This window comes from Sinorhizobium sp. 22678 (assembly GCF_052044265.1).
Classification (GTDB): domain Bacteria; phylum Pseudomonadota; class Alphaproteobacteria; order Rhizobiales; family Rhizobiaceae; genus Sinorhizobium; species Sinorhizobium meliloti_A.
In genome coordinates this window covers 1-56836 of the sequence record NZ_JBQEMS010000012.1, presented here as the reverse complement: position 1 = coordinate 56836, position 56836 = coordinate 1, and the positions used below count along the sequence as shown (strand labels likewise).

Below are 56836 nucleotides of genomic sequence, written 5' to 3'. Positions count from 1 at the left end.
GCAGGCGGCAATGTCCGGCGTCCCGCTCGACAGCTTCCGCGACGGCGAGGAAACGGTCTCCATCGTGGCGCGGGAACCCGGCGGCAATCGCCACCTGCTCTCTGCCGTCCAGTCGGTCTATGTACCCACCGATTTCGGCGGCTTCGTCCCGGTCTCGCAGATTGCCAAGGTCGTTCCCGTCATGGAACAGGGTATCGAGTGGCGGCGCGACCGGCTGCCCACGATCACCGTGCGCGGAACGCTGCCTGACGGCGTGCAGCCGAACGACGTGGCAATGCAGCTCTTCGACGAGCTCAAGGGACTGAGGGAGGGTCTTGCGCCCGGCTACAAGGTGGAGATCCAGGGCGGCGCCGAAGACAGCGCCGAGAGCCAGGCCTCGATCGCCGCCAAGGCGCCGATCATGCTGGTGGTGATCGTCATCCTCCTGATGGCGCAACTTCAGCATTTCGGCAAGGCGATGCTGGTGCTCGCAACCGGTCCGCTCGGAATCATCGGTGCGGCGGCGGCCCTGCTCATCAGCGGAGCACCCTTCGGCTTCGTCGCCATCCTGGGGGTCATCGCGCTGCTCGGCATCATCATCCGCAACTCGATCATTCTGGTGGACCAGATCGACCAGGACATAGCGGCCGGGATGGAACGTTCCGAGGCGATCATCGGCGCGGCGGTGCGCCGCTTCCGACCGATCATGCTGACGGCGCTCACCGCGGTGCTGGCATTGATCCCGATCTCCCGCGGCGTCTTCTGGGGACCGCTGGCTTATGCGATGATGGGCGGGATACTGGTTGCCACCGTTCTGACGATCCTGGTTCTGCCGGCCGGTTATGCGCTCTTCTTCGGCAAGGAGCCGAAATCGCGCAAAACGGACCCGGAGCCTGCGGACGCGCAGGACGTTTCGGACGAACAGGAGCGCTACCCGGCGCCGCTTGCGGCAGAGTAAGTGGAGATCGGCCACTCTTGCCCAATTCTGTCGAAATCGAAATTATGTGATAATCTCACCGGGTTTCGATCCCCATGATCGGAAACAGAATCAGAGGCAGGAGCAGGAATGAGCACGATCATGTTCCCGCAAAGGGACCTGCGCGAAGAGACCGCAGCCCTTCGCGCGCAGATTCTCGAAAGGCTGTCGAAACTGCCCTGGGACGGGCTTTCCTTCGCGCATCCCGTTCCGGGCCTCTCGCTCTATCGCATCGTCGAGCCGGCGGGCCCCTTTTCGAGCGTTTACGAGCCAAGCCTCTCTTTCATCATCAAGGGAAGCAAGAATGTCCGCGTCGGCAACGAGACGCTCGTCTACGATGAAGGCTGCTTCTTCCTGACCGCCATCGGCCTTCCCGTAACTGCGCAGATCTGCGCGGCAAGCGAAGGGGAGCCCTATGTCGCAGCGGCCTTGCGTCTGGACATGGAAAAAGTGCGGCGCATCATTGCCGATCACGACATACACCCGACGGACATTCCCGAACGCGACCTTGGTGTGGCTGTCGGCACCGCGACGCGCGAGCTCTTCGATGCCCTGTTCCGGCTGATTTCGCTTGCAGGCTCACCGGCCGACATTCCGTTCCTGGCCGGCCATATCCAGAACGAGATCCTCTATCGCCTTCTCACCGGCGAGCAGGGCGCACGGCTCCGGCGCTTCGCGCTCGCGGGCACGAACAGCAACCGCGTCGCCAAGGCGGTCCTATGGTTGAAGGAAAACTACACCAAACCGCTTCGCGTGGAAGAACTGGCCGAGATCGCCAATATGGGCGTCTCCACGCTGCACCACCACTTCCGTGCCATGACCGCAATGAGCCCGCTGCAGTTCCAGAAGCATCTGCGACTGCATCACGCACGGGAATTGATGCTTTCCAAGTCGCTCGATGCGGCGACGGCGGCGCTGCAGGTCGGCTACGAGAGCCCGACCCAGTTCAACCGGGAGTACCGCCGGGCATTCGGCCATCCGCCGCTGCGCGACATCAGGGCGATTCTGAATTCCAGCGATTCGACGAGGCGGAACTCCGCGGGATGATTGCTGCCCCACCCGGTGCGCTGATCACGATCCCGTCAACCTGGCAGGAATGGGCAATAATTCGGCAGGATTGAATCTACCAGCCCGGCGAATGGTCTTCTAAGCTCCAGGTCTCGTTCATGGTCTTAGGTCAGGGTGCCTGACTCGTGAGCGTGAGTCATTCCAAGAGCTTGAGCGGAATGTGGGCGGAAGACCTTTCCACATCCGCGCCAGCGGCAGTCCGGCATGTGGCAGCGGCATCCCGCTTCACGCGCCGAAACGCGAGGAGAACACCATGGTGACTGTTAAGATCAACGGCGTCGAACACAAGATCGAGGCCGAGGCGGATATGCCGCTTCTGTGGGCAATCCGGGACCTTGTCGGGTTGACGGGCACGAAATTCGGCTGCGGCATGGCGCAATGCGGCGCCTGCACGGTCTATGTCGACGGCTCGCCCACTCGGTCCTGTCAAACCTTCATCGGCGACATCGAAGGAGCCGAGGTGACGACGATCGAGGGCCTGAACGGAAAGGTTGCCGAGACGGTGCAGGCGGTCTGGGCCGATCTCGACGTTCCGCAATGCGGCTACTGTCAGTCCGGCCAGATCATGTCCGCTACGGACCTTCTGGCCAACAATCCCAAACCGACGGATGCCGACATCGACGCCGCCATGTCCGGCAATCTCTGTCGGTGCGCCACCTACCATCGTATCCGCGCGGGCATTCACGAAGCCGCGAAGCGTCTGGAGGCCTGACATGATACCGAAACTGATGCAATCGATCGCCCGTCCTGCCGCCCGGATGGAAACGTCGCGGCGACAATTCCTGCTTGGCGCGCTCGCAGCCGGGACCGGCATTGCCGTCGGATACAGGGTTCTCGCCGCCTCCCCGGCATTTGCGGGCGAGGCGGAAACGGAGAGCGGCTCCCACGCATTTTCTCCCTACCTGATGATCGGAGCGGACGGAAAGGTCACCGTGCTCTCGTCCCAGTTCGAAATGGGTCAGGGTTCCTATAACGGCGTCGCCACGCTGGTGGCGGAAGAACTCGACGCCGACTGGTCCACGATCGACGTCAAGGGTGCGGCCGGAAACATACCGGCCTATGGCAATATCGCCTTTGGCGGAACCATGCAGGGCACGGGCGGCTCGACCTCCATGTCCACCTCCTGGGAACGCTATCGCAAGGCAGGTGCCGCCGCCCGGGCGATGCTGGTTGCTGCAGCCGCGGCCGAGTGGGGCGTCGACGCGGCCGAGATAACCGTCGAGAACGGCACCCTTGCCCATCCTTCCGGCAAGAGCGGCGGTTTCGGCGCATTTGCGGCAAAAGCGGCCACGATCCCGGTGCCGACCGACGTAGAGCTCAAGGAACCGGGCGACTGGAAGCTCATCGGCAACGCCAAGCTGAAGCGCTTCGACAGCGCCCGGAAGGCAAACGGAACCGAGCAATACACGATCGACGTGAAGCTCCCGGGAATGCTGACCGCGGTGATGATCCATCCGCCCCTCTTCGGCGCCAAGGTCAAGTCCTTCGACGCTACGGCCGCGCGCGCCATCAAGGGTGTGGTCGACGTGGTGGAAACGCCGCGCGGCGTGGCGGTGGTTGGCGAGCATATGTGGGCCGCGATCAAGGGCCGGGAAGCGATTACCGTCGAGTGGGACGAAACGGACGCCGAAAAGCGGGGCACGCCCGAGCTCATGTCCACCTATCGCGACCTTGCCGGCAAGACACCGGCCGCATTCGCGCGCAAGGACGGGGATGCCGACGCTGCATTCGCATCGGCCGCAAAGGTCATCGAAGCCACGTTCGAGTTCCCCTATCTCGCGCATGCCGCCCTGGAACCCCTGAATGCGGTCGCACGCAGGAACGAAGACGGCACGATCGAGGTATGGGGCGGGCATCAGCTCCCCGACGTCTACCAGAAACTCGCCAGCGAGATTGCCGGCGTACCGGTCGAAAAGGTCCGGCTCAACGTCATGAAGACCGGCGGCAGCTTCGGCCGGCGTGCGGTATTCGACGGCGACGTCGTGGCCGAAGCCGTCCATGTGGCGAAGGCTCTCGGTTTTCGTGCACCGGTCAAGGTGCAATGGACCCGCGAAGACGATACGCGCGCCGGGCGGTATCGGCCGGCCTATGTGCATCGACTGAAGGCCGGCATCGACGCAAGCGGGAAACTCGTTGCCTGGAGCGATCACATTGTCGGTCAGTCGATCATGGCGAAAACGGCCTGGGACGGGATGGTCCAGAACGGGGTCGACCCGACATCCGTCGAAGGAGCAAACAATCTGCCCTATGCCATCCAGAACCAGACCGTCGGGCTCACGACCACCGACGTTCGCGTTCCGGTCCTCTGGTGGCGCTCCGTCGGCTCGACGCACACGGCATTCGCAGCCGAAGCTTTCCTGGACGAGGTCGCCGAGGCTGCCGGGCAGGATCCCCTGGAGTTCCGCCTGTCAATGCTGGAGCCCGGCTCGCGCCACGCGACCGTTCTCAAGCTGGCGGCGGAAAAGGCCGAATGGCAGAAACCTCTGCCCGAAGGCCGCTTCCGCGGGGTCGCGGTCGCCGAGAGCTTCGGTTCGGTGGTGGCTCAGATTGCCGAAGTTTCCATTGATGGCGAGGGCATCAAGGTCGAGCGCGTCGTTGCGGCCGTCGACTGCGGCCTGGCGATCAATCCGGATCAGGTCCGCGCTCAGGTCGAGGGCGGGATCGGCTTCGGGCTGAGCGCCATCCTGGGCGAGGAAATCACGCTCACGGAAGGTCAGGTCGATCAGGGCAATTACGATATGTACACACCGCTCAGGATCGATGCGATGCCGAAGGTCGAGGTCCATATCCTCGCCTCTGCCAACCCGCCGTCGGGGATCGGCGAACCGGGCGTTCCGCCGATCGGGCCTGCGGTTGCCAACGCAGCCTTCAAGGCGCTCGGCAAGCGGATCCGCGTCCTGCCCTTTGCAAAGTCGCTCAACGCCTGAGCGCTCATGCCGGCCGCCAGCGCGGCCGGCATCTTCCCGCCTAATCCGCGCCGCCCAAGCTACGCCGAAGAATTTGCGGAAAGCATCATTTTCTCGGAACCATCCGCACCGTAGGCTGTTAGGCGCCGTCGCTTCCTCGAGGCGACACGTTCAGAAGAGCGGTCGGCTCTCGTTCCTCCGCCGGAGCCGACCCGGGCGGCGTCCCTCCCCCTCTCCCCCTCCCCGGGGGCGCCGCCGAGCGCTGCGGAACGTGCCTCCTCCGCAGCGCCGCCGCCTAAAAGGCACCGCCGATGCTCATTGCGCGATCGCGATCGAAGAAATCGCCACGCAGGATGCGGCTCCTGTGGGAAGAGCATCGCATGGCCCTGACCGTTACCGAGCTGGTAGGTCTGGATACCTGAAAGCGTGTCGACTGCCGTGCTGCCCTTGGGCGGCACCCAGCGCAAGCAGCAGGCGGGAACTCGGCCGGCTCGAACCTTGAAAGATGGCGACGAAACGTACCTTATAGGGAAATAAGGGTTGCGCATCAGGACGCAACGACACGCATAGGATGATGTGTTTTACTCGCCGTTATGCTGTAAGCGATTTGATAATCGGCGATTTTCCGCTCCGGCGCATTACGCCCGCTCCGAGTGGTGCCGCAAACGGCGCAGGCTCCTCTTCGAGGCGTTGCGAGGCGTCGGGTGATTCGTGAATCGGACCGGACCCCGCTTCCAGGCGCGCAGGGCTAACCGAAGAACAGGGACGCGATCATGATGGCGGAAACCAATCCGAGGGCGGCGATGAACACGATCAGGTCGATCATGGGGTGATGGCGCAGACCGCGTCGCATGGCGAACTCCTCCACCCGTTGCGGGTCAAGCAGAACGTCCATGCGGCGGATTTGTTCATCCTGCGGTCATTCGATCACGCGCAGCCGGATGCTTCCCGATCAATGTCCGCCCTTACGGCGAGCATCGTGGCTGTGATGGCGGTCGTGCTCGCCTCCGCCTCCGGAAACCTTGCTGCGCGTCCGGCGCTCGGAATCGGCCGGCGGCTTCTCTATTTCGAGCGGAGCTTTCGCATTCTCGTGGGAGGCGCCCGGACCGCCCTGGCGGATACTTGCGGGTGTCTTCTTGGAAGTGGACATGCGCTCTGCCTCATCTGTCCTGCTGATAGCCCTGATGGGTCGTGTTGACCTTGGTGTTGCCCTGCTGCCCCTTCTTCTCCGGATTTTCTGCGAGGTCGGGCTTCTTCGCCCCGGCGGATACGTTTCCAGACTCTCCGGCTCCCTTGTGGCTGCGGTTGTCCGACGGGACGGGTGGTGGTCGGCTGCTCATTCGAGACCTCCTCACTGTGCCGTGGCGTCTTTAGCGCCAGCGTCTTGCGGGTATGCGGCCCTAACCTGTCAGGACGGGCGTTGTTCCTGGTCGTCGAAAGGCAGGACCGTGCCGGCAGTTGCGGCATGCAGGTATGTTCCGAGGACAAGGCCGAGACCCATGGCGACATAGGCCATCATCAGGTCCGACTTCGGCAAAGCGAGTTCCCAGCCGGGCGTGAGGCGCTTGGGGACGAGGCCGTAATCGACGAGGGCTGCAAGGGCGGTGGTGCCAGCCGCGGCGGCAACGACCCGAGAGGGCGAAGGCCGCGCGCTGCGCCCGGTCATTGCCGAGAACGGGAGCGCCCACCAGAAAGAGGCGAGCATGTGCGTTGTAAAGCCGGTGCCGGTGTGGGCGAGATCGGGACGCGATACCGACCCCGAGCGCGGGCCGTGTATCCAGTGGCTCGTCGCGTTGATCGGCCGCCACGGGCTCCTGTTCCGGCGCTCGGCCGCAACCGCCAGCGCCGCGAGGGCGGCGAGGCCCGCGCATAATCCGCTGGCGGCTATGAGTGATACTCGTGCCATCCGTCTCTCCCGAAATTGTGACAAGCCGATCGTTGCAGGCCGACGGATGAACCGGCGGCCCGCCTCTTTGTTCCGGCCAGAAGGCGGTGCTGCTACTCTGCCGGCTGCGGAACCGCTGCCGGGAGCGCTCCGCCGCCCGCAAGGCTGCGCTGGCCGGCCGCTATCGTCACGACGGTCGCCACCCCGGCGGCCACTGACACCCAGAAACCGTTCTGCGCGCCGAAATTGTCGACGACCCAGCCGGAGACGAACGCGCCCAAGGCCATGCCTATGCCGATGCCGGTCATCACCCAGGTAACGCCCTCCGTCAGCATCGACTCGGGTACGCGCCGCTCGATCAGGCCGAATGCCGTGATGAAGGTGGGCGAAATCGCGATGCCGCTGGCGAAAACCGCCAAGGCGAGGAGCGGCACGGTGTTCGCAAAGAGAAGAGGCACCGACGTTATGGCGATGACGCTCACGGCGATCAGAAGCTGCCTGTGCAGGGGCATGGCGGGGTTCAGGGCACCGAGCGCCAGGCCCACCAGGAAGGAACCGACCGCATAGACGCCGATGACGAGGCTGGCAGCCTGCGGCTCTCCGAGTTCCTTGGTGATCGCGACGGCACTGACTTCCGCCGTGGCGAAAATGGAACCGACGAAAATCAGGGCAAGCGTGATGATCTGCACGGGACGCTGACGGATTGCCGAGACCTGCGAGACGCCGGCCTCCAATCGGCGCACCTTCGGCTCGGTCGAGCGCTGCAGGATGAAAGCCGCCGTCCCGAGCGCGAGGAATATCGTGCTCGTCAGCATGCCGGCTTCCGGAAACAGAGCGACGGCGAGGCCGACCGACAGCGAGGCGCCGGAGATATAGACAAGCTCGTCTGCCGACGATTCGAAGGCGAAGGCTGTGTTCAGCTCGGGTTGATTGCGGAAGATCTCGGTCCAGCGGGCGCGGACCAAGGCGGGTATGCTGGGCATCATGGCCGCGAAGAAGGCAGATGCGAACAAAGTCCATGCGGGCCAGTCCCGGTTGGCCGCAATGATCAGCGCCAGGAATGCGGCTACCGACACGATCGTCGTCGGGACGACTACGGCGGTCTGGCCGAGGCGGTCGACCAGCCGCGATATCTGGGGCGCGACGAGCGCATTGGTGAGGGCGAAGGTAGCCGAAACCGCGCCTGCCAGCCAGTATTCGCCATGGGTCTGCGACAGCATTGCGACGATCCCGATCGGTGCCATCGCAATCGGCAGTCGTGCGAAGAAGCCTGCTGCCGAAAAGCCCTTGGCTCCCGGCGCCCTGAAAATTTTCCCGTAGGGATTGGACATGAGACGCTCCAATGAAGGATGGTGCTAGGTGACATACGCCGCGTATGTCATCTAGTTAGTTGCATACGCGTCGTATGTCAAATAAAATACGAGGCGTATGCGAAACGGGAGACGATATGAACAGACCGCGAAAGGAAATGATCGCCGAGACCCGCGCAAAACTGATCGCGGCCGCCAGGCATTCCTTCGGCACCATCGGCTATGCGGACTCGTCGATGGACGATTTCACCGCCGAGGCCGGCTTGACCCGCGGTGCGCTCTACCATCATTTCGGTGACAAAAAGGGGCTGCTGCAAGCGGTGATCCGGGAGATTGACGCCGAGATGACGGCGCGCCTGAACAAGGTCTCTTCGGAAGCACCGACGCTCTGGCAGGGATTCGTGGACGAGTGCGTCGCCTATATCCGCATGGCTCTCGAACCGGAAATTCAGCGCATCATGTTCCGTGACGGACCAGCGGTGCTTGGCGATCTATCGCAATGGCCCATGAACGAAGGCTGCATAGCGGCGCTGGCGGGCAGCCTGGCTCGCCTCAAGGCCGAAGGGGCGGTCATCGACGTCGACACGCAAGCTGCAGCCCGTCTTATCAACGGAGCGAGCAGCCACGCGGCGCTATGGATCGCCAATTCCGACGACCCGCAGGAAACGTCGAAAAAGGCTGTCGAAGGCTTTAGGGCGCTGCTCGAAGGCCTGAGGACCGAAAAAGGGCTGACTGCCGCGTATCAGTGTTCCAGCAAAACGCCGGAATGCTTCTAGAGCATTTGATCCAACGCACTTCCGGACGGAAAACCGTTACACACTTTTCCTGTATGTGCTCTAAAAGCGCACCACGAGCCCGAGGATCGGCCCCTGCTCGACGACGTCGAAGACGAATCCGTCATTGCTGTAGTCGACACCCAGCGCGCGGTAACCGGCAAGCGCCGAAACGGTATCGCTGAAGCGGTAACCGATAGCCGCGGCGACATCCCAGTCCAGATCCGCGCCACCGGCGCCGACAAGGCCCCAACCGGTCATGTAGATCTCGGGCGTAAACGAATAAGTCCCGCGAAAGCCGGCGATTCCGTCCACCCAGGTCGCATCGTCGGTTCTCGACACACCATCGAGAACGCCCCCTTGGAAGGAGAGCTCGCTCTTGACGGACCAAACACGCAAGCCTCCGACGATATCGAGCCGTGCAGCGCTGTCCTCATAGATCGCGTAGCCAGCGCCGAGTGTGCCGGCGAAGGTCTCCGTCGAAAGCTCGACATCGTCGGCGAGAACGCCCCTGGGCGTGCCGCCCTGGCCGGAAAGCTTGATGTACATCGCGTCCCCGAAGATGCTGTAGGGTCCGTTGCGCGCTTCGGCGATCGCCATCGCAGCGAAATCCAGGTGGTCGAAGACATCACTGAAACTCGCGTCGACGTCGACCGCAGGCAAGCCGAACTGCTCGATATCCCCCGAAAGCCCCGCCGCCCAGAAGTAGGGCGCGAAGGAAAACGTCCAGCCGCTCTCCGTGGTGACCTGCTGGGTTTGCGGTGCCACCGGAGAATAGATGTCCGCCGCCGTGGCACCGCCGGCAAGCAGGCAGGCTCCGATGGAAGCCAGAGTCGCTATGAAACGAGATGTCATCACATCCTCCGATATTGCCCGCCGGCACGATCGGCCGCGGCTCGACAAAGTCTTTCAATCCTTAAGCGATTCAGTGAAATATCAAACGCCCCAACTCACTGAAACCAGGCAGTTCCGCACGAAAAATCTTCCCGTAATTCGCCGGGAACCTTTCTAAGTCACTGGGTCGGGTCTTCGCTTTTCTCGGCGCTTGTCAGCGTCTCCTCGAGGTTGACCTTCTTGCGGCGCGTCCCGCTCTGTTCGATGATATTGACCGGCGCGGAAATCGTGGCGGCCGCGACGTTCCCGACATTTTTGGCAGTGCCGGCGACTACGGCGGTGATTCCGTCGCCCAGCGTGATTTCGGAATCGGTAAGCGTCTGGCCCTTGATGATCCGCTGCCCGATCAACTGCACGATTTCAGGACTTTCGGCGAACTTGCCGTGATGCAGGCCGTCCTCCGTCACGACCTTGGTCAGGTCGATTGCGGTGATTCCGGCACGTTCCAGTTGGGTACGGTAGGGTTCGGCAGTCGGATCGATCGCGCCGAGCCGCGACACGTCGCCGGAGATCAGCCGCGAGACCGCCAGCGCGCGGTCGTCCTGTGAAACGAAGACCGTGAACTTCGGCCGCGCCTTGCCCATGTCGACCCATTGCTTGGCGAAGACGTCGAGGTCGATATCGGGCGAAGCAAGGATCACGTTCTCGATCTTCGGCGCGATCTTTCCGTCACGAATTCCCATCTGGCGCAGCGATTCCATCGTCAGCCACGTTCCCATGGAATGAGCGAGGATGGTGACGTCCTTGACATGCGGAGAATTCGCAAGCGTGCGCAGCGTATCTTCGAGCGCTGTGCGGGAGTAGTTGGTGCTCTCCCTGTCGTAATTATAGTCGAACACGCGCGCCCGTGACGGCCAGGTAAACAGGATCGGCGTCGCCTGCGCACCGGAATCGTGCACGATCTGCGCCAGCCGGAAGACCGCATCTTCGTAGCGATTGTTGAAGCCGTGAACGAAGAGAAGCACGTGGCCGCCCTCATTGTGCATCTGGAACCAGCTGCGCGCCTCGTCATCCGATGCCAGCTCGCGCACCCGCGTCACGGCGAAATCCGTCTCCGGGTTGGGCGGCAGCTTGCGCGGCCACTGCACCGTGCCCGGCTTGCGGCGCGAGTCCGGCGGGATCGAGACCGCAACGTCCGTCATCGAAAGCGTCGCACTGCGCTCACCCGAAAACAGGGTCGCCGGGTCTCCCGAGGGCTCGCGGGTCGTGGCCACCAGCATGTCGACCTGAGACGTCGTAGATGGCTGCGCCAGAGCCACCGGAGTCATCACGCCTTTCGGGTGACCTCCGCAGCCGGCCAGAAGGGCGAGCGCGACAAACCCCGACAGAGCCGCGCCCCAGGCTTTCGCAACGCGGAGCCGCCCTCCGCACGAACCTATACTCAGCAAAACAACGCCTCACACTCCAGGCGCCGTCGCGCCGCCCCTCACATTCGACCTGCAACTTAGACCCTTACACGGCAAGATTGAAGTCCGTGTAACGATCCCATTCTTCAAACTGCGTATCCCCGGCCGGACGCCCAGCCCCGCGTCTCAGCGGACGCGCCTGACACAACGGAAACCAACATGGCTCGTCGTCGTATCCGTCTCCTGAGCGTGGCGGGCTGCGGGACGGTACCGCCGGCAATAGTTGGGCGCGCAGAGATGCGATCCCCCCTTGAGGACGCGGCGCGGAACCTTCACTCTTGCCGCGGGATCGATACTGGCTTCCATATCCCCGTTGCGCGGATTGCTCGGAATGCAGCACGGCTTCGCAGCCGCCTCCGGGTGGCGCACGGACCAGTAATCCGTGGTCCACTCCCAGACATTGCCGATCATGTCGTAGAGCCCGCAGCCGTTCGCCGGGTAGTGTCTCACCGGCGACGTCCGCGCGAAGCCGTCCTCCAGCGAATTCTCGATCGGGAAGCTGCCCTGCCAGGTATTGGCCATGTGATTCCCGCCCGGGTCGAATTCGTCCCCCCAGGCAAACTCGGCCTGATCGAGACCGCCGCGCGCCGCGAGTTCCCATTCGGCCTCGGTGGGCAACTCCTTGCCGGCCCATGCGGCATAGGCCTTTGCATCCTCATAGGAGACATGGACGACGGGGTGATCCAGAATCGCTCCGATGCTGCTCTTGCGCCCGAGCGGGTGCCGCCAGTTGGCGCCGAGGGTGAATATCCACCATTGCGATATGTCGCTTCCCCTCAGCGGGTGTTTTGGCGGCGTGAAGACGAGCGAGCCTGCTCTCAGATTGGACGGCGGCGCGCCGGGATAATCTTCCGCACGCGGCCGCTTTTCTGCGAAGGTCACATGTCCGGTCGCGTTTACGAACTCCAGGAACTGACGGTTCGTGACCGGCGTCTCGTCCATCCAGAACCCGTCGACCGCCACCGGGTGCACGGGCGCTTCCTCGGGATAATGGTCGTTCGACCCCATCATGAAGGTCGCACCGGAAATCCAGACCATTTCCGCCGCGGGTTGAAGTTCGGCCGCGGTGTGCAAAGACGACTTCATTGGCATTCTCACTGAAACCGGTTCCCAGATCTACCGCCGACGGCTAGCTGCCCAATTCATGCAGGGCATCTTGGACCAAGCCCGCGATCTTGTCCGCATTCGCCTTCCGACAGAATGGCTGCAGGCGGCATAATATTTCCCTGCTGTTGCCGACGCATCGCACCCTTTCGCATCACACGGCTGCCGCTGCGGCGCCGTTCCGGCAAGCCCGGCGCACCGGGTTCGCGCCCTCAGTCCTCGGCGATCGCCCAAGCATCGCTCGGATTGAATGTGCGGATGTCGGCGGCAGTTTTCTCAGTTTCTTCCCCGAGATCCGCTTCGTAGACGATGCCGTTGCGGTTGACCACGAAAGTCTTCACCCCCGAGACACCGTATCTCACCGGCCAGGCCACCAGGCCGAAGCCGGCAATCATGTTGCCGTTGATGATATAGTCGAACTTGCCGCCCGTGATGTTGTCGCCCTGACTGGTCAGGATACGGTAGCGATAACCTTGATAGCCCCGGCCGGCCTTCGCCCGTTCCACGGCATCGCCCTCTGCAAGAGCCGCGGCCGCAGGGCTCTCCTCGCCTTCGAACTTCTCTGCAGGCCAATAGAGCCCGTTCTGCGTACCCTCGTCGCTGATCAGTTTCTGCGCGTATTCCAGGACGCCGTCGCCGTCGTGGTCGCCGAGCGCATACTCCTCCTGCGCTCCGACATAGGCGCGCATGGTGGCTAACGTCGCCAGTTCGTTGTCACCGACCCGCCGGTTGGCGATCTCCTCCAGTCCGACAAAGGTGTCGAAGGCCCATTTGCCGTCGTCCCCCTTCGAGATCGGGAAGGGAAACGGCCACAGCTCGTCGCCGATCTCGAGGACCTTGCGGCCCTCCACTTCCTCGACGACGACCTTCTTCTTCACGCCTTCCTGTATGTCGGCATAGGTCTCCATCACCCCTTCGCTCGACCTTGTCTTGGCCGGGTCCAGCCCGACCAGCACTGCGAGCTTGTCGAAATCGCCGCCGGTGACGGTCGTCTCGAAAGCCTCGACCGCCAGTTCCGGCGTGTCGAAAACGGGCGGATCTTCTGCCGCCGCATAGTCTGCAAGCGGCGTATCCTCACCGGCTTCCTGGGCCAGGACTGCCGGAGCGAGCGCCGTGCCGCCGAGGAGGATCATCCCGAAGAGCGAGAGAGCGATCCCGTCACGAATGGATTTGGTCATCCTAGCCTCCCGATCTGATTACCGCCGGCGTCCGCCGCCACGCTTCACCATCTTGTGCCCACCGCCGCCACGATGACCGCCGCCCATGGAATGGTGGCCGCGGCTGGACGACATATGGGTTTGCCGCTTGTTGCCGACCTCGCCGAGCGCCGAGTGCTTGCCGCCGGACGAATGTCGCACGTTGTGTGCACCCGGTTTCGGTGCATGCGCCTTGCGGTGGACGTTCGACCGTGCGCCTGCGGCCTTGCCTGTGCTTGCACGGGCGCGGTTCGCCGCAGCCCCGCCATCGCGACGCGGTGCGTCCACACGACGCTGGGCATTGCCCGCCCGCTCCCGTTCGGCCCGAACGCGGTTCGCATCGACCTTGCTCTTGCGGATGTCGTCGACGGAAACCTTGCTCGGTCTGCGGGCGATTTCGTCTCGGTCGCGGCGCACGTCCTTCGCCCGATTGGCGATGTTGTTGTCGCGGTTTGCCTTGAAGTCGTTCGTAAACTTGTCGCGATCGATATTGGCAAACTGATTCTTGTCGAACTTGATCTTGGACCGGTCGACATTCTTCCAGTCGACATCGTTCATCTTGAATTTGTCGCGGTCGATATCGATGTCGTTGAAGCAATTGTCGCAGTCGATGTCGACGTCGCCGTTCCAATGCCCGCCCCAGACGCCCCAGTCGTCCCAGTCGACGGCCGCCGCCCATATCGCAGCCCCGGTGATCGCGGCGGCGAAATAGGGGGCGGTCGGGTAGTAATAGCTCGGATAGGGATCGGGATAATAGGCGATTGGCGCCGGCGCGTAGCCCGGCTCGTAGAGCATTTCCGGCTCGTATCTCGGCACGTAGATCTTTTCCGGATCCGCCGCCTGGATGACGATGTTGCCGCCTTCGTTTACGACCTTCACCTTGTCGTCGGTCTTGATGACGCCGTCCGCCACCGCCTTGTCGCGCAGAGTCTGGACGGCTATCAGAACGTCTTTCTGCTGGTAGGCGAGCGCGCTGCCGAGCGCCTGCGTCCAGTCTAGATCGTCGCTCATCATCTTGACGATCTCGGGATAGTTGAGAAGCGATATCACGCTGTCGTCCCAGCTCTCCTTCGGCTGCAGCTCCTTGTTCGTCTTCTTCTCTTCGAGGAACCGCGCCGCCTCCACGATCTGCAGCGGAAAGAGCGAAGCGGAGCTGACCAGCGCGACGAGCTCGTCCGGATAGAGCGCGATGCGCGCGACCATGGTTTCGAGCTCTCCCTCGGTCAGGAGAGCGGGTTGATCATCGCCCGCCTCGCCCGCCTGAGCCTGCGCGGCCTGCTGAGCAAGACCTCGGGGAACCAGGGCCGGACCCGCAGCCATCAAAATTGCGAGCCCCGCGACACCGATCGGACGGGCGATCAGTCTGAGCAACTCAGTCGGCATAGCCTCACTCCCTGCGTTTGCACTTCACGTTACGGTCTTGAGCGTCAGCTCGATCTCTTTCTCTCATGCTTTGCGTGACGGCGCCCGCCATGGCGCGGCTGCAAAGCAGTTGGAACTCGTTGCGAAGCGCTCCGAAGGCTCTTCGCGGGCGCACCTCACTTCGGGAAAAGGAAGGTGACGGCAAGGCGTGCGCCCCAACCCTGCGGCCCGTTGTCCGGTGCGGCCGCCCAGTAACGGGCGCCCGCAGTAATGCTCACCGGCTGCTCGCCGAACTTGACCAGCTTGGACACCTGGAAGTTGACCGGGACGGACCACTGGTCGCTTTCCCAGTCATAGGTGCTTTCGGTGTTGAGCGCGAATGTCCAGGCGTCCGGTGTCGTGTAGGAGACGAAGGGCTGCAGGAAGGTCGAGTTGACATCGGCCCTGTCGTCATTGCCTGCGAGGGACCAGATGTGATTTGCCAGAGCGCCATAGGTCCAGGGGCCGTCCTGCTTCAAGACGACGGCCGTCGGTCCGATGCCCCATTTCTCGCTGCCGAGCAGATCGTCCGTGCCTGTCGGGATGAGAAAGACTGGACCGACACCCCAGATGATCCCGCCCGCCGTCGGCTCCTTGGGCGAGAAGAAGAAACTCTGCACGGTATCGCCTAGCCCGAACTGATCGCCGGAAGGCCCGGCAATGTCGTCCTGAGAGATGATCGGAAAGATCGTTCGCGAAATGAGGTTCCAGTCTTCATTGAGGCTGATCGGTATCACCGGCTGCACGTTCAAGGTGACCCGGTGCCCGTCAACCGGTCCGAAACCACGGTCGTAGTTCAGCTGGAACGGCACGCTGATGAGCGAGGCGATTGGGTTCGACAGCTGCTTGGCGAGATCGGCGCCGGAGGAATCCTGTGCCTGGGCAACGCCGCAACCCGCGGCGACCGCAATGGCAAGCACCGCAGCATGCGGGAAGGTCGGCGCCGATGTTCCTGCGCTACGCACCCGACCTGCTCCTTCGGATCGTATTCTGGCGAGCGTCATCCAAGATGTCTCCCTACCTGCACGTCTGTCCGATTGCAAGAATAACTACCGGACTTCCCTTGGTAGAACGCTAACGTGGAAAGTAGTTGCACCACTGGCATTACTTGCGGATACGTGGCGAATTGAACAGCGGCAAGTTGGCCTTTGGTCCAACTATCGCTGCCCCGCAAACGGCCGAATGATATTGTCGGCGTGCGTCTGCGAAAGAATGCCTTTTGCCACCGCTTTCGAACCGCGGCCGACATGCCGGCGCGCGTACATCGGAAGCCCGACGTCGGCGTCGTCCAGGCGTTCGATCATCGTCAAAGTCAGTTCAGGAAGACAGATAATGTTCGAGATCAGCCGCCGGTCGGCCTTGAAAATCGTCGCTTTTACAGCCGCGAGCGCCTCGGTACCTCATGCGCTGGCCGAAAGCTCCGAGACCTTGCCCTCATGGGCCGAGGGCGACGCAAAGGCGCGTATCCTGGAGTTCGTGGCGGCGACGACGACGAAAGGCAGCCCCGATTTCGTCGAGCCTGCGGCCCGCATTGCAGTGTTCGACAATGACGGGACGCTCTGGGGCGAACAGCCCATGTATGTGCAGCTTGCTTTCGTGCTCGACCGCGTCAGGCAGCTGGCGCCGCAGCACCCGGAATGGCAGACGACGGAACCGTTCAAATCGGTGCTCTCCGGGGACATGGCCGGAGTCGCGGCGAGCGGCGAGCGTGGACTGCTGGAACTCGTCGCTGCAACCCACGCCGGCATGTCCGCCGAGGAATTCGAGAAGATCGTCTCCGATTGGATCGAAGGCTCTCGGCATCCGACATCGGGCAAACTCTATACCGCACACATCTTTCAGCCGATGGTCGAACTGATCGACTATCTGAAGGCAAACCAGTTCGCAGTCTTCATCGTCTCGGGCGGCGGGGTGGAGTTCATGCGCCCGTGGACTGAACGCGTATACGGGATCCCCCCGGAAAACGTCGCCGGCTCCAGCATCAAGACCAAGTACGAACTGCGGGACGGCCATCCGGCGATCACGCGTCTGCCCGAAATCGACTTCATTGACGACGGTCCGGGCAAGCCCGTCGGCATCCACAAGTTCATCGGTCGACGGCCGATCGCCGCTTTCGGAAATTCGGACGGCGACTTCGAGATGCTGGAATGGACAACCACCGGCCCCGGACGCCGCTTTGGCCTGATCGTTCACCACGACGACGCACAGCGGGAAAACGCCTATGACCGCGAGTCCCATTTCGGCCGCCTCGCACGGGGCCTCGACGAGGCGTCTGCACGCGGCTGGACGATCGTCAGCATCAAGAATGACTGGAAGGTCGTTTACCCGGAGTGAGTGAGCGATAACCCGGAAGGCGGAGCGTCTCTCATGGAAAATGCACTTCCGGAGGGAAAACACTCATTCTGTCCATCGGGTCTATCTGGAGCGCGGCGCCGATATCGGGCGCCGATCGTCTCGCAGGCCATCGATGGCCGCTGACAGCGAGGCGCGGGAGAGCGGCTTGTTGAGGAAACCCGCAGCGCCCGCGCGCATGCAGCTCTCACGCACCCCCTCTTCATCCGCGCCGCTTATGACGATTACGGCAGGCCTTGGCTGCCTTCCCCTGAGCTCGTGCAATATGTCGAGCCCGTTCATGTTCGGCATGTGAAAATCAAGGAGTACGCAGGACGGCTTGGCCTCTTCGAGTTCTTCGAGGAACATTTCGCCCGAGGCGAACGCCACCGGCTTGAAGGACAGCGACAGCACGAGTCGACAAAGCGCGCGACGAACCAGCTCGTCGTCATCGACAATGGCAATGATACGCTGACCCTCGCTCATCCATCATTCATATATCAAGGCCCTGGCTGATCGTAGTTGGACTTGGGACCAATGCCCCCGGCAGGAGGGTCTGCAACAGCGACCAGGCGAACAAGGTCCGCGACCGTTCGTACGCCCAGTTTCGCCATCATGCGGCCCCGGTGAACCTTGATGGTCTTTTCGACCGTCCCGAGATCGGCCGCTATCTGCTTGTTGAGAAGGCCGGCCACGACAAGATGCATGACCTGCGTTTCCCGGGCCGTCAGGCTTTCGAGCCGCCTCACCACGCTCGCCTTCTTCTCTTCCGTCTCACGCCAGGAGCGTGCGCGCTGGCGCGCCACGTTTACGGCAGCCAGCAGCGTCTCCGCCTCGACGGGCTTCGTCAGGAAGTCGACGGCACCCGCCTTCATCGCACGCACACTTGCCGGGATATCGCCCCTGCCCGTCAGGAAAACGATGGACTGGCTTCCGCCAGCCGCTGCGAGTGCCTCCTGCACGCGAAAACCGTCGGAGTCCGGCAGACCTAGATCCAGTATGACGCAATCGGCCGTGTTGAGATCCTCGGATGCCAGGAACGCGCGGGCATCCCGGTACACCGTCACCAGGTAACCCGAAGCCGAAAGCAGCCTCCTCAGAGACCGCAGCACGGATTCGTCGTCGTCCAGCAGCAGTACTTTTCCGGCGTTTTCCCCCATGAGACACCTCTAGGCTGACGGCAGAATAACCACGGCCCGCGCTCCCCGCTTCACGGCATCGTCGAAGAACAACTTCCCGCCCTGCGCCTCGACGATGCTCCGGCAGATGGCGAGGCCGAGACCGAGACCGCCCTTCTTCGAGCTCACAAACGGCTTGAACACCTCGCTGCGCATCTCAGCGGGAATACCGGGTCCCATGTCCTCGACGGACAATTCACAATACCCATTCTTGCCGTTCGCAACCGCTATTTCAACCCGCCGTTGCTTTGGCGGGATGTCGGCCATCGCATCCGCGGCATTCACGAGCAGGTTCAGGATCACCTGCTGAAGCTGAACGAGGTTGGCCTTGACGCGCACGCTCGCCCATTCATCCTGGACCTCCACCTCGGTGCGGCGTGCCACCATCTCTGCGCGCGCCAGAGCGACGGTCTGGCGTACCGCCTCATTGAGGTCGAGGATTTCCTGTGAGGCCTCGCCCTTCAGCATCATGCTGCGCAACTGCGAAATCACCGAGGAGGCCCGTCTGTCGTCTGCGACGATGTCATCGAAGATCGCACGGATTTCTTCCATGTCCGGGGCCTGCTCGCTGGCGATCTTCTGTCCTGCCTCGGCGTTGGCGAGAATGGAGGTCAGCGGTTGCGTCAGTTCATGCGCGAAGGCGCCGGAGAGCTCTCCGAGCTGCGACCGTCTGGAAAGGTGTGCAAGCTCGATACGTTCGGAGGCGAGCGTCGCTTCGAGCCTCCGGCCCCGCTGGTTCTGATAGACGAGCGCGGCGATCGTCAGCATTTGAGCCGCCATCACCAGGAGTGCCGCGCTAATGGGGATGCGGTAACGCTCCCAGGCACTTGGCTCGAAGCCCACGATTTCTGCGCCGTCGGGTATCAGAATATCGTCGATCCCCCAATGCTGGACTGCGCCCCAATCGACGACCGCCGCCTCCCGTGCGGGGGTGGTCTGGGGCGCCGAATGATCACCGCGTACGATGTCGAGCGAAAGCGCCGCCATCTGCGCTCCGGTGGACTGAAACGTGCCCACGTGACCGCCCACGACTTTCGGGCCGAAATAGGAACCATAGACCGAGTAGACGGGCGCATTCGATGCTTCCGTTATAGCGGCTGCCGCGTCGCGAGGGACGAATTTCGTGCCCTCGGCATCCTGAAAGACGGTGAGTATGACGAGGGCCGTGTCGGAGGAAAGGCCGGCGGCCGTGCTCCGGAAGCCGTCGAGCGAGAGACCGGAGACATATTCGACGTCGAGGCCGGCGTAACGCTTCCCCAGCACGGCGAACGCGGTGTCGCCCCATCGCCGGTCGAACGGCGCCGAGCCGTACATTACCGTCAGTTTACGCGCCTGCGGCTGAAGACGACTGGCCAGCTGAACGGTTTTGGCCAGATCGAATCGGCTGATCACGCCCTTGACGTCGGCGGGAAGGCTCCCGGCGGCCGCGGAACTCTCCGTGACCGCACCGAAGACGACGGGGACGTTCCTGGCGAAACGCTCACGAGTCTCCACAACGAACCGTAGCGCTCCGGGGCCTGCGGCCACCACGACATCCAGTTTCAACGGACGGTATTTAGCCTCCAGGAAACCTGCAAGCCGGGCTCGGTGCTCCGCCGTCGAAAAGCGAAGGGTGTCGAGATATTCCGTATAGTATTCGATGTGTTCCGGCGCGTTCGCTTCCATATACTCGTGGAAACCCGAGGCGATTTGCTCGGCGGCAAGGAGCGTACTTTCGCTTTCATAGACCAGGAGCACGCGCTTGGGATGATCGGCACGGCCACCAAAAGCCATCGCCAACAGCACGAACAAATTAAGAATGACCGCTCGCGGTCGAAGTCGCAGCACTGTGCCCCCCGGCCGTACTCCATGCATCCGCCAACCGGCCGATAGAATAAATCCAAACAATCATGTCAAGCTGATGACTATTTGCCGTTGTGCGGCCTGCTTGACTCAATTGCAAGCCATGAAGTTCTAGGGGTATTCGAGCCACCGCCGGCAGCCGGAAAAACCGGCGGACCGGAGTTGGCCCTTGGTCCATCTATCACTCATCCCGAAAATCGCTGATGGATAAATTACGGGCTCGTCGGCATATGCGAGTGCCGGCCCCGTTTTTGAGCGATGAACTATGGTGGTCATGAGCGTGAACGGTGCTGCACATCCGTCGGCGAATAATGACGCGGTAGGGAACTCCCCATCGGCCAGCCTCGCCAATTTTCGCGCGTCGCATGGCGGACCCTTTTTCGAGTTGCAGGCGCAACTGAGGCTGCTGCGGGAAAACACGCTTCGGGCGGGAACTAGAGCCGTTCTCTTCGTTGCACTGGCCTGGGGCGTGCCATTCCTGCTCGGCATTCCGCGCAGCTTCTCCCTTGACCACAGCCACAACGCCTATCTCGCCGATCCCGGAGTATGGGCGAAGTTCTTCATCGGCATCGGCGCCTTCGTTCTGGCAGAGCAGCAGGTCGAACGGGGTCTCAGGGCTCGCCTGGCGCAGTTCGTGCGTGCCCCGATAATCGCGCCGACCGCGATGGCCCAGGCCACGCGCGAACTGTCGGAGGCGCTGCGTCAACGTGACTCGCGACGGGCGGAACTCGTATGTCTCGTGGTCGCAATCTTCGCCGCAGCCCTTTCCTACCTCAACTTCCATACGGTCGACGTTTCCTCCTGGGCGGTCGAGCACCGGCCCGAAGGCAACAGGATTTCTGCGGCCGGCTGGTGGTCGATCTGCGTCAGCCTTCCCCTCTTCGTCTTTCTCTTTCTCAGGGGCATGTGGCGGCACCTCGTCTGGGCGCACCTTTTGCGCCGTATCGCCGGGCTCGACCTTCGGCTCGTCGCGACCCATCCGGACGGAAAGGGCGGATTGGCCTTCATCGCCCAATACCCGAACGCTTACGTCTTCTTCGTCTTCGGGATGAGTTCGGCAATTGCGGCCGCAATCGCAAAGAACCTCCTCCAGGAGGGTCTCTCCATGACGACGTTCAGCATGGTCATGACCGGCTGGCTCGCAATCGTGATCGCCTTTTTCGCCTATCCGCTTTCCGCCTTCACACCTCCGCTCTCCCGCCTGAAGCAGGACGGCCTGGCATTGCTCGGCGCCCAGGCGACACGCTACCACCGGGCCGCCGAACGCAAGGCGGTGGGCCGCAATATCTTCGAGGACCCCACGCCAGAGCCGGCAGACGAGATTGCAGATCCGAGCAAGCTGTTCGATGAGACGCAGAAGCTTAAGACGGTGCTGGTCAGCCGCGCGGCGGTGGTGCCGGTGGCCGCAGCGGCGCTCATTCCCTTTGCCGTCGCCGGCGCGACGAAACTGCCCTACAAGGAGGTTTTCTCAGTGATGAAGAAGCTGCTCCTCCTTTGAAGGAGGCGGAGTGGTCTCAAGGTCCCGGGCGCCGAGCCGAGCCAATCCCGGCAGTTTTGAGTGTGGTCATCTTACGACGCGTTGCCGACCATTCGTTGCACGCACATTCTATTTTTACCGTTTCCGATGGGAGCATCAGTGACATTCATCCAGTCCCTTCTGCATCAGTCTCCCGAAAATAGCGTTTTTTCTGGCGCTGGCGGGCGGATACTGGATTGGCAAGTTCCAGTTCGGGAATCTCGAACGTATTGCTGCCGCTCATTGGGCCTGTGGTGGTCGCCCTGGCCGCGATGCTGGCAAGTCAACGCGTACCAAGGGAAGCTTGGCGCTTATTGATGCAACCTTCACGTGCACGTGCCGTGCATCGAAACCGACTGCTCGAATGGGTAAAATGCGTACGCGAATGGACAGAGGGGAACGCGATGGGAAACCGGGAAGACATTCAAGCACTCGGCAAAAGGATCGGGCAATCGATCATCGGCCAGGAAGCTATGATCGAGCGTCTTCTGCTCGGCCTGCTCGGCAACGGCCACCTTCTTGTCGAGGGCTTGCCCGGGCTTGCCAAGACCAGGGCGATCAAGAGCCTCGCCAAGAACCTCGAGGCCAGCCTGTCGCGCATCCAGTTCACCCCCGACCTGCTGCCCTCCGACATTACCGGCTCCGAAGTGTATTTCAGCGAAGGCGGCAAGGGCGAGTTCAAATTCCAGCAGGGGCCGGTCTTCGCCAATCTGATCCTCGCCGACGAGATCAACCGCGCGCCGGCAAAGGTGCAGTCGGCGCTACTGGAGGCGATGGAGGAACGGCAGGTCACGGTCGGCGGCAAGAGCCACCCGCTGCCGGCCCTCTTCCTGGTCATGGCAACGCAGAACCCGATCGAGCAGGAGGGTACCTATCCCCTGCCCGAGGCTCAGCTCGACCGGTTCCTGATGCATGTCCGCGTCGACTATCCGGATGCGAATTCGGAAGTCGCAATCATGGAGCTCGTCCGTTCCGAGGAAAAAGCGCCGCACGCAAAGAGCACAGAGGTGCAGAAGCTCGCCGCCGAGGTGGTGCTCGCCGCGCGAAGCGAGATATCGGAGGTTGCCGTCTCCAAGGCGGTCGAGGACTATATCGTCGCGCTCGTCATGGCGACGCGCTATCCTGACAAGATCGATCCGGAACTCGCCAAATGGATCCAGGTCGGCGCCAGTCCGCGAGGCGTGATCGGGCTCGACAAGGTCTCGCGTGCTCACGCCTGGTTGAAGGGTCGGGATTTCGTGACGCCGGACGACGTCCAGGCGATCGTCCACGACGTATTCCGCCACAGGCTCGTGCTCTCCTACGAGGCCCATGCCGGCGGGATCACCGCGGATCAGGCCGTCGACCGGATCGTGGAGAAAGTGGCAACCGCCTGATCGGGAGGACTTGCGATGGCAATTTCTCTGCCCGCATTCGGAAGAACGAAGGAGATCGTATGCCGGGCCGCAGGCGATACGGATGGCGCCTACGTTTCCGTCGACAATCTCGTGGCGCTGGAATCGATCGCCACCGACCTGACGTTCCTGCGCAAGGCCCCCGTTCGCCGCTTCCTCGCCGGGCGCCATGAATCGCGCATGCGCGGTCGTGGCCTGAGCTTCGAGGAACTTCGAACCTATATGCCGGGGGACGATGTCCGAACGATCGACTGGCGCGTCACTGCCCGCACCGGGCAGCCATTCGTGCGCGTCTATAACGAAGAGAAGGACCGCCCCGCCCTCATCGTCGTCGACCAGCGCACCAACATGTTCTTCGGAAGCCGCCGGTCGATGAAATCGGTAGCCGCGGCCGAGGTTGCGGCGCTATGCGCCTGGCGCGTGATGACGCTCGGCGATCGCGTCGGCGGCGTGGTCTTCAACGACGTGAAGCAGGAAGCCATCCGGCCGCACCGGAGCCGCGGGGCCGTCATCCGTTTCGCCGAAACGATTTCGATCCAGAACAATGCGCTCAGCGCAGATTCCGACATCGAGAGGTCGCCCGGTCAACTGAATGCCGTTCTCGGCAGCGTCGCAGCCCTCGCCCGGCACGACCATCTGATCATTGTCGTCAGTGATTTCGACGGGCATGGGCCGGAGACACGCGATCTTCTCTTGCGAATGTCCGTCGCAAACGACGTCATTGCCGTCCTCGTCTACGATCCTTTCCTCCTCGACCTGCCGCGCCAGGGCGAAATGGTCGTGAGCGGCGGCGCGCTTCAGGCCGAGTTGCAGTTCGGCCGCGGCAATGTTCGCGATGCGGTAGACAGTTTTGCGCGCAACAGGGGCCGCGAACTGCTTTCGTGGCAGGAGGAGATGGGGCTGCCCATGCTGCCTGTCTCCGCGGCCGAAGAAGTGGCACCGCAATTGCGCACGCTCCTCGGCCAACTTGCCTGGCGGCAAAGGAGGCGGTAGATGGACCCGACCCCCGCGCCCGATCCGATGCTCGACGCCACCTTGCGGCAGATGGCCGATATCGCCTTGCCGCCGCACGTATCGATGATGCCGGCCACCTGGGGCTGGGCAGCACTCATCACGGCGGTGGCGCTCGTCCTCGCCGCGCTCCTTTGGCGTTGGCTGCGCCGACGCGCACGGAACCGTTATCGCCGGGAAGCGCTCGCGGAACTCTCCTATCTGGAGAAGGCCATCGACACGCCGGCCGGGCGCAGACACGCCTTGCAGAGCCTGCCCGCGCTTCTCAAGCGCACTGCGCTCGCGGCCTGGCAGAGGGAAACGGTCGCCTCCCTCAGCGGTGAAGGCTGGTCCGATTTCCTCCGCGCACATGCCGGCACGGCGAGGCTGGATGACGAAGCCTGTCGTTTCTTCGCCGAGAGCGAATACCGCCCGTCGGCGCTAGCCTCGACGGACGAGGCTACGACGCGTCGGAGCCTCGCGGCGGCACGCCAATGGATCGAGGCCCACGATGTACGTCCTTGACCATCCCTGGCTCCTCGTGCTCCTGCCCGCGCCCCTTCTCGTCTGGTGGCTGCTGCCGCCATACCGGGAGCAGACGCCGGCGGTGCGCATTCCCTTCTTCGAGGATATCACCAGGGCCGCAGGCATCGGCCCGACGGAAGGCTCGGTCGTGCCGCGTGCCAACCTGCTCCAAAAGATCCTCGCACCGATCTGCTGGCTTCTGGTACTGACGGCGCTCGCCCGCCCGCAATTCGTCGAGCCGCCGATCGAGAAGACCGAGCCGCAGCGCGATCTCATGCTCGCCCTCGACCTATCCCAATCGATGGACACGCGCGACTTCAGCGATCCGCAGGGTAATCTCGAGGCGCGGGTCGATGCGGTAAAGGCCGTGGTCGCCGACTTCGTCGAGCGCCGCCCGCATGATCGGCTCGGCTTGATCGCCTTCGGCGACGCTCCCTACCCGCTCGTTCCCTTCACCATGGATCATACGACCGTCCGATCCATGCTGACGGGCGGCTTGCCCGGAATGGCCGGCCCGCGAACCGCGCTGGGCGACGCGATCGGGCTGTCGATCAAGCTGTTCAAGGAGAGCCGGGCGCCCGACAAAGTGCTGGTGGTCCTGACCGACGGCAACGACACCGCAAGCAAGATGCCGCCCGACAAGGCAGCCGAGATCGCGGGTCAGAACAACATCCGCATCCATGCGATCGGCATCGGCGATCCAAATGCCGAAGGAGAGGAGAAGCTCGACACGGCAGTTCTGCAGAAGATCGCCTCTGCGACCGGAGGGCGATATTTCTTCGGCCAGGACCAGCAGGCGCTTGCAGATATCTACGCTGTGCTCGACAGCATCACGCCGGCGAACCAGAAGACGCTGAGCTGGCGGCCACGCATCGAGCTGTTCCACTACCCGCTGGGTGCCGCCGTTCTCCTCGTGCTCGGCTATCACGGCTTGATGTGGCTGTTGTCGATCCGCGCCGCCCGCAGGCGTAACAGCGAGGCAGAAGCATGATCGCCGATTTCCACTTCCTTCGCCCGTGGTGGCTGCTTGCGGTCCTGGCGGCGGGACTGCTCGTATGGCTCATGCGCCGGCAATCGGATATGCGCTCCCGCTGGAAGCACCTGATCGCGCCCAATCTGCTCGATCACCTCCTCGTCGACCGCGGCCAGGCGCGCACGTTCCGGCCCATCTATCTGGTGGCCGGCCTGATTGCCCTCTCGGGCCTTGCCGCGGCGGGTCCGACATGGGAACGCGAGCGTCCCCCCTTCGTCGAAGACACGGCGCCGCTCGCGATCGCGGTCGACTTGGGCCGGACGATGAATGCGACCGACATCTCGCCGACGCGGCTCGAGCGCGCCATGCTCAAGGTGCGCGACATCATGGCCAGACGGAAAGGCGCCCGGACGGCATTGTTCGCCTATGCCGGCACGGCCCACATGGTGCTGCCCCTGACCGAGGACGCGTCGCTTATCGCCACCTATCTCGCGGCCCTGTCGCCAGCCCTCATGCCCGTCGAAGGCAAGGACACCGCCACGGCGCTCGAAGCCGCCGAGGCGGCCCTGGCCGCCGAGCCGGCGCCGGGCACGATCCTGTTTCTGACCGATGGCGTCGAGCAGGGCGCATTTGCCGCTTTCTCGCAATATCAGGGCCGCAACGACCTGATGGTGCTGGGCATCGGCACCGAAGAAGGCGGCCCGGTGAAAATCGGCAGCGGAGAATATCTGACGGACGGCAGCGGCGCCCGCGTTCAGGCACGGCTCGATGTCGACGCCTTGAAGGAACTCCAGTCGGCCTCCTCTGCGCAGGTGGCGACGGTCACCCTGGATGATGGCGACGTCGACTGGATCGTCCGGCGCATACAGACGTCCTTCGCACAAAGAACGGAGGAGGGTCTTACCCGTTGGCGCGATATGGGCTGGTACCTGACCATCGCGGTCGCGATCCTGGTCGCGTTCACCTTCCGCCGGGGTCAGAGCGTCCGTTGGCTCGGGGCCGTCGTGTTGCTCCTGTCGTTCGCCATGTCCGGGCGGGGGGAGGCGGCAGATTTCGTGGACATGTGGCTGACGCCCGACCAGCAGGGACAGCGCGCTTTCTCCCGCGGCGACTATGCCGCCGCGGCAGAACACTTCGCCGAGCCGCAATGGCGCGGTGTTTCGCTCTATCGCGCCGGCCGTTATCAGGACGCGATCGACGCCTTTGCCCAATCCACGGCACCGGAGAGCTATTTCAATCAAGGCAACGCCCTGATGCATCTGGACAAACCCGACGAAGCGATCGCCGCCTACCAGCAGGCTCTCAAGCAGCGCACCGATTGGACCGAGGCAAAGACCAATCTGGCGCTTGCGCAACGGCGCAAGAAGGAGAAGGACAAGCAGGAAGAGGAAAAGCAGCAGGAGGCCGCCGGACTGGACCCGGACGAAGTACAGTTCGACGACAAGGCCAAGCACGGCAAGGAGGGTAAGGTCCAGGCCGGCGCGCAGACGGCGGAGATGTGGATGCGCAACATCCAGGTTTCGCCGGCCGCCCTTCTCGCACGCAAGTTCGCGATCGAGGCATCGGAAGGGGAGCGACAATGATGACCCCAGCGTCCCGTTTGTGTCAACTCGTTGCAGCGCTGTTCTGCTGGATCGCTGCCGCCGGTCCGGCGCTATCCGCCGATCCGCTCGCCCGGGCCGCATTGCAGTCGGAGGGAACGCTCTATGCCGGTCAGCAAATTCTCATAGACGTCGACGTGCTTGTCCCGAATTACTTCCTCCAGCCACCGCAGTTCCCCGCGATCGACCTTCCGGGCGCGATCGTGACGCTTGACGACGGGCGGGCGCTCAACCTCAACGAAACGATCGACGGGACCGCTTACTCCGGCATTCGCCGCACCTATATCGTCACGGCTCAATCGTCGGGCGATTTCACCTTGCCTCCTGCCGTGATCACTTTCGGCTATGCGGCAGTACCCCCTCAGGCCACCCGCGGCGAAGTTACGCTTCCACCGCTTCGCTTCACCGTTCGGGAAGCACCCGCGGATGCCGGAGCACGTCCCGGTGTGGTCGCCGCAAAGGTCAGCATCAGCCAGGAACTCGACCGGGATCCGGCAGCTCTGAAGGCGGGGGACACTCTGGTCCGGACGATCGCCGTGCGCGCCGTAGGCCTTCGCGCCATGATGATCCCCGAGCCGGATTTTTCAGCCCCGGACGGGGTACGCCTCTACCGGCAGGATCCCGCACTTTCGGAAGAAACGGACCGCAACGGCCAGTCAATTGCGGGTATCCGCAAGGATGTTGCAAGCTATCTCTTCCGGGAGCCCGGCACCTATGTCCTGCCCGCGGTGGCCCTGAGCTGGTTCGACCCGGCCTCCGCGGCGACGCAATCGGCAAGCGCACCCGCCGTAAACGTGACCGTTGCAGCCGCGGCCTCCCACTCCCCGGCCATCGCGCCTCCGGCGGCCGAGCCGCAACGCCCGCCCTTCGACTGGCTGCGGCTGACTGTGATCGGCGGTGGCGTGTTGCTCACTGCCCTCGTCCTTTGGGCTGCGGCCAACGGACTGAGTCGGCTGGAAGCATGGTGGCAGGAACGCCGCTCGAAAGAGCGGCAATCGGAACCGGCATTTTTCCGTCAGGTGGAGCGGGCCTGCAGGAGCGGCTCGGACGAGGCCATCGCGCGCGCGCTCGACGCCTGGTCGCGCAAGGCGGCAGTGATGCCGCTCGAATTCTGGCTCGAACGATTTGCCGACGCCGAAACGCAGCAGGTCTACCGGGCCCGGCAAGGAAGGCTTTACGGCCTTGCGAAGGCATCTTCCGCGCCGGTGCGCGGAGACCTGCTCCTTCCGGGGCTGAAAAAGGCACGGAAGATCTGGCTGGCTCAAGGAGAGAAGGCGCCCCGACGACGCGAGCCCGCCTTGCACCCACTCAACCCGACCATGCCCTGATGCGACGAATACGAAACCGGGTCGTCTCATCGATGCGTCGGTGCGATGGGCAGGCGTGCTACTATGCCGGAAGGGATTCGAGGGAGATCACACGTGCTTTTCCTCGTCCGCTCGTGGGCGCAGAATCTGTGGGGAGGTGGCATTAAGTGCAGTATCTCAAAGTGAATATGCCGGTGTTCGTGGGTTCGGTAGGCGTCATCGCTCTGTTCGTCGGGATAGGTGTGGTTGCGCCTAAGAGAGCTGAAGCGATTTTCAGCGGAATGCAATCTGCGATCCTGTCCGGTTTCGGTTGGCTCTACCTGCTCGCGGTCGCGATCTTTCTGTTTTCGATGCTCTTTCTGGCGTTCAGCCGCTACGGCGAGCTGAAGCTCGGGCCGGACGATTCAGAACCCGAATTCAGGTACCTGTCCTGGATCGCCATGTTGTTCGCCGCCGGCATGGGCATTGGCCTCATGTATTTTGCCGTCGGCGAGCCGATGACGCATTTTGCTTCGCCGCCGGAAGCCGAACCGCTGACGATCGCAGCCCAGCGCGAGGCAATGAGCGTAACCTTCTTCCATTGGGGGGTGCACGCCTGGGCGATATACTCGGTCGTGGGGCTGTCACTCGCCTATTTCGGATACCGGTACAACTTACCCCTGACCGTCCGATCCGGCCTCTACCCGCTCCTCAAGGAGGGTATTCACGGGCCGATCGGACATGTCGTGGATATTTTCGCGATCTGCGGGACAATGTTCGGGCTCGCAACCTCGCTCGGATTCGGAGTCCTTCAGATAAACTCCGGACTGAATTATTTGTTGGGTGTCCCCCAGTCGATCTACGTCCAGCTCCTGCTCGTGACCGTGGTCACGGCAATAGCGACGGTCTCGGTGGTCAGCGGCGTCGAAAAGGGTGTCCGCATTCTCAGCGAGACCAATCTGTTCCTGGCAGTAATGCTGATGCTCTTCGTGCTCGTGGTCGGACCGACGGGCACGCTCATGCGCGACTTCGTCCAGAACATCGGTCTCTACCTCGATAGCCTGGTTTTGCGAACCTTCAACATCTATGCCTACGAGCCGCGTCCGTGGATCGACAGCTGGACCCTGTTCTATTGGGCATGGTGGATTTCCTGGTCACCCTTCGTCGGCATGTTCATCGCGCGCATTTCCCGTGGGCGTACCGTGAGAGAGTTCGTCACCGCCGTCCTCTTCGTACCCGCCCTGTTCACTTTCCTCTGGATGACGGTCTTTGGAAACACGGCGATCTACGTGGACACGACGATCGCCAACGGCGAGCTGGCGCGCGACGTGAAGGCGGACCTTTCGGTCGCCCTTTTCCAGTTCTTCGAATATCTGCCGTGGCCCGCGGTAACCTCGACGCTCGCGGTTCTGCTCGTCAGCATATTCTTCGTGACGTCCAGCGACTCCGGCTCGCTGGTGATCGACACGATTGCGTCCGGCGGAGAAACGGCAACACCTGCTCTTCAGCGGATTTTCTGGTGTTCGCTCAGCGGTATCGTGGCGGCCGTTCTGCTCTCCACCGGCGGGCTGACGGCACTCCAATCCGCCACGATCTCCACGGCACTGCCGTTCAGCTTCGTGATGCTCATTCTGGTTTGGTCGCTGTTCGTCGGGATGCGGGCCGATCTCGCCCGCACACAATCACCCGGATCGGTCGGTCCAAGAGCCTATCCCGCGTCCGGCGTGCCCTGGCAGCGGCGCCTGGCGATGACCTTGAGCACGCCGGACAAACGGGCGGTGGAGAAATTCCTGCAAGCCTCCGTGCTTCCGGCCCTGGAGGCAGTGGCCAAGGAACTGACGCGCCGGTCCCGGCCGGCTTCGGTCAATCGGGATGCCGAAACCGGAGCACTGACCCTCACAGTTCCGGCCGAAGGCCATCGCGATTTCGTCTACGGCGTGCAAATGTCGGAACACAAACTTCCGGCCTTCACCGCGCATGACGCAACCGTGGCAGATGTCCGCTACGAGGCGCGCACCTTCTTTTCGGACGGTAGCCGCGGCTATGACATCATGGGAATGGCGGACAACCAGATCATCAACGATGTTCTGTTTCAGTTCGAGCGATACACGGGCTTCGTACGGTCCCCGGCGTCCTCGCTGCTGGCGACCTCGCCCGAAGAGCAATAGAGCACTTCCAGGAAAAGTGTGTGACGGTTTTCCGTCCGGAAGTGCGTGGACTAAAAGGTTAGAACATTGCCAGGATATCCGAAAAGGAAAGGCGGAGGCTTACCCCGCCTTTCCCGAAGATCGCAATATGGCTGGAATATGCGATCCTCGTTACTCGTCTGAATTGCTCACCCTACTGGAGATAGCGGCGGGCTCCGAAGACGTGCATCAACGCGGCGCCAGGCTTTCCAGCTCCTTGAGCCGTTTCAGCGCCGCCTGCTGCTGCAGCAGGCCGTAATTTATGCCGCTTGCGTTCAGCGTGCTGCCGGTCTGGAACGGGAACTGCTCGAAGTCCGCGAACAGCTCCTTTATCTTTCCTTGTATCGGCACCAGCAGCCACATGTTGCGCGCCAGGAACTCGACCGCACCACCACCGTCCTCCATCGCCCTCTCATAGGGATCCATCCGGAGATTGGCGATCAGGGCCCAACTGGATACCTCGCGGGTCGCGGTTGCGATGTTGCCGTGGCTGGCCGTGGCAAAGCTCAGTTTCCAGTCGTTCCAGCGTATTGCGTTCAGATTACCGCCCTGATCGAAATAGTAGACCGTCTCGCGCGGAGGTTCCTTGGCCTCGCCCTTCAGCAGCTCGGTGAGATCATAGCCGTCGAGGTGAACTTTGAACGTCTTCCCTGCGGATTGGAAGCCGTTTTTCATCTGCTCCTTCAGGTCCGGGATGCCGGCTGCCGTCGCGAATGTCGGCATCCAGTCCATAAGGGTCACCGGCTCGTTTATCTGCGTGCCCGGCTTCACCACACCCGGCCACCGGACCATCATCGGGATGCGGAAACCACCTTCCCAAGTCGTGCCCTTCTCTCCGTGGAACATCGTCTGAGCGCCGTCCGGCCACAAAGCGAGCTCCGCGCCGTTGTCGGTGGTGTAGAGCACAATCGTGTTTTCGGTGATGCCGAGGTCGTCGAGCTGCTGCAGAAGCTGACCCACATGGCCGTCGTGCTCGACCATCCCGTCGGCATGGATGCCCTTGCCGGTCTTGCCCAAAGACTCCGGCTTCAAGTGGGTGAACACATGCATGCGCGTCGAGTTGAACCAGCAGAAGAACGGCTTGTCGGCCTTCGCCTGACGATCGATGAAATCCTTTGCCGCAGCCAGAAATTCCTCGTCAACGGTCTCCATGCGCTTCGTGTTGAGCGGCCCCGTATCCTCGATCTTTCCATCGGCGCTCGCCTTGATGACTCCGCGCGGCCCAAACTCCTTCCGGAATTCCGGATCCTTGGGATAGAAATAACCTTCCGGCTCCTCTTCGGCATTCAGGTGGTAGAGGTTGCCGAAGAACTCGTCGAAGCCGTGGTTCGTCGGCAGGTGCTCGTCGCGGTCGCCCAGGTGGTTCTTGCCGAACTGGCCCGTGGCGTAACCCTTGGACTTCATGACGTCGGCAATGGTGGGCATCCAATCCTGAATCCCGTGCGGGTCGCCGGGCATGCCGATCGTCAGCAGTCCCGTGCGGAACGGTTCCTGGCCGAGAATGAAGGAGGCGCGGCCTGCGGTGCAGCTCTGCTGTCCATAGGAGTCGGTAAAGATCGCGCCTTCGGCCGCGATACGATCGATGTTCGGCGTGCGATACCCCATCAGACCCATGGTGTAAGCGCTGATTTGCGGAATACCGATGTCGTCGCCGAAAATGACGAGGATGTTCGGCTGTTTGCCATTGGCCGGCGCCGGCTGCTCCTGAGCCTTCGCCTCGCCGACGGCTGCAGCACCGTTTGCGGCGGCTGCAGCCGCAAGGATCGTCCCGCCCAGAAGAAGGCTTCGGCGATCTATCGAGAAGGAATTTGTCGCGTCTTTTCGCTTTTCAGCATCTGGAAGGCCCATGCTTCACTCCTTGATTAAACTTGTGCGTTCGAAGCCATGCGGGATCCGCGCACTCTGGAGCCCGCATGATTATCGGCCGAAGCATCTGGCAAGAGAAGTTGGACCAAGGGGCAACGCGACGGACGTTGCGCCGCCGTTTTGATTTTCTACAATATCCGAAAGGACGCACGAAGGCGCAGCAGGCGGTCACTGCCGTTTCCATGAGCTGGTCATGCTCTATGGAAGGCCTAGCGGGCGTCAAAACTCCGCGTCTTAATGGATTCCTTGAAACACCCGCGGTTTGCGAGTAAAATTACGGCAGCAATTCAAAGCGTTACAGAACCGTGCGATCGGAGGCGAACGGAGTTGCAACGTAAGCTGCACGCGAGTGGTGACGCTTTGCCAAACTTCATATGTGGAGGTTGTCATGCCCAACACTCTGATGGCAGGAAGAAGAAGCCAGGATTGGGCAAATCTGGTCTTGGCAGCGTGCCTGTTCCTCTCTCCCTGGGTCATCGGCTTTGCGGCTGAAGCCGCGCCGACGTGGAACGCCTGGATCGCCGGCATCGTGCTCGGCGCCCTTGCGATCGCAACCCTTTCGGCCTTCGCCGAATGGGAGGAATGGGCCAATATGGTAATCGGCCTGTGGTTGATCGTTTCTCCCTGGCTGCTCGGCTTCATGGGAAATGTGAACGCGATGTGGACCCACGTCATTCTCGGCGTGCTCGTCGCCGCAATCGCAGCCTGGGCGGTCTGGGACTATCGTCACCATTCACACGCCTAGATGACGATGACTCCAGGGTCGGATCGACCAGGGTCATGAACGTTTCAAGTGGATTTAAAGCGCGCCGCATCGGTTGAACGCGGCGCGCAGGGTCCAGCGGTCCTGCCGCTTATCACCCCACAGCGCGTTCCTGCACCACCGCGTCGACGTCCGGCACGCCGAGTTCGCGGCGTGAGCGCTCCGTCTCGATGGCGAGATCGAGCACTCTCTGCAGGTCCGCGGCATGGCGGAAACCCGGTTCGACGGTTCGGCCGGCCTTCACCGCCTCGACGAAGCGCTGGTAGTTGGTGGGCACGGTGCCGGCGTCGACGGTCCGCCAAACGGCCTTTTCGACATCGGGTCCCATGCAGCCGCGCAGGCTCGAACCATCAGGCGTATGGATTACTTCCAAGGCTCCCCTGTCGCCGTGCAGCCTGAGCCTCAACTCGTTGAGATGGCCCGTCGCCCAGCGGCTGGCATGAATCACGGCCATCGCGCCGTTTTCGAACTCCGCCGTCATGGCGAAGCTGTCATTGGCGTCGAGGTCGTACTCGCCGATACGGTTGTCCGGCGCCTTGTCGAAGGCTTTCAGGCGCGCGAATACCCGCTCGACCGAGCTGTTGGCACCGTAGCCGGCGAAGTCGAGAATGTGGATGCCGACGTCGCCAAGCACGCCATTCGACCCGTGTTTCGTCGACAGCCGCCATAGCCATTTCGACTCGCTTGCCCAATCGCCCCAGGCCCGCGACACTAGCCAGCTCTGGAGATAGGAAGCCTCCAGATGCCGCACCCGGCCGATTTCGCCGGCAACCACGAGTTCACGCGCCTTCTGCAGCGGAGCGACGTTGCGATAGGTCAGATTAACCATCGTGACGAGGCCGGCCCGCTCGGCTGCGGCCGCCATCTCGGCGGCCTTCTCATAGTTTTCGGCCAACGGTTTTTCGCACAGCACATGCTTGCCGGCGGCAATGAGCGCCAGGGTCGTCGGGTGATGCGCCTTGTCGGGCGTCACGTTGGTGGCGGCGTCGAACTCTCCCCAGGCGATCGCCTCGTCGAGAGAGGTGAAGGTGTTTTCGATGCCGTGCGTGACGGCAAAGGCCTTGGCACGGGACGGGTCCACGTCGACGGCGCCGACCATTTCGACGCCTTCGATCTCAGCAAAGGCTTTCGCATGGCTGTTGGCCATGCCGCCGGTTCCGAGAATTAGCAAACGCATGGGGGTCCCCTTCATCGATATCCGGCTTCGCCGGCCCGGTGCAGTCTCGGGCCGCGCTCGACGATCGGCTCCAGCGCCTTCTCCACCGGGACGTTCGGCGCATCATGGATGGCCTTATAGGTGCCCTGCGGGTTATACGCCCATCTCACCGCGTTCCGCAGTACCTTGTGGACGGTCGCGTCGTGATAGGTCGGGTAAGTCTCGTGCCCGGGGCGGAAATAAAAGATATTGCCCGCGCCGCGCCGCCAGGTGAGGCCCGAACGGAAGACCTCGCCGCCGGCAAACCAGGAGATGAACACCGTCTCCAGCGGCTCCGGCACCGAGAATTGCTCGCCATACATCTCCTCGTTCTCGATGACGAAGTTTTCGCCGAGCCCTTCGGCGATCGGGTGGCGCGGATTGACGACCCAGACGCGTTCGCGCTCTCCAGCCTCGCGCCATTTGAGCGCGCAGGGCGTGCCCATCAGCCGCTTGAACACCTTGGAGAAGTGGCCGGAATGGAGAACGATCAGACCCATGCCTTCCCAAACGCGTTTGGCGACGCGCTCTACGATGGCGTCGTCGACGGCGCCATGATCCTTGTGGCCCCACCACAGGAGCACGTCGGCGGCGGCGAGCCGCGCCTCGCTGAGCCCGTGTTCCGGCTCCTGCAGCGTCGCCGTCGTCGCATCGATCCCCGGGTCAAAATTGAGTGCGGCTGCGATCGTGTTGTGCATGCCGTCCGGATAAATCTCCCGAACCACCGCATTCGTCTGCTCGTGGATGTTTTCACCCCACACGATGGCATTGATAGACAAGGTCATTCTCCTCGTGATTTGGGGCACCCGCTGCCGGATGCCGACCGTCCGTGACTTGAAGTGTGGGCGCGGAGCCGGGCCGGGAAAACCACGCAGGTCCCCGCCCTTTCCTGCCCTAACGTTTGAGGCTTTGGAATGATCCGAAATCCTTCGGATCAGCCTTGATTTCGAGACTTTCCGAGCGAAGTCGGGTGGCTGCGTTCTAGGCCGCACCCCGCATTTCCGTCCGCCCGAGGGCCCGGCCGCCCGCATCGAAGCGGTGAACCTGGCCGGCGGCCGGCGAGATCCTGATCGTCTGCCCGGGCTGATGCTTGGCGATGCCGCTTTCGCGGACGATCACCGGCTCGCCGGTCCCGATGTCGAGATAAATATAGCTGTCGGAACCGAGCATCTCCGAATGGATGACGGTCCCACTCCACTCACCTCCCTGTTCCTCGATCTCCAGGTGTTCCGCGCGGATGCCTATCGTGTCCGCCTTGTATGGCTCTGCGAAGGCGCCGGAAAGAAAATTCATCTTCGGCGAACCGATGAAGCCGGCGACGAACACCGAATTCGGTGTCTGGTAAAGCTCCAGCGGCGTGCCGATCTGTTCGACGAGACCGTCCCTCAGGACACATATCCTGTCGGCGAGCGTCATTGCCTCGACCTGATCGTGTGTGACATAGATCATCGTCGTCTTGTGCATGCTGCGGTGGAGCTTGGCGATTTCGAGCCGGGTGGCCACACGCAACGCCGCGTCGAGGTTCGAAAGCGGCTCGTCGAACAGAAAGACCTTGGGATCGCGAACGATCGCACGGCCGATCGCGACGCGCTGGCGCTGCCCGCCCGAAAGCTGGCGCGGCAGGCGTTCGAGATAAGGCGTGAGCTGCAGCATTTCCGCCGCCGCCTCGACCCGCTTGCGGCACTGCTGCTTGTCCTTGCCTGCGAGCTGCATGCCGAAAGCCATGTTTTCGTAGACGGTCATATGCGGATAGAGCGCATAGGACTGAAAGACCATGGCGATGCCGCGGCGCGAAGGCGTCAGCCGATTGACGACCTGGCCGTCGAAGGCAAGGGTTCCGGAGGTGATTTCCTCGAGCCCGGCGATCAGTCTCAGGAGGGTCGACTTGCCGCATCCGGAAGGGCCGACGAAGACCATGAACTCGCCCGACCTGATTTCCATGCTGACGCCCTTGATCACATCGAAGGCGCCGAAGGATTTGCGGATATCGCGCAATTGAAGCTCTGCCATCTTGTTCTCCTATCCTTTGACGCCACCGGCCGTCAGGCCGGAAATGATCCGCCGCTGGAAGATCAGCACGAGGACCACGAGAGGCACGGTGACGATCACGGATGCCGCCATGATGTTGCCCCAGGGAATCTCGAACTGGCTGCCACCCGAAAGCAGGGCGATCGCGACCGGCACGGTACGCTGCGTGTTCGACGACGTGAATGTCAGCGCGAAGAGGAACTCGTTCCATGCCGCAATGAAGGCCAGCAGCCCGGTCGTCACCAGCGCCGGCCACATCAGCGGCATGAAGACGCGGGTGATCACCACCCAGGGCGAAGCGCCGTCGACGATCGCCGCCTCTTCGATCTCGATCGGCAGGTCTCGCATGAAGGTGGTCAGCACCCAAACCGTAAACGGCAGCGTGAAGATCATGTAGGAAAAGATGAGCGCGAGCGGCGTGTTGAAGATCCCGACGAAGCGGATGAGCTCGAAGAGACCTGCAAGAACGGCGATTTGCGGGAACATCGAGACCGACAGGATCGTCAGGAGAAGCAGACCGCGGCCGCGGAAGCGTACCCGGGCAAGCGCATAGGCTGCGGTCACGGCAAGAAGCAGCGATATGGCAACCACCAGCGTGGCGACGAGGAGCGAGTTGCCGAGATTGCGCACGAAGGTTCCGTGCGAAAAAATATCGGCATAATTGGCGAGCGAAATATCCGTCGGCCAGTAGTCGATGCGAAACAGCGCCGTGCCGGACTTCAGGCTCGTCAGGATCGCGTAATAGAAGGGAAAGACTGCGACGAGGATGATGACGGCAACCAGCGCGTAGAACGCGGCCCGCTTTGCGATCGCGACGACCATCAGCGTTCCCCTCCGCTTAAATTCAGGCGGCCGAGCCACATGTAGAGGATCGTAATCGTCGCGATGATCAGGAACAGCATGGTCGAGGCGGCCGCCCCATAGGCGAACTTGTCGAAATCGAAAAGGTTTTCGCGCGCCATGACCGACATGGTCTTGGTCTGGGCGTTGTTGGGCGTCAGCACATAGATGAGGTCGAAAATGCGCAACGCGTCGAGCATGCGGAAGATGACCGCGACCATCAGCGCCGGCCGGATCAACGGCAGGGTGACCCGCCAGAAGATACGTACCGGATGGACTCCGTCGATTCTGGCCGCCTCATAAATATCGCCCGGCACCATTTGCAGGCCGGCGAGGATCAGGAGCGCCATGAAGGGCGTCGTCTTCCACACGTCCACGATCAGTACGGCGATCATGGCTGTGTCGGGGCTGGCGGTCCAGGCGATCTTCTCGCCGATCAGACCGAGGCCGAGCAGCATGTCGTTGAGGATGCCGAACTGGTCGTTGAGCATCCAGGCCCACATTTTCGCGGAGACGATGGTGGGGATCGCCCATGGGATCAGGATCGCGGCACGGACGAGGCCGCGACCGGGAAACTGCGCGTTGAGCACCAAAGCGACGACAAGGCCTAGCGCCGTTTCGATGCTGACCGAAAGAACCGTGAATTTGAGCGTGTTCCAGACCGCATTCCACCAGGCGGGATCCGCAAGCAGGCCCCTGTAAATCGTCCGCCCGCTCTTCAGGGTGACCCATGAGAGATAATTTGCGAAGCCGACGAATTCGGCGCCCGACAGATTGGTCAGCGACGCGTTGGTGAAACTGAAATAGATCGTTCTGATGAGCGGCCAGCCGGCGACGAGCGCCAGGACGAGGAAGGTTGGCGCGAGAAAGAGCCAGGCCGAACGGACCCGTTGCGCCTGCAGGTCCGAGCCTATCCTGCCGCCATGCGCAAGCGCAGCCGGCCGATCCGCGAGGGAGAGATCAGTCATGACGTGAGCCTACTGGTTGGCGCGGGTCCCGCCCGTGCCGTTTGATCTTGACCCGGACGGCAGAGCTGCCGTCCGGGTCTCGCGATTTACCAGGCGTCGCCCTTCAGTTCCGTCAGTTCGACTTCGAGAAGCTCGAGATTCTCCGCCGCCGTTCCGTTACCCGAAAGCGTGTTGTGCACGGCGCTCCAGAATTTGGATGACACTTCGTTGTACTTCACCTTTGCCACGGCGGAGGGGCGCGGCACGGCGCTCTGGAAGATCGGCTTCCAATGCGGCATGAACGGCTGGGCGGCCGCGACTTCCGGATCGTCGTAAAGCGCCGCGATCGTCGGCAGGTTCGAAAGCTCGATGGCGCGCACCTTCTGGGTTTCGGCCGAGCCCAGGAACTTGACGAAGGCGATCGCCGCCTCCTGCTCGTCGGAATATTTCGAGACCGCGAGGTTCCATCCGCCGAGTGTCGAGGACGGCTGATCGCCGTCCGTGGCGGCCGGAAGCGGGGCCACCTCGAATTTGCCCTTTACGGCGCTGTCTTCGCCGTTGCCGAGCGCGTAGGCATAGGGCCAGTTACGCATGAAGACTGCGTTGCCGGTCTGCCAGACGCCGCGTGATTCCTCTTCCTGATAGGCAAGCACGCCCTTGGGCGCGATCGTGCCGATCCATTCCTTGACTTTCTCGACGGCCGCCGCCGCCTTTTCGTTGTTGACGGAAATCGTGCCGTCGGGCTCGACGATCTGACCGCCGCCGGACGACTTGATCCACTCGAGCGCGTTGCAGGTGAGCCCCTCATAGGCATTGCCCTGAAAGACGAAGCCCCAGATATCGGCACTGCCGGCGGCACGCTCCTTGTCCTGAATCTCCTTCGCCGTCGCCGCCAGTTCGTCCCAGGTCTTGGGTGGCGTCTTGCCGTATTTGTCGAGCAGGTCCTTGCGGTAATAAAGCGCCGGCGCGTCGGTATAGAAGGGCAGAGCGACGAGCTTGCCGTTGACCGTCTGCGACTGGATGATCGAGGGGAAGTGCTTGCCGACCACATCCTTCGTCGCCTCTGTCAGGTCGACGAACTGCTCGGCGAGCTGCGGAGCCCAGATGACGTCCGTCTGGTAGACGTCGACATCCTTGTTGCCGGCCGCAAGCCAGAGTCGATACTGGCTGAATTGCTCGCTGCTCGAAGCCGGCATGGTCACGAGGTTGACCTTGTGACCGGTTTCCTTCTCGAACTTGGCGATCTGGTCCCGCAGAAAGCTCAGATTCTTGCCGGTCGAATTGGCCGCCATAGACAGTTCAGCGGCCGCAGCAAGGTCGATTGCGCCGACGATCGCCGCGCAGGAAATCAGCGTCCTTACAAATGGCTTCACGTTCATTGGTCCCTCCAAAACTCCCCCCGATTCCGCAGGCTCCTCAGCAATTCGAAAACGGTTTGGGTGCGCAGAAGCTGTCAGAAGGACAATCTGCTGTCAAGCCGAGGTCGAAGCGGAAATAAATGCCATGGCCATTTCGGATTTTTTGGCGTATAATCAGAACGTTAACCCAACGCGCAACGCCGCATCGCCACAACCCGGCTCGGCGCTCAACCGGTTTGCAAGAATACTTCATCCACAGGAATTTAAAACGATTTGGATAGTTCCCCGATAGCCTTCGATCAAGCCTGGGCAATGTCCTCGACGCAAAGGCACCGATTGTGACTGCCGGCAAACCGGGTATAGTCCGGCCGCGAATGTCTGCAGGGCCGCGCATCGAAGCGATGCGCAAAAACGAGCGAATGCAGCTTTCGATTTGCTGCGTGACTTGCTTCGGAAGCGATCCCCGGACAATACGCAGAAGGGGCGCAGGGAAGAACAGTGAAGCTTAAGGAATTCGCCCAACAGTTGGGGCTCTCTCCAACGACGGTAAGCCGTGCTCTGAGCGGCTATCCGGAAGTCAGCGAGAAGACCCGCAAGCGCGTTGCCGAGGAGGCTGTGCGCCTCGGTTACCGGCCGAACATCAACGCCGTGCGCCTCGTCACGGGCCGCGCAGGCGCGATCGGCGTCGTTATGGGCCGCAACGAATTCCAGTTTTCCGAATTCATGAGCGGCATGGCCGAACGGCTGGACAGCGAGGATATCGACATTCTCGTGAGCCCGGTTGCCGACCATGACATGAAAGCCGAGCTCCAGCTCTATAGCCGGCTGGCGACGAGCGGACGGGTCGACGCCGTGATCATCCATTCACCGAAGCCGAACGACGAGCGCATTCTGCTGCTCCACAAGCTCGGCATTCCCTTTCTGGTCCATGGCCGCTCCGAGACCGACGTGCCGCACGCCTGGCTCGATATCGACAACGAAGGCGCGATCCGCCGCGCCACCTCGCACCTCCTAGACCTAGGCCATAGACGGATCGCACTCATCAACGGCCGCGACGGTCTCACTTTCACGCACCACCGCGACAAGGGCTATCGCGAGGCGCTTGAACAGCGCGGGCTGTCCTTCGATCCGCGCCTCGTCACGCATGGCCAGTTCACCGACGAGATCGGTTTTCGCTCGGCCCGTTCCTTCCTCGAGCAGTCCCCCCGCCCGACGGCCTTCGTCGCCGGCTCGATGATGACGGCGCTCGGCGTCTATCGCGCCGTGCGTTCGGTCGGCCTTGTGGTCGGGCAGCACATCTCCGTCATCGCCCATGACGATGTCTTCCCCTATCTCACGGCCGACAACATGGTCCCGTCCCTTTCGACGAGCCGGTCGTCCCTGCGCGCCGCCGGCGCGCGCTCGGCAGACCTCACCCTCCAGCTGCTCACCGGACGGCCCGCCACGGAGATTCATGAGCTCTGGCCGGTCGAGCTGATCCTGCGCGAGTCGACCGGTCGGGCGCCGGAGGCTTGACCACCCTTCTCTGGCGGGGCTCTACTCGCGTCCCTTCAACCGGAACAGCAGGTCCTCATGCACGGCCTTGAGGTGGAAGACCAGGAAGCCGGCCGCCTCCTCGAAAGCGCCCGCGCGGCAGAGGCGGATCAGCTCGGCATGCTCTTCCATCGCTCGGGTCATCGCTGCGACGCTTGAGAGCTGGACGCGCGTGTAGCGGTCGCTCGTCTGCAGCAGGGACGCGACGATCTGCTGTGTCCGGGGCATCTCGGCGCGCCGGTAGAGGGCCAGGTGCAGTTCGGCATTGAGCTGGCCATAGGAGTCGATTTCTCCTGCGGCCGTCGCCCTGAGGAATCGGTTTTGAACCTCCTCCACCCGTGCGAAATCGTCGCCATCGAGAAGCGGCGCCGCTTTGCGGAAGAGCCGCGGTTCCAGAAGCGCCCGCAGCTCGAAAACGTCGTTTATCTCGGCGAGCGACAGTTCGGAGACGATCGCCCCCTTCTGCGGGACGATCCTGACCAGCCCTTCGGCTTCGAGCTGAAACAGGACCTCGCGCACCGGAATGCGGCTGACGCCGTAGGTTTCGGCCAACGCATCCTGGCGCAGCTGACTGCCGGCCGGATAGCGCCCGGAGAGAATCGCCTGCCGGATTTCCTCGATTAATGCCCCGGAGAGGGTGCGATGTTTGAGATGTGACACCATGGACGCTCGCTACAGGAATACCGCCAAAAATGATATTGACTCGAAGAATGTATAAAATCTACTTTATACGGAAACCAGGGAACAGTCATGAACCAGTCAGTCGCGCCGCCGCTTTATGCGCGCGCCATCGTCTCTCTCTCCGAAGCCATGCTCGCCTTCGAAAAGCGCGCTGTTGCCGGATTGATGTGCGTGCTTCTCGCGCTCATCCTCCTGAACGTCGTCACCCGCTACAGCGGACATCCGCTCTATTGGGTCGATGAATCGGCCGTATACGCCATGGTCTGGCTCGCCTTCCTCGGAGGCTCGGCGCTGACGCGTCTCAGACTTGATTTCGCCGTGACGCTGCTGACGGATTACCTGCCGCCCGCGGCGGCGCGCTGGATGCGCGCTGCCTCGACACTGCTCGTCCTCCTGTTCGCCCTTGCGCTTGCGACATTCTGCTGGATGTGGATGGACCCCGTCGGCATCATCCGCGCCGGCTTCGACGCTAAGGCCTTCGCGGCCGAGAGCTTCAACTTTCTCTATACCGAGCGCAGCCAGACGCTGAATTGGCCGATCTGGGCGATCAGCCTCGTCATTCCGCTCTTCGCCGTGACCATGACCGTCCATTGCGCCGCCAATCTCGTCGAAGACCTGGGTCTGTCGCCTCAGCGTGAGCGGCGCGAACTTTCGAGCGCCGAGGGAGTGAACTGATGGTCACCACCGCCGCCTTCCTCCTCTTCATGCTCGTCGGCGTTCCGATCGGCGTCTGCCTCTGCCTCGGCAGCATCGTCTATATCTTCGCCTCCGGAAATCCCCTGCTCTTCCAGAGCTTTCCGACGCAGCTCTTCGGCGGCGTCGACAATTACGGGCTGATCTCCATTCCGCTCTTCGTGCTGATCGGCGAGATCATGAACGGCGGCGGCATCACCCGGCGCATCATCGACATGACGATGGCTTTCGTCGGCGCGATGCGCGGTGGGCTTGCCTATGTCAACCTGCTCGCCAACATGTTCGTCGCCTCGATACTCGGATCGGCCACGGCGCAGGTTGCCGTCATGGCGCAGATGATGGTGCCGGAGATGGAGAAGAAGGGCTATGACAAGACCTTCGCCGCCGGGCTCACCGCCTATTCGGGCATGCTCGGTCCCATTATCCCCCCGTCGATCATGTTCGTCGTCTACAGCGTGCTCGCGCAGGTTCCGGTAAGCGATATGCTGGCCGCAGGAATTGTGCCCGGAATTCTGCTGACTGTAGCCTTCTGCCTCGTCATCGCGGCGATGGGTTTCGTCTACAACTATCCGCGCGGCGAGCGCATGAAGCTCAAGGAGCGCATCCGTATCGTCCTGGATGCGCTGCCTACGCTTCTCATCCCCTTCGTCATCGTCGGCTCGATCCTCTCCGGCCTCGCCAACGCGACGGAGGCCGCAGCCGTCGGCGCCGTTGCAGCGGTGCTCGTCGGCCGCTTCTGGATCGGCGAGCTCAAATTCTCCGATCTTCCTCGAATGATGCTGCGCGCCGGGATCTATTCGGCCGTGGTCCTCTTCCTCGTCGCGGCCGCCGCGGTCTTCTCCTGGGTACTTGTCTACGGCATGGTGCCGCAGCAGGTCGCCGGCTGGGTCCAGACCGTCGCCTCGGATCCGGTCACCTTCATGTTGCTCGTCAACGTCATCCTGCTCGTCATCGGCACGGTGATCGACGGCGCCCCCGGACTCATCATGACCGTGCCCATCCTCCTGCCGATCGCGACCGAGGTCTACGGCATCGACCCGATCCATTTCGGCGTCGTCGTGGTCGTCAACCTCGTGCTCGGCTTCCTCTCGCCGCCGGTCGGGCTCTGCTTCTTCGTGGCCGCCGCGGTGACCGGCGCAAAGCCCGGCAAGATGTTCCTGGTGACGCTGCCCTTCTTCTTCGTCTCCTGTCTCATGCTCGTGCTCTTGTCGCTCATTCCCTCGCTCTCGACCTTCTTCGCCCGATAACCACAACGAACCAGCCAGAGGATCTTCCATGACATTTTCCCGCAGAACCTTCCTTGGCGGTGTTGCCGCCGGCGCAGCCCTCTCGCTCGCCACGCCGTCGCTCGTGCGCGCGCAGGAAACGCGCACCTTGCGCCTCGGCATCGTCACGCCGCCGGGACATCCCTGGAACAATGCCGCACTCAAGGTGGGCGAAGCCCTCAAGGCAGAGACGAACGGTCGCCTGTCGATCTCGGTCTTTCCGGCCGGCCAGCTCGGCAACGAGGCCGCGATGCTGCAGCAGATGCAAAGCGGCGCGCTCGATCTCGGCTGGATCATGACCGCCGAACTCGGCTCGCGCATTCCCGCCGTTGCCGCGATCAACGCGCCCTGGGTCGTCGATTCGACTGCCAAGGTCGCCAAGCTCGTGCGCGAGCCGGTCGCCATGAAGCTCCTCGACGTCCTTCCGGCCGAGACCGGAACGGTCGGCCTTGCCTGGGGCATCACCACCATGCGCGTCGTCTTCTCGGCTAAGGAGATCGCCGGGCTCGACGACATCAACGGCATGAAGCTGCGCATCAATACGACGCCCGCCTACCGCGATTTCTACCAGCTGCTCGGCGCAGCGCCGACGCCGATCCCGACACCGGCCGTTTTCGACGCAATGTCGAACGGCCAGGTGGACGGTCTGGAGGCGGACCTCGACTTCTCCTGGAACCAGCGCTTCGACAAGGTGTCCAAGACCATGCTGAAGATGAACGCGATCTTCATGCCCTGCGTGGCGCTGGCCTCCGGTCGCGTCTGGCAGACCCTTCCCGAGGCCGACCGGGAGATCATCGCCCGCCTCACCAAGGCAGCGCTCGACGAGCAGATCGACGCTACCGTCGCCAACGAGCCGGCCCTCCTCGAAAAATTCGCCGGCGCAGGCATTCCGATCAAGGATGTCACCGTCGCCGATGCCGGACGGATCATCGCCGAATACGACAAGATCTGGCTGCCGAAGGCACCGGTTCTCGCCGAACTTCGGAAAGTCGGCGCAACGCTCTGAGGCTCTCGGATGGGGAAAGCGGCCCGCGCCGCCTTCCCCATCCGGTTCGCAAAAACCGCGTACCCTTTTCCCCATCCCGCTACCCCGCGTGCACGCAAATCGCCTCAATCTGCTTGCGCCCTGGCCCGCCGCAGGCCAAGAGAGCCTGAGGAGATCCTGGGTGGTCCACAGATGGAAAGAAAAGAAATCGCAATTATCGGCGGCGGTCCCGCCGGTCTGATGGCCGCGGAAGTCTTGTCCCGCTCGGGCCATGCGGTGACCGTCTACGAGGCTATGCCGACCGCGGCGCGCAAATTCCTGCTCGCGGGAAAATCCGGCCTGAACATAACCCATTCCGAAGCGTACCGGGACTTCGCAGCGCGCTTCGGCGATGCTTCGGCAAGCCTGCGGCCGGCCCTTGATGCCTTTACCCCGCAGGACGTACGCGCCTGGGCAGCCGGACTTGACGCGGAGACCTTCGTCGGCTCTTCCGGCCGCGTGTTTCCGAAGGCTATGAAGGCCTCGCCGCTGTTGCGCAGCTGGCTCCGCCGGCTGGAGGCCCAGGGCGTCCGGCTTCTCACCCGCCATCGCTGGTCGGGTTTCACAGAGAAGGGCTACATATTCGATACGCCGGAAGGGACGACGGTCGTTCGTTGCGACGCGGCTCTCCTGGCGCTTGGCGGCGCAAGCTGGCCACGGCTCGGCTCCGACGCCGCCTGGGTGCCGTTGCTGCGGGCGAGAGGCGTGCCGATCAGCGATTTCCGCCCTGCCAATTGCGGTTTCGATGTCGCCTGGACGCAGGTTTTCCGCGAGCGTTTTGCCGGCCAACCACTGAAAGGCGTTACCGCAACATCCGATGGGGGGACGATCCCGGGCGAATTCGTGGTGAGCCGCCACGGCATCGAAGGCAGCCTCGTCTACGCCCATGCGGCAAGCCTGCGCGACCGGCTGGACCGGGACGGCAAGGCGGCGCTCCTCCTTGACCTCACACCCGGCCGCACGGCCGAGAGGCTAGCGCGGGATCTCGCGCGACAAGACCGCAAGGCGAGCTTCTCCAACCGCCTGCGCAAGGGCGCGGGGCTCGACGTTGTCAAGGCGGCATTGCTGCGCGAACTCTCGACGGAGGCGGCACGAGCCGCGCCGGAGCAACTCGCTGCCGTGATCAAGGCCTTGCCCGTTCCGGTGCTCGCAACACGGCCGATCGCCGAAGCGATCTCATCGGCCGGCGGGATCCGCCTGAACGCCATCGATGACCGCTACATGCTGAAGGCGCTCCCCGGCCTCTTCGCCGCCGGAGAAATGCTCGACTGGGAGGCGCCGACCGGCGGCTATCTCCTCACAGCGTGCCTCGCCATGGGCCGTGCTGCGGCCCGCGGCGTCGAAGCATGGCTCGCCGATGGCCTTCAGTAACACTGCGGATCGCAGCACGTCTTTCACATCCGTCAGCGCTCAGCTTTTCGGTCTGATGGAGAACATGGCACCGGCGGCGACAATGAAGAGCCCGATGATTGCAAGTTGAAACGTGCTCGGGATGCCGACGAGGATCAGCACATTGTTGACGAGCGTGATCAGCAGTACCCCGAGAAGTGTTCCGAGCACCGTACCCGAGCCTCCGGTGATGCGCGCGCCACCAAGGACGACCGCGGCAATGACGTCCAGCTCCGACCCCGCCAGATCGAAAGGGTTGGCGAGACGATTGCTCGACACGTGCATGATACCCGCGATCCCGGCGAGCAGACCGGCATAGGCAAAGACGAACACGTGGACAGTGCGCAGGTTGTATCCGAGACGGGAAGCGATGCTGGCGTTTCCGCCAACCGCATAGATAGCCCGGCCTATAAGGGTCCGCTTGAGGATATACCAGGTGGCGAGTGCAGCGACGACCAGTACGAGGAAATAGGCGGGCAAAGTCGAGACTGCACCATTCGCCCCCTCGTGCCGTAAAAGCGCGAGCTTTCCGAAAGCGTCCATGGATTCGGGGATGTTCATGAACAGTGCCGTTCCGATGAAGGTCAGCAGAAACCCGCGGATCGCATATTGCGTGCCGATCGTCACGATCAGTGAGGGCGCCTTCAATGCGTGGACCAGCAAGCCGTTGCAGATGCCGAGGATCGCGCCGCCGGCGGCTGCGATGCCAAGGATCGGCCAGATGGACAGATCCGGCGCATAATTCGTGACCAGCATGGTGATGACGTACATCACCAGCGCAGCAATGGCCGTGAACGAGACGTCGAGCCCGCCGGATGCCAGCACGACGAGAACGCCAAGCGCGAAGAGGCCGCGCACGACGGTGGAGCGTGCCATGTCGAACAGGTTGGAAACCTGCCAGAAGTCCGGATTGATCGTGCCCACGACAATGCAGACGATCACGACGAGGAGGAAGGTAACGGCCGGAGGGTGGCGGATAAACCAGCGCATGGTCCGGACTGCGGCGGGCACTCCCTCGGTCCCGCTGACGGGGGTCGCTGCGACATCGGCCATGTTATTGAACTCCCTGGCCGTCTTCGGCCATCATCGACTTGTAGATTGCGTCTTCCTCAAGCCCTTCGGCCGGAAAGATATCGGCGACCCGGCCTTTGCGCATAACCATCACGCGGTCGCAGTTCTGCAGAAGCTCGGGCAGATCATCGCTGATGATGACGACGCTCATGCCGTCTCCTGCAAGGCGCTGAATGATGCGGAATATCGTGTCCTTCGATCCGACGTCGACGCCGACGGTTGGGCCATGCAGGATGAGCAGGCTCGGCTCGATCGTCAGCCAGCGGCCGATCAGAACCCTCTGCTGGTTGCCGCCTGAAAGGGACATGACGGGGTTGTCGATATCCGGAGTCGCAACCTGCAGATCGTCGACCGTTTTCTGTGCCAGAGCCTTCGCCCGGCGGCTGTCGAGCAGGCCGAAAGCGCCCCGCAGTCGATCGAGGACCGCCATGACGATATTCTCGCGGATGGATTTCCCAAGGAAAAGCCCTTCAGACAGGCGGTCCTCCGGAACATAGCCGATGCCGGCCTCGATCGCAGAGGCGGGCGACGACAGATCGGCCCGTCTGCCTGCGAGCTGTACCGAGCCCCGCCGCGCCGGTTCCACGCCGGCCAGCGAAAGCGCAAGCTCGTTTCGCCCGGAATCGAGAAGTCCCGTAATCCCGAATATCTCGCCCTTGGAGACGGTGAAGCTGACATCGTCGAAGCCGGCGGCCCCGAGCCGCTCCACCGAGAGCAGCGTCTCGTCACCATGCGAATCGACGCGATAACGCGTGTCGTCGAGTTTCTTGCCCGTCATCCAGAAGCCGAGTTCGGTCTTCGACTGAGTGGCGACGTCGCATTCGGCAACCTTCAGGCCGTCCCGCATGATGATCGCCTGCCCGCCGATCGCCTTGCATTCGTCGAGCTTGTGCGTGACGAAAAGGACAGACACGCCCTTGGCGTGCAGGCCGTGCACGACGCGAATGAGGTTGTCCACTTCGCGCCGCGTCAAAGCGGTCGTCGGCTCATCCATGATGACCAGGCCGGCATCGGAAGCGATCGCGCGGGCAATGGCAATGAGCTGGCGCGTTGCGATGGGGAGTTCTTCGACGGGTGTCGCCAGGAAGGCGGGCTCCGTCGGCAGACCGACGTCCTTCAATGCACGGACGGCCGTCTCCCGCAGACCCTTGAGGTCGAGACGCCGCGCGAGGCTGCCGTTGGAGGCAACCAGCTGCTGCGTCAGCGCGACATTCTCCTCGACGCTCAGATTGGGAAGAAGCGACAGGTCCTGATAAACCGTCTCGATGCCGGCTCCCAGGGCGCCGATCGGCGTCAGGCCCTCGACCTTTTTACCGTTGATCGCAAGCTCACCGCCATCTGCCGGCTGGGCGCCGGAGATGATCTTGATGAGCGTGCTCTTGCCGCATCCGTTCTCGCCCATGAGATGGTAGGTACGTCCGCGCTCGATCGTGAAGCTCACCCCCTTCAGGGCGCGAACGCCGCCAAAGCGCTTCTCCAGGTCGCGAACTTCCAGAAAAGGCGTCGTATCGCTCCGCGACTCTGCGGAGGGCATCTTCTTCTCGGCAATGATAGTCGACTGCATTGGCATGGTCCGGAGTTGCGGTCAGTTCGCCGGCAGGGCCATCCCTGCCGGCGGATGCGGCTGCAGCCGCGTATCCCTTCGATGCGCAATCAGAACGGATACTGGCTGTAGTTGGACTTATCGACGTCGACCCAGGCTTCGCCGACAACGATCATGCCGTCGCCGGGGCCCTTCTTCACCGACACTTTGTTGTAACCCGGCACCCCGAGATCCATGCCGTCCGTGATTTCCTTGCCCTCGATCACGAGCTGGGCGACCTTGTTCATGACGTAGCCGGCATCCTTCGGGTCCCAGAAGGAGATGCTCTGGACGGCACCCGATTCGAGATACTTGGCCGTGTCCTTCGGCAGACCGAGGCCGACGACGCAAACCTTGCCGACGAGGCCGGCTTCCTCGACCGCGCGGCCGATCCCGATCACGTCAATGGCCGAACCACCCTGGAAGCCCTTGATGTCAGGATACTTGCGCAGGATCTCGCGCGCCTTCTCGTAAGCCTTGTTGGCGTCGTTGAAGGATTCGTTCTTCTCCGAAACGAGTTCCATGTCCGGATATTTCTTGGCGTTCTCCGCACCGCCGTCGGCCCACTGCACGTGCGTGAGGCTGCCGAGCGACCCGACGAACGACGTCCACTTGCCGGACTTGCCCATGCATTCAGCCAGCTTCTCGTTGAAGCGCGCGCCGAAGACCTTGTTATCGAAGGCCTCGATATCGACCTGCGTGTTCTTCAGGCTGTCGGCTTCGTGCGTGATGATCTTGATGCCGCGGTTCATCGCCCGCTTGAAGACGCCTTCGAGAGCGGAAGGGTCCATCGGCACGACGGCGATTGCGCTGACGTTCTTCGCGACGAGGTCTTCGATGAGGCGAAGCTGTTGGGCCGCGTCGGCCTTGGCCGGTCCGATCTGACTCGTCGACACAGCTGGATTGTCCTTGCCATAGGCAACGACACCTTCCTCCATGCGCGTGAACCAATTCTCACCGGTCACCTTGACGACGGTAACGACGGAGGGGGCGTCCTGCGCGACCGCAAGCTGGGCAGCGCAAAGCGCACCCAAAGCGACCGTGCAGGCGGCAATCTTCTTGTAGACAGACATGAGTGTCTCCTCATCACTTGTTGTTTGCCCGACCAGAAATCGACGGCGGGGGGCATTGCGCCGTTTGGGGACCTCGGGATCAGCGTCGCGGCGAAAGATATGCGCGGAGATCGACGCGCGACGTTGCCAGGAACACGATCAGAAGCAGTCCCCAGGCGCAGTCGCGGAAGAAATTCGAGATATCGAGGAAATTGAACAGGCTAGACAGCATCTGAAGCGCCGTCGCGGAGAGGACGACGCAGACCGTGCGTCCATACCCGCCGTCAGGCCGTACACCCGCCATCACGACGATCAGAATGGCGATGAGGACGTAGGAGCTGCCATAGTCCCACTTCACGCTTGAGGTGCGGGCGGCGATGATGATCCCAGCGATGGAAGCAAGCACTCCGCAGACGGTATAGGTCAGAAGAAGCATCCGGCGCTGCGGAATGCCGGCGTAACGGGCGGCCTTGGCATTGCTGCCCATCAGGTAGAGCTTGAAACCGAAAGGCGTGAAGCGGAGCACGACACCGATCAGGACCGCTATGGCGACGAAGAGCGTGAAGCACATCGGCACACCGAGTACCGGGGTATTGCCGAAATTGTCGAGGGGCTCGATGTAGCCGAGGGTGATCGCGGAGCCGTTGGTGAAAGCAACGGCGAGACCTGTGAAAAATAGCTGCGTGCCAAGCGTGGCGATGATCGGCGTAAGCCCGGCGAAGGCGATCAAGGCACCGTTCAGCAGGCCGCCGGCGAGACCGATGATCAGCGCCACCACCGCGAACAGCCACGAAAAAGCGAGTGGCGCTTCATCGGCCGAAACCCAATCGCGCACCAGCAGGTAGGAACCTACCCCGGCAAGATTGGCGAGCGCGATGCCGGACAGATCGATGCCGCCGCCTCCGGCAATCATCGCGAGCATCACGCCGAGAGCCAGCAGCGCAAGCTCCGGTACCTGAGCGGACATCGACTGGAAATTGTAGAGGCTGAGAAAGGTGTCTCCGGCGAACACCGCAGCGAGCGCGACCACAAGAGCGTTGGTCGCCACAAGAAAGTTGAATTGCCGGTCGGCAAACATGCTTTTCATTCAGCCTCTCCCACGCCCCGCATTTCAAGGGCGCTTCACACCCCGTCGACTTCCCGCCGCCCCCAGCCGAACGCCGAGGGCGACCGCAGGGGATGACGAACAAGTCCTTGAGAAACAATGGAAATTTTGGAAATAACGACTTCCATCCCTCTCGAATTTCCGGCAATCTAACGTGAATGTTGACATTTGTCGAGCCATGTTTGAATTATGTAGGAAATTCACAGTGCGGCATGATCCGGCTGGTTACCAGGGAGGAGCTCTCGATCAAGATTTGCCAGCCGGCCTGGCACGCGAACCGCGCCGGCAGACCGCGGTCTGCTCCGGCAGACGATGTTAGATTCAACGTAGTGTTGCGCTGAGCCGTGTCGCCAGCGACGGACAAAAGAGGACTGCCATGCAGCGTTTCATCAACAATCCGGACGAAGTCGTCGAGGATACCGTCAAGGGTTTCGTCAAGGCGCATGCCGACATCGCTCGCCTCGGAGAAAATCCGCGCGTCATCGTCGCCAGGGGCGCGCCGGTTGCCGGCAAGGTGGGTGTCGTGACCGGCGGCGGCTCCGGCCACGAGCCTGCCTTCATCGGCTACACCGGCCGCAACATGCTGGACGCGGTTGCAGTCGGCGAACTCTTTTCCTCACCGACGGCCAAGAGCTTTCACGACGCGATGCGTGAAGCGAACGGCGGCAAGGGCGTCGTCTGCCTCTACGGCAATTATGCCGGCGACAACATGAACGTGAAGATGGCGGTGAAGCTCGCGGCCAAGGCAGGGATCGAAGTCGCGACGGTCGTCGCCAATGACGACGTCTGCTCCGCGCCGCCCGAAGAGCGCGAGAAGCGGCGCGGCGTCGCCGGAGAAATCTTCATGTGGAAGATCGGCGGGGCCAAGGCGGCCGCCGGCGCGAGCCTCGAAGAGGTCCGTGCGGCTGCCCAGAAGGCGATCGACAATTGCCGCTCGATCGGGGTCGGGCTCGGCCCCTGTACCTTGCCCGCGGTCGGGCATCCGAACTTCCAGATCGAGCCCGGCACGATGGAAGTGGGCATCGGCCATCACGGTGAGCCCGGCGTGCGCGTCGAAGCGCTGAAGACCGCCGAAGAGGTCGCGGTCGACATGTGCAAGATCGTGCTGGACGATCACGACCTGCCGGAGGGCACGGAAGTGGCTGTGCTCGTCTCCGGCCTCGGCGCGACACCGCTCAACGAACTCTACATCCTGAACGACACGATCGAGCGCGAGATCACCGCACGGGGCCTCAGGATCTACCGCACCTTCATCGGCAACTACTTCACCTCGCTCGAAATGGTCGGAGCGACGCTGACGGTCATGGCGCTCGACGACGAACTCAAGGCGCTCCTCGATGTCGAGGTCCGCTGCACCGCCGTTCTCTGAGGAAATGGACATGCAGACGTTTGAAAATGCAAAAGCCGGCGACATCGTTCTTACACTTGCCGACCGGATCATCGAAAACCGCGCCTATCTGAGCGAGATCGACGGCAAGATCGGCGATGGCGATCACGGCGTGAACATGGCCAAGGGCTTTGGCCTTGCCGCAGAACGCCTGAAGGGCACAGACGCCTCGCTGTCAGAGGCACTCGATACGCTCGGCACCGTGCTGATGACGGAGATCGGCGGATCGATGGGGCCGCTCTACGGCGTGATGTTCACCGAATTCGCCGAAAAGATCGAGGGTGCCGATGCAATCGACGCCGCCGCCTATAGCCGCATGCTTCATGCGGGGCTCGAAGGCATCCAGTCGATCGGCTCCGCCAAGGTGGGCGACAAGACGCTGCTCGACACCTTGGTGCCCGCGGTGGACGCCTTCGATGCGGCGACTGCCGACGGCAAGCCCTTCGCCGAAGCGCTCGACGCACTCGTATCGGCGGCGGAGGCCGGCCGCGATTCGACGCGCGATCTCGTCGCCAAGATCGGCCGGGCGAGCCGTCTCGGCGAACGCTCTCTCGGCGTCTTGGACGCCGGCGCCACCTCCTGTGCGATCATCCTCAGGGAGTTGTCGCACGGGGCTCGCGCCCGGCTCGCCTGACGCCGCGGTTTCGCGATTGCGCGCAAAGGGGGCAGCGGCACCCAGCCCCCATTGCAAAAGCACGGCGTTGCTTCCATCCTCGCGGTCCGAAAACAGGGGAAGTACAGGACTGCATGACGATCAAGACACCTTCTCCGCGCAAGGGCGCTGCCAATCGAAGCGGTACGATCGATGCTTCGGACGCGATCCCCTTGCGCTACGGTGACGACCCCTATGTCTGGGCCTGCTGGCTTTATTACGAAGACGGCATGACGCAGGGCGAGATCGCCGAGGCCATGGGTGTGTCGCGGGCGACGGTAAACAGCTATCTCGCCGACGCCCGCGAAAAAGGCATCGTCAACATTTCGATCGAGCCGGCGCGACTGGCATCGCTCACCATCGCCCAGGAACTGAAGCGGCATTTCGGCCTGACCGACTGTCTCGTGGTCCCGAGCGACGACAATGCGCGTCCTTTGATCGACCGCCTCGGAGCGGCCGGGGCGCAGGCGCTTCCAAAACTCCTGAAATCCGGCGATACGCTCGCCGTCGCCTGGGGCCGCACCGTGCTTTCGGTTGGCGAGCACGCCGGTATCGCTTCCCTTCAGGACATGACGGTGGTTCAGGCGACCGGCGGCACCACGGCCTCATTTGCCTATACGCCGGAGCTTTGTGCCTCGGCGGTCGCACGGGCAATTTCGGCCCGCTGCGTCAACATCACCGCGCCGGCCGTGGTCAAATCGCCGGAACTCCTGCATATGCTTCTGGAGGAACCTCTGGTTCAGGAGCAGTTCGCGACTCTGGCAAGGGCAAACCGGGTGCTTTTCGGCATCTCCTCGCTTCGGCCGAATTCCACCATTCATACCAGCGGTTTCTTCGAATCGGTCTCGCTGCAGGACTATCTGGCAGCCGGCGCGGTCGGCGTCGTCGCGGGCCGTTTCATCGATGAACGCGGCCGTCCGGTCGCCGGCCCGCTCGACGATCGTACGGTCGGCATCTCGCTGGACCTGCTCCGCAAGATAGGCACGCGCATTGCTGTCGCCGGCGGCTTCGACAAGGTGCCGGCCCTGCTCGCGGCGCTACGCGGCGGCCATGTCAACGTGCTCATCACCGACGCGGCGACCGGTCACGGCATCTTGCGGGCCGACGGCGTCAGGGCACTCGACGCCAAGCTTTCGCACCGGCCGAAGCTTGTCCAGACACCGAGCTCCTATCGCACCCACGTCAAGAAATTCCTCAACAACCCGAACGAAGTCGTCGAAGAGATGCTCGAAGGGGTCGTCAGGGCGCATCAGAAATATCTGCAGCCGATCAACGGATCGCACCGGGCGCTCGTCGCGCGCAGCGGCCCCAGGCCCGGAAAAGTCGGCCTCGTCATCGGCGGGGGCACGGGGCACGAGCCGTGCTTCCTCGGTTATGTCGGCAAGGGTCTTGCCGATGCGGTTGCCGTGGGGAACATCTTTTCCTCGCCGCCGCCCGATCCGATCGTGCAATGCGCCGAGGCCGCGTCCGGAGGCGAAGGCGTGCTCTTCGTCTACGGCAACTATGCCGGCGACGTGATGAATTTCGAGATGGCGGCTGAAATCGCCGAAGAAAAGGGCATCAAGGTAAGGACTGTCCTGACGACGGATGACGTCGCCTCCTCGCCGGTCGAGGACCGCGAAGGCCGGCGCGGCGTCGCCGGCAACTTCTTCATCTTCAAGGTCGCGGGCGCGGCCTGCGATCGCGGCCTGTCGCTGGAAGCCTGCGAAGCCGTCACGCGCAAGGCGAACCTGCGCACCTATACGGTGGGCGTCGCGCTCGAACCCGGCTCGATGCCGCAGACGCGACGGCACAATTTCGAGATCGGCCCGGACGACATGGAGGTCGGCATGGGCATACACGGCGAACCGGGCGTGACGCGCGAACGCATCCGATCGGCGGACGAGATTACCGACAGCATCATGGACCGCATCTTCAAGGAGATGAAGACAGCACCCGGCGAGCGCGTCGCCGTGCTCGTCAATTCCTTCGGAGCGACGCCCTTGATGGAGCTCTATATTCTGTTCCGGCGGGTCCAGCAGCGACTGGCGGCAAAGGACATACTGATCGAAGCAAACTGGATCGGACATTATTGCACCTCGCTGGACATGGCCGGCGCTTCGATCACAATTCTCCATCTTGATCAGGAATTGTCCGATCTGCTTCATCACCCTTGCGAAACGGCCTTTCTGAAGGTCAACTAGAACTGGGCGAAAGCCCTGGCGGGTGGTTGCGGATCCACCCAAAGGCCGCGGGAGGAAAATGATGCCGGAAAGCGCGGTGCGCCGCTTGATCGAAATGTTCGAGGCGATCTCCGATGCCATCGAGGCGGAGAGGGACCATCTGTCCGAACTTGACGGCGCGATCGGCGATGCCGATCACGGGATCACCATGGCGATCGGCTTTTCTGCCGTGACCGGCGAACTTGCGAGAACGGGTGCAGGCAGCGCCGGGCTGAGCGGTGTCATGACGGCGGCGGCAAGCGCCTTCCTGAATGCCGTCGGAGCTTCGACGGGACCGCTTTACGCCACCGCCTTCCGACGTGCGGCCCAGGCCCTGGAAGGACGCGACACACTGAACCTCGAGGCTTGCTCCCTTCTCATCCAGGCGGTTGCCTCCGGCATAGGCGAGCGCGGCAAGGGGCAGCGCGGCGACAAGACGATGCTCGACGTCTGGCTTCCCGCCGCCGACGCGGCGGCTCAGGCGGCCGCAGCCGGCAAGTCTGCCGAGGCATTCTGGGCGGATGTCACCGCAGCCGCCGAGAACGGCGCCAGCGCGACGCGTTCCATGGTCGCAACGAAGGGCCGTGCGGCGCGGGTCGGAGAGCGCTCGCTCGGACACATGGATCCCGGCGCCGCCTCGGCCGTCATGATCATCCGCGCCATGGCCCAAACCCTGCGGACGAGCTAAGGCCTGTTCGGTTTTCTCGGCACGCATGGCGATGCGCGTGAATTCCTTGCGTACCGACCGTGCGCCACTGTAGGTGTCCTTTGATCGTAGCCGATCAATGGACAAAAACATGCAGCAGCTCAACGTGCTACAGCGACCTTTGCGCGTCTCATAAGACGCGTGGCGCTGCAGGAAACTTTTCCGAGGACTGCAATCTCTCCTCCGACCTCATCCCTTATGTGGACGGCTCCCCCTTGCAAGTGTTTTTTGCAGATTTTTTGATCGGATCGCTTGCTTCCATATGTTCGGCCTTTCGGTGTGGCCGCACAGGGCCACTGGCCAAGATGGTTTCCGCAACGCCTGTGCCAAACAGTGCAACGGCCTTGGAAGGCCATTGGGATGAGCGGCGTGTCAAGCGTCTTGGGAATCGATTGATCGCACCATCTGCTTGTTCTCTTGCAAGTTCACAGCATCAGCCGGACACGGGCGGCTTTGTGTTGCGCGCCCATGGCGGCCAATCTCTATGCGGCCTGCGGCTGCTCTTCCATCCTCCGATAGGTTTGGCCGCTTACCATCAGCTTCCAGGCGATCCGGGCGATCTTGTTGGCGAGCGCCACGGCAACAAGCTTAGGCTTTTTGCGTTGCAGCAGTCCGGTGAGCCATTGCGAGGCATGCCGGCTTCGGCCGGCTCTGACCTGTTGAAGAAGAGAGGTCGCCCCAACCACCAGAACGCTTCGCAGCATCTCGTCGCCGGCACGGGTGATCACCCCAAGCCTCGTCTTGCCAGCGGTCGAATGATCCTTGGGCGTCAGTCCCA

At 62.7% G+C, this 56836-nt stretch carries 51 protein-coding genes (1 of these 51 cut by a window edge); 24 read left to right on the top strand and 27 right to left on the bottom strand.

Going from position 1 to position 56836, the window contains the following annotated elements:
* From ACTJKL_RS19005 to ACTJKL_RS18990, 4 genes are all read left to right on the top strand, one after another.
* On the top strand, positions 1–937 hold the final stretch of the coding sequence (locus tag ACTJKL_RS19005; protein WP_440853536.1) for an efflux RND transporter permease subunit. It extends 2213 nt beyond the left edge of the window; 937 of the gene's 3150 nt are visible here — the last part of the coding sequence; its start codon lies off the left edge, out of view; the stop codon is at positions 935–937.
* A gap of 108 nt (positions 938–1045) precedes the next feature.
* On the top strand, positions 1046–2002 hold the full coding sequence (locus tag ACTJKL_RS19000; protein ID WP_018097904.1) for an AraC family transcriptional regulator: 957 nt from the start codon (positions 1046–1048) through the stop codon (positions 2000–2002).
* A gap of 274 nt (positions 2003–2276) precedes the next feature.
* On the top strand, positions 2277–2735 hold the full coding sequence (locus tag ACTJKL_RS18995) for a (2Fe-2S)-binding protein (protein ID WP_018097905.1): 459 nt from the start codon (positions 2277–2279) through the stop codon (positions 2733–2735).
* Position 2736: 1 nt separating this feature from the next.
* On the top strand, positions 2737–4950 hold the full coding sequence (locus ACTJKL_RS18990; protein ID WP_440853535.1) for a xanthine dehydrogenase family protein molybdopterin-binding subunit: 2214 nt from the start codon (positions 2737–2739) through the stop codon (positions 4948–4950).
* Positions 4951–5677: 727 nt separating this feature from the next.
* On the opposite strand, the gene ACTJKL_RS18985 is transcribed toward ACTJKL_RS18990, so the two are convergent.
* The 5 genes from ACTJKL_RS18985 to ACTJKL_RS18965 all read right to left on the bottom strand — a co-directional run bounded on the left by ACTJKL_RS18985 (position 5678) and on the right by ACTJKL_RS18965 (position 8145).
* Positions 5678–5824 (bottom strand): hypothetical protein, encoded by a 147-nt coding sequence (locus tag ACTJKL_RS18985; protein ID WP_018097908.1) that lies wholly within the window; start codon positions 5822–5824, stop codon positions 5678–5680.
* Positions 5825–5881: 57 nt separating this feature from the next.
* Positions 5882–6079 carry a hypothetical protein gene (locus tag ACTJKL_RS18980; protein WP_018097909.1) on the bottom strand — a complete coding sequence of 66 codons (198 nt, stop codon included), beginning with the start codon at positions 6077–6079 and terminating at the stop codon, positions 5882–5884.
* Positions 6080–6089: 10 nt separating this feature from the next.
* Positions 6090–6269, bottom strand: coding sequence for a hypothetical protein (locus ACTJKL_RS18975; RefSeq protein ID WP_018097910.1), 180 nt, complete (start codon positions 6267–6269; stop codon positions 6090–6092).
* A 68-nt stretch (positions 6270–6337) separates the two neighbouring features.
* Positions 6338–6835 carry a hypothetical protein gene (locus tag ACTJKL_RS18970; protein WP_440853534.1) on the bottom strand — a complete coding sequence of 166 codons (498 nt, stop codon included), beginning with the start codon at positions 6833–6835 and terminating at the stop codon, positions 6338–6340.
* 92 nt (positions 6836–6927) lie between these two features.
* Positions 6928–8145, bottom strand: coding sequence for an MFS transporter (locus ACTJKL_RS18965; protein ID WP_440853533.1), 1218 nt, complete (start codon positions 8143–8145; stop codon positions 6928–6930).
* A 116-nt stretch (positions 8146–8261) separates the two neighbouring features.
* Between ACTJKL_RS18965 and ACTJKL_RS18960 the strand changes: the two genes are divergently transcribed.
* Entirely contained in the window at positions 8262–8900 is a 639-nt protein-coding gene (locus tag ACTJKL_RS18960) for a TetR/AcrR family transcriptional regulator (protein ID WP_411922294.1), read from the top strand.
* 60 nt (positions 8901–8960) lie between these two features.
* On the opposite strand, the gene ACTJKL_RS18955 is transcribed toward ACTJKL_RS18960, so the two are convergent.
* The 6 genes from ACTJKL_RS18955 to ACTJKL_RS18930 form a co-directional block, all read right to left on the bottom strand.
* Positions 8961–9752: a hypothetical protein gene (locus tag ACTJKL_RS18955; protein WP_411922293.1), complete on the bottom strand. Its 792-nt coding sequence runs from the start codon at positions 9750–9752 to the stop codon at positions 8961–8963.
* Between the two features lie 158 nt (positions 9753–9910).
* Positions 9911–11179 (bottom strand): alpha/beta hydrolase, encoded by a 1269-nt coding sequence (locus ACTJKL_RS18950; protein ID WP_411922292.1) that lies wholly within the window; start codon positions 11177–11179, stop codon positions 9911–9913.
* A gap of 144 nt (positions 11180–11323) precedes the next feature.
* Complete coding sequence (locus ACTJKL_RS18945) at positions 11324–12283, bottom strand: formylglycine-generating enzyme family protein (protein ID WP_411922291.1); 960 nt, start codon at positions 12281–12283, stop codon at positions 11324–11326.
* 230 nt (positions 12284–12513) lie between these two features.
* Positions 12514–13479: a DUF2950 family protein gene (locus tag ACTJKL_RS18940; RefSeq protein WP_018097917.1), complete on the bottom strand. Its 966-nt coding sequence runs from the start codon at positions 13477–13479 to the stop codon at positions 12514–12516.
* An 18-nt stretch (positions 13480–13497) separates the two neighbouring features.
* A complete protein-coding gene (locus tag ACTJKL_RS18935; protein ID WP_018097918.1) occupies positions 13498–14880 on the bottom strand; it encodes a DUF3300 domain-containing protein in 1383 nt (460 codons plus the stop codon).
* A 155-nt stretch (positions 14881–15035) separates the two neighbouring features.
* On the bottom strand, positions 15036–15863 hold the full coding sequence (locus ACTJKL_RS18930) for a hypothetical protein (RefSeq protein WP_018097919.1): 828 nt from the start codon (positions 15861–15863) through the stop codon (positions 15036–15038).
* Positions 15864–16230: 367 nt separating this feature from the next.
* On the opposite strand from ACTJKL_RS18930, the gene ACTJKL_RS18925 reads away from it, so the two are divergent.
* Positions 16231–17232 carry an HAD family hydrolase gene (locus ACTJKL_RS18925; RefSeq protein ID WP_018097921.1) on the top strand — a complete coding sequence of 334 codons (1002 nt, stop codon included), beginning with the start codon at positions 16231–16233 and terminating at the stop codon, positions 17230–17232.
* A gap of 81 nt (positions 17233–17313) precedes the next feature.
* Here the strand turns inward: ACTJKL_RS18925 and ACTJKL_RS18920 are convergent, their stop codons facing one another.
* The 3 genes from ACTJKL_RS18920 to ACTJKL_RS18910 are packed head-to-tail and all read right to left on the bottom strand — an operon-like array spanning position 17314 to position 20234.
* A complete protein-coding gene (locus tag ACTJKL_RS18920) occupies positions 17314–17715 on the bottom strand; it encodes a response regulator transcription factor (RefSeq protein WP_018097922.1) in 402 nt (133 codons plus the stop codon).
* A gap of 14 nt (positions 17716–17729) precedes the next feature.
* Positions 17730–18389: a response regulator transcription factor gene (locus ACTJKL_RS18915; protein WP_018097923.1), complete on the bottom strand. Its 660-nt coding sequence runs from the start codon at positions 18387–18389 to the stop codon at positions 17730–17732.
* A gap of 9 nt (positions 18390–18398) precedes the next feature.
* Positions 18399–20234 carry a sensor histidine kinase gene (locus ACTJKL_RS18910; RefSeq protein ID WP_440853532.1) on the bottom strand — a complete coding sequence of 612 codons (1836 nt, stop codon included), beginning with the start codon at positions 20232–20234 and terminating at the stop codon, positions 18399–18401.
* A gap of 289 nt (positions 20235–20523) precedes the next feature.
* Between ACTJKL_RS18910 and ACTJKL_RS18905 the strand changes: the two genes are divergently transcribed.
* The 8 genes from ACTJKL_RS18905 (at position 20524) to ACTJKL_RS18870 (ending at position 30702) form a co-directional block, all read left to right on the top strand.
* On the top strand, positions 20524–21747 hold the full coding sequence (locus tag ACTJKL_RS18905) for a hypothetical protein (protein ID WP_440853531.1): 1224 nt from the start codon (positions 20524–20526) through the stop codon (positions 21745–21747).
* A gap of 422 nt (positions 21748–22169) precedes the next feature.
* Positions 22170–23141, top strand: coding sequence for an AAA family ATPase (locus tag ACTJKL_RS18900; protein WP_018097926.1), 972 nt, complete (start codon positions 22170–22172; stop codon positions 23139–23141).
* Positions 23142–23156: 15 nt separating this feature from the next.
* The gene (locus ACTJKL_RS18895) at positions 23157–24152 is read left to right on the top strand and encodes a DUF58 domain-containing protein (RefSeq protein WP_018097927.1); all 996 of its coding nucleotides are present in this window, start codon (positions 23157–23159) and stop codon (positions 24150–24152) included.
* Positions 24153–24674 carry a DUF4381 domain-containing protein gene (locus ACTJKL_RS18890; protein ID WP_018097928.1) on the top strand — a complete coding sequence of 174 codons (522 nt, stop codon included), beginning with the start codon at positions 24153–24155 and terminating at the stop codon, positions 24672–24674.
* Positions 24661–25665 (top strand): vWA domain-containing protein, encoded by a 1005-nt coding sequence (locus ACTJKL_RS18885; RefSeq protein WP_102762848.1) that lies wholly within the window; start codon positions 24661–24663, stop codon positions 25663–25665. The genes ACTJKL_RS18890 and ACTJKL_RS18885 overlap by 14 nt, the downstream gene beginning before the upstream one ends.
* Entirely contained in the window at positions 25662–27230 is a 1569-nt protein-coding gene (locus ACTJKL_RS18880) for a vWA domain-containing protein (protein ID WP_440853530.1), read from the top strand. Before ACTJKL_RS18885 ends, ACTJKL_RS18880 begins: the two co-directional genes overlap by 4 nt.
* A complete protein-coding gene (locus ACTJKL_RS18875) occupies positions 27230–28576 on the top strand; it encodes a BatD family protein (protein WP_440853529.1) in 1347 nt (448 codons plus the stop codon). The genes ACTJKL_RS18880 and ACTJKL_RS18875 overlap by 1 nt, the downstream gene beginning before the upstream one ends.
* Positions 28577–28722: 146 nt before the next feature.
* Positions 28723–30702, top strand: coding sequence for a BCCT family transporter (locus ACTJKL_RS18870; RefSeq protein WP_026168911.1), 1980 nt, complete (start codon positions 28723–28725; stop codon positions 30700–30702).
* 207 nt (positions 30703–30909) lie between these two features.
* On the opposite strand, the gene ACTJKL_RS18865 is transcribed toward ACTJKL_RS18870, so the two are convergent.
* Complete coding sequence (locus ACTJKL_RS18865) at positions 30910–32568, bottom strand: arylsulfatase (protein WP_018097933.1); 1659 nt, start codon at positions 32566–32568, stop codon at positions 30910–30912.
* Between the two features lie 406 nt (positions 32569–32974).
* On the opposite strand from ACTJKL_RS18865, the gene ACTJKL_RS18860 reads away from it, so the two are divergent.
* Positions 32975–33331, top strand: coding sequence for an SPW repeat protein (locus ACTJKL_RS18860; protein WP_018097934.1), 357 nt, complete (start codon positions 32975–32977; stop codon positions 33329–33331).
* A gap of 112 nt (positions 33332–33443) precedes the next feature.
* Here ACTJKL_RS18860 and ACTJKL_RS18855 read toward each other — a convergent pair whose 3' ends face one another.
* The 6 genes from ACTJKL_RS18855 to ACTJKL_RS18830 all read right to left on the bottom strand — a co-directional run bounded on the left by ACTJKL_RS18855 (position 33444) and on the right by ACTJKL_RS18830 (position 39738).
* Positions 33444–34526: a Gfo/Idh/MocA family protein gene (locus ACTJKL_RS18855; RefSeq protein WP_164866759.1), complete on the bottom strand. Its 1083-nt coding sequence runs from the start codon at positions 34524–34526 to the stop codon at positions 33444–33446.
* Between the two features lie 11 nt (positions 34527–34537).
* A complete protein-coding gene (locus ACTJKL_RS18850; RefSeq protein ID WP_180980819.1) occupies positions 34538–35323 on the bottom strand; it encodes a ThuA domain-containing protein in 786 nt (261 codons plus the stop codon).
* A 202-nt stretch (positions 35324–35525) separates the two neighbouring features.
* Positions 35526–36554, bottom strand: a complete 1029-nt coding sequence (locus ACTJKL_RS18845) for an ABC transporter ATP-binding protein (protein ID WP_411922282.1) — start codon at positions 36552–36554, stop codon at positions 35526–35528.
* A gap of 9 nt (positions 36555–36563) precedes the next feature.
* The gene (locus ACTJKL_RS18840; RefSeq protein ID WP_275598717.1) at positions 36564–37394 is read right to left on the bottom strand and encodes a carbohydrate ABC transporter permease; all 831 of its coding nucleotides are present in this window, start codon (positions 37392–37394) and stop codon (positions 36564–36566) included.
* Positions 37394–38380, bottom strand: coding sequence for a carbohydrate ABC transporter permease (locus tag ACTJKL_RS18835; RefSeq protein WP_100672450.1), 987 nt, complete (start codon positions 38378–38380; stop codon positions 37394–37396). The genes ACTJKL_RS18840 and ACTJKL_RS18835 overlap by 1 nt, the downstream gene beginning before the upstream one ends.
* 86 nt (positions 38381–38466) lie before the next feature.
* On the bottom strand, positions 38467–39738 hold the full coding sequence (locus ACTJKL_RS18830) for an ABC transporter substrate-binding protein (RefSeq protein ID WP_379943268.1): 1272 nt from the start codon (positions 39736–39738) through the stop codon (positions 38467–38469).
* A 477-nt stretch (positions 39739–40215) separates the two neighbouring features.
* Here ACTJKL_RS18830 and ACTJKL_RS18825 point away from each other — a divergent pair, with 477 nt between their 5' ends.
* Entirely contained in the window at positions 40216–41232 is a 1017-nt protein-coding gene (locus ACTJKL_RS18825) for a substrate-binding domain-containing protein (RefSeq protein ID WP_440853528.1), read from the top strand.
* 21 nt (positions 41233–41253) lie between these two features.
* Here ACTJKL_RS18825 and ACTJKL_RS18820 read toward each other — a convergent pair whose 3' ends face one another.
* Positions 41254–41913 carry a GntR family transcriptional regulator gene (locus ACTJKL_RS18820; RefSeq protein WP_100672453.1) on the bottom strand — a complete coding sequence of 220 codons (660 nt, stop codon included), beginning with the start codon at positions 41911–41913 and terminating at the stop codon, positions 41254–41256.
* Positions 41914–42000: 87 nt separating this feature from the next.
* Between ACTJKL_RS18820 and ACTJKL_RS18815 the strand changes: the two genes are divergently transcribed.
* From ACTJKL_RS18815 to ACTJKL_RS18800, 4 genes are all read left to right on the top strand, one after another.
* Positions 42001–42606: a TRAP transporter small permease gene (locus ACTJKL_RS18815; protein WP_275598713.1), complete on the top strand. Its 606-nt coding sequence runs from the start codon at positions 42001–42003 to the stop codon at positions 42604–42606.
* On the top strand, positions 42606–43871 hold the full coding sequence (locus ACTJKL_RS18810) for a TRAP transporter large permease (protein ID WP_100672455.1): 1266 nt from the start codon (positions 42606–42608) through the stop codon (positions 43869–43871). The genes ACTJKL_RS18815 and ACTJKL_RS18810 overlap by 1 nt, the downstream gene beginning before the upstream one ends.
* Before the next feature lie 28 nt (positions 43872–43899).
* Entirely contained in the window at positions 43900–44895 is a 996-nt protein-coding gene (locus tag ACTJKL_RS18805) for a TRAP transporter substrate-binding protein (protein ID WP_017271755.1), read from the top strand.
* A 171-nt stretch (positions 44896–45066) separates the two neighbouring features.
* Positions 45067–46284 carry a TIGR03862 family flavoprotein gene (locus ACTJKL_RS18800; protein ID WP_440853527.1) on the top strand — a complete coding sequence of 406 codons (1218 nt, stop codon included), beginning with the start codon at positions 45067–45069 and terminating at the stop codon, positions 46282–46284.
* 39 nt (positions 46285–46323) lie between these two features.
* Here the strand turns inward: ACTJKL_RS18800 and ACTJKL_RS18795 are convergent, their stop codons facing one another.
* The 4 genes from ACTJKL_RS18795 to ACTJKL_RS18780 form a co-directional block, all read right to left on the bottom strand.
* Positions 46324–47355: an ABC transporter permease gene (locus ACTJKL_RS18795; RefSeq protein WP_018097946.1), complete on the bottom strand. Its 1032-nt coding sequence runs from the start codon at positions 47353–47355 to the stop codon at positions 46324–46326.
* A 1-nt stretch (position 47356) separates the two neighbouring features.
* Positions 47357–48937 carry a sugar ABC transporter ATP-binding protein gene (locus ACTJKL_RS18790; RefSeq protein ID WP_440853526.1) on the bottom strand — a complete coding sequence of 527 codons (1581 nt, stop codon included), beginning with the start codon at positions 48935–48937 and terminating at the stop codon, positions 47357–47359.
* Positions 48938–49026: 89 nt separating this feature from the next.
* On the bottom strand, positions 49027–50028 hold the full coding sequence (locus tag ACTJKL_RS18785; protein ID WP_440853525.1) for an autoinducer 2 ABC transporter substrate-binding protein: 1002 nt from the start codon (positions 50026–50028) through the stop codon (positions 49027–49029).
* A 79-nt stretch (positions 50029–50107) separates the two neighbouring features.
* Positions 50108–51094 carry an ABC transporter permease gene (locus ACTJKL_RS18780; protein WP_100672461.1) on the bottom strand — a complete coding sequence of 329 codons (987 nt, stop codon included), beginning with the start codon at positions 51092–51094 and terminating at the stop codon, positions 50108–50110.
* A gap of 394 nt (positions 51095–51488) precedes the next feature.
* Between ACTJKL_RS18780 and ACTJKL_RS18775 the strand changes: the two genes are divergently transcribed.
* The 4 genes from ACTJKL_RS18775 to dhaL (ACTJKL_RS18760) all read left to right on the top strand — a co-directional run bounded on the left by ACTJKL_RS18775 (position 51489) and on the right by dhaL (ACTJKL_RS18760) (position 56040).
* Positions 51489–52481: a dihydroxyacetone kinase subunit DhaK gene (locus tag ACTJKL_RS18775; protein ID WP_440853524.1), complete on the top strand. Its 993-nt coding sequence runs from the start codon at positions 51489–51491 to the stop codon at positions 52479–52481.
* A gap of 10 nt (positions 52482–52491) precedes the next feature.
* Positions 52492–53133 carry a dihydroxyacetone kinase subunit DhaL gene (dhaL, locus tag ACTJKL_RS18770; RefSeq protein ID WP_440853523.1) on the top strand — a complete coding sequence of 214 codons (642 nt, stop codon included), beginning with the start codon at positions 52492–52494 and terminating at the stop codon, positions 53131–53133.
* A gap of 113 nt (positions 53134–53246) precedes the next feature.
* Entirely contained in the window at positions 53247–55334 is a 2088-nt protein-coding gene (locus ACTJKL_RS18765; RefSeq protein ID WP_440853522.1) for a bifunctional sugar-binding transcriptional regulator/dihydroxyacetone kinase subunit DhaK, read from the top strand.
* A 61-nt stretch (positions 55335–55395) separates the two neighbouring features.
* Positions 55396–56040 (top strand): dihydroxyacetone kinase subunit DhaL, encoded by a 645-nt coding sequence (dhaL, locus tag ACTJKL_RS18760; RefSeq protein WP_440853521.1) that lies wholly within the window; start codon positions 55396–55398, stop codon positions 56038–56040.
* A gap of 500 nt (positions 56041–56540) precedes the next feature.
* Here dhaL (ACTJKL_RS18760) and ACTJKL_RS18755 read toward each other — a convergent pair.
* Positions 56541–56836: transposase (locus ACTJKL_RS18755; protein ID WP_440853088.1), on the bottom strand; the 296-nt coding region annotated here is incomplete at its 5' end.

Bases quoted from the DNA above. Each gene is read 5' to 3' on its own strand.
- ACTJKL_RS19000 (WP_018097904.1), top strand. From the start codon at position 1,046: ATGAGCACGATCATGTTCCCGCAAAGGGACCTGCGCGAAGAGACCGCA.
- ACTJKL_RS18995 (WP_018097905.1), top strand. From the start codon at position 2,277: ATGGTGACTGTTAAGATCAACGGCGTCGAACACAAGATCGAGGCCGAG.
- ACTJKL_RS18990 (WP_440853535.1), top strand. From the start codon at position 2,737: ATGATACCGAAACTGATGCAATCGATCGCCCGTCCTGCCGCCCGGATG.
- ACTJKL_RS18985 (WP_018097908.1), bottom strand. From the start codon at position 5,824: ATGGACGTTCTGCTTGACCCGCAACGGGTGGAGGAGTTCGCCATGCGA.
- ACTJKL_RS18980 (WP_018097909.1), bottom strand. From the start codon at position 6,079: ATGTCCACTTCCAAGAAGACACCCGCAAGTATCCGCCAGGGCGGTCCG.
- ACTJKL_RS18975 (WP_018097910.1), bottom strand. From the start codon at position 6,269: ATGAGCAGCCGACCACCACCCGTCCCGTCGGACAACCGCAGCCACAAG.
- ACTJKL_RS18970 (WP_440853534.1), bottom strand. From the start codon at position 6,835: ATGGCACGAGTATCACTCATAGCCGCCAGCGGATTATGCGCGGGCCTC.
- ACTJKL_RS18965 (WP_440853533.1), bottom strand. From the start codon at position 8,145: ATGTCCAATCCCTACGGGAAAATTTTCAGGGCGCCGGGAGCCAAGGGC.
- ACTJKL_RS18960 (WP_411922294.1), top strand. From the start codon at position 8,262: ATGAACAGACCGCGAAAGGAAATGATCGCCGAGACCCGCGCAAAACTG.
- ACTJKL_RS18955 (WP_411922293.1), bottom strand. From the start codon at position 9,752: ATGACATCTCGTTTCATAGCGACTCTGGCTTCCATCGGAGCCTGCCTG.
- ACTJKL_RS18945 (WP_411922291.1), bottom strand. From the start codon at position 12,283: ATGAAGTCGTCTTTGCACACCGCGGCCGAACTTCAACCCGCGGCGGAA.
- ACTJKL_RS18940 (WP_018097917.1), bottom strand. From the start codon at position 13,479: ATGACCAAATCCATTCGTGACGGGATCGCTCTCTCGCTCTTCGGGATG.
- ACTJKL_RS18935 (WP_018097918.1), bottom strand. From the start codon at position 14,880: ATGCCGACTGAGTTGCTCAGACTGATCGCCCGTCCGATCGGTGTCGCG.
- ACTJKL_RS18925 (WP_018097921.1), top strand. From the start codon at position 16,231: ATGTTCGAGATCAGCCGCCGGTCGGCCTTGAAAATCGTCGCTTTTACA.
- ACTJKL_RS18920 (WP_018097922.1), bottom strand. From the start codon at position 17,715: ATGAGCGAGGGTCAGCGTATCATTGCCATTGTCGATGACGACGAGCTG.
- ACTJKL_RS18915 (WP_018097923.1), bottom strand. From the start codon at position 18,389: ATGGGGGAAAACGCCGGAAAAGTACTGCTGCTGGACGACGACGAATCC.
- ACTJKL_RS18905 (WP_440853531.1), top strand. From the start codon at position 20,524: ATGAGCGTGAACGGTGCTGCACATCCGTCGGCGAATAATGACGCGGTA.
- ACTJKL_RS18900 (WP_018097926.1), top strand. From the start codon at position 22,170: ATGGGAAACCGGGAAGACATTCAAGCACTCGGCAAAAGGATCGGGCAA.
- ACTJKL_RS18895 (WP_018097927.1), top strand. From the start codon at position 23,157: ATGGCAATTTCTCTGCCCGCATTCGGAAGAACGAAGGAGATCGTATGC.
- ACTJKL_RS18890 (WP_018097928.1), top strand. From the start codon at position 24,153: ATGGACCCGACCCCCGCGCCCGATCCGATGCTCGACGCCACCTTGCGG.
- ACTJKL_RS18885 (WP_102762848.1), top strand. From the start codon at position 24,661: ATGTACGTCCTTGACCATCCCTGGCTCCTCGTGCTCCTGCCCGCGCCC.
- ACTJKL_RS18880 (WP_440853530.1), top strand. From the start codon at position 25,662: ATGATCGCCGATTTCCACTTCCTTCGCCCGTGGTGGCTGCTTGCGGTC.
- ACTJKL_RS18875 (WP_440853529.1), top strand. From the start codon at position 27,230: ATGACCCCAGCGTCCCGTTTGTGTCAACTCGTTGCAGCGCTGTTCTGC.
- ACTJKL_RS18865 (WP_018097933.1), bottom strand. From the start codon at position 32,568: ATGGGCCTTCCAGATGCTGAAAAGCGAAAAGACGCGACAAATTCCTTC.
- ACTJKL_RS18860 (WP_018097934.1), top strand. From the start codon at position 32,975: ATGCCCAACACTCTGATGGCAGGAAGAAGAAGCCAGGATTGGGCAAAT.
- ACTJKL_RS18855 (WP_164866759.1), bottom strand. From the start codon at position 34,526: ATGCGTTTGCTAATTCTCGGAACCGGCGGCATGGCCAACAGCCATGCG.
- ACTJKL_RS18845 (WP_411922282.1), bottom strand. From the start codon at position 36,554: ATGGCAGAGCTTCAATTGCGCGATATCCGCAAATCCTTCGGCGCCTTC.
- ACTJKL_RS18840 (WP_275598717.1), bottom strand. From the start codon at position 37,394: ATGGTCGTCGCGATCGCAAAGCGGGCCGCGTTCTACGCGCTGGTTGCC.
- ACTJKL_RS18835 (WP_100672450.1), bottom strand. From the start codon at position 38,380: ATGACTGATCTCTCCCTCGCGGATCGGCCGGCTGCGCTTGCGCATGGC.
- ACTJKL_RS18830 (WP_379943268.1), bottom strand. From the start codon at position 39,738: ATGAACGTGAAGCCATTTGTAAGGACGCTGATTTCCTGCGCGGCGATC.
- ACTJKL_RS18820 (WP_100672453.1), bottom strand. From the start codon at position 41,913: ATGGTGTCACATCTCAAACATCGCACCCTCTCCGGGGCATTAATCGAG.
- ACTJKL_RS18815 (WP_275598713.1), top strand. From the start codon at position 42,001: ATGAACCAGTCAGTCGCGCCGCCGCTTTATGCGCGCGCCATCGTCTCT.
- ACTJKL_RS18810 (WP_100672455.1), top strand. From the start codon at position 42,606: ATGGTCACCACCGCCGCCTTCCTCCTCTTCATGCTCGTCGGCGTTCCG.
- ACTJKL_RS18805 (WP_017271755.1), top strand. From the start codon at position 43,900: ATGACATTTTCCCGCAGAACCTTCCTTGGCGGTGTTGCCGCCGGCGCA.
- ACTJKL_RS18800 (WP_440853527.1), top strand. From the start codon at position 45,067: ATGGAAAGAAAAGAAATCGCAATTATCGGCGGCGGTCCCGCCGGTCTG.
- ACTJKL_RS18795 (WP_018097946.1), bottom strand. From the start codon at position 47,355: ATGGCCGATGTCGCAGCGACCCCCGTCAGCGGGACCGAGGGAGTGCCC.
- ACTJKL_RS18790 (WP_440853526.1), bottom strand. From the start codon at position 48,937: ATGCAGTCGACTATCATTGCCGAGAAGAAGATGCCCTCCGCAGAGTCG.
- ACTJKL_RS18785 (WP_440853525.1), bottom strand. From the start codon at position 50,028: ATGTCTGTCTACAAGAAGATTGCCGCCTGCACGGTCGCTTTGGGTGCG.
- ACTJKL_RS18780 (WP_100672461.1), bottom strand. From the start codon at position 51,094: ATGAAAAGCATGTTTGCCGACCGGCAATTCAACTTTCTTGTGGCGACC.
- ACTJKL_RS18775 (WP_440853524.1), top strand. From the start codon at position 51,489: ATGCAGCGTTTCATCAACAATCCGGACGAAGTCGTCGAGGATACCGTC.
- dhaL (WP_440853523.1), top strand. From the start codon at position 52,492: ATGCAGACGTTTGAAAATGCAAAAGCCGGCGACATCGTTCTTACACTT.
- ACTJKL_RS18765 (WP_440853522.1), top strand. From the start codon at position 53,247: ATGACGATCAAGACACCTTCTCCGCGCAAGGGCGCTGCCAATCGAAGC.
- dhaL (WP_440853521.1), top strand. From the start codon at position 55,396: ATGCCGGAAAGCGCGGTGCGCCGCTTGATCGAAATGTTCGAGGCGATC.